General features: G+C 72.5%; 49 protein-coding genes and 16 pseudogenes (1 of these 65 running past the window's edge). 18 read left to right on the forward strand and 47 right to left on the reverse strand.

Annotated elements, in window-relative coordinates:
• Both BJF83_RS02605 and BJF83_RS26490 read right to left on the reverse strand, forming a co-directional pair.
• Positions 1-381, reverse strand: a 381-nt coding sequence (locus BJF83_RS02605) for a trehalose-phosphatase (RefSeq protein ID WP_316042178.1), incomplete at its 3' end; no start/stop codon positions are given.
• Positions 382-615: 234 nt separating this feature from the next.
• Positions 616-1,245 (reverse strand): hypothetical protein, encoded by a 630-nt coding sequence (locus BJF83_RS26490; protein ID WP_143831766.1) that lies wholly within the window; start codon positions 1,243-1,245, stop codon positions 616-618.
• Between the two features lie 628 nt (positions 1,246-1,873).
• Between BJF83_RS26490 and BJF83_RS02615 the strand changes: the two genes are divergently transcribed.
• On the forward strand, positions 1,874-2,248 hold the full coding sequence (locus BJF83_RS02615; protein ID WP_075925039.1) for an RNA polymerase-binding protein RbpA: 375 nt from the start codon (positions 1,874-1,876) through the stop codon (positions 2,246-2,248).
• 100 nt (positions 2,249-2,348) lie between these two features.
• Here BJF83_RS02615 and BJF83_RS02620 read toward each other — a convergent pair whose 3' ends face one another.
• From BJF83_RS02620 to BJF83_RS02630, 3 genes and pseudogenes are all read right to left on the reverse strand, one after another.
• On the reverse strand, positions 2,349-3,158 hold the full coding sequence (locus BJF83_RS02620) for an HAD-IIA family hydrolase (RefSeq protein ID WP_075925040.1): 810 nt from the start codon (positions 3,156-3,158) through the stop codon (positions 2,349-2,351).
• A gap of 79 nt (positions 3,159-3,237) precedes the next feature.
• The gene (locus BJF83_RS02625) at positions 3,238-3,990 is read right to left on the reverse strand and encodes an SCO1664 family protein (RefSeq protein ID WP_075925104.1); all 753 of its coding nucleotides are present in this window, start codon (positions 3,988-3,990) and stop codon (positions 3,238-3,240) included.
• 61 nt (positions 3,991-4,051) lie between these two features.
• A pseudogene (locus BJF83_RS02630) lies at positions 4,052-4,635 on the reverse strand (DUF3090 domain-containing protein).
• Positions 4,636-4,768: 133 nt separating this feature from the next.
• Here BJF83_RS02630 and BJF83_RS02635 point away from each other — a divergent pair.
• On the forward strand, positions 4,769-4,990 hold the full coding sequence (locus tag BJF83_RS02635) for a hypothetical protein (protein ID WP_075925041.1): 222 nt from the start codon (positions 4,769-4,771) through the stop codon (positions 4,988-4,990).
• 16 nt (positions 4,991-5,006) lie between these two features.
• Here BJF83_RS02635 and BJF83_RS02640 read toward each other — a convergent pair whose 3' ends face one another.
• A complete protein-coding gene (locus BJF83_RS02640) occupies positions 5,007-5,768 on the reverse strand; it encodes an MSMEG_4193 family putative phosphomutase (RefSeq protein WP_075925042.1) in 762 nt (253 codons plus the stop codon).
• Positions 5,769-5,988: 220 nt separating this feature from the next.
• Between BJF83_RS02640 and BJF83_RS02645 the strand changes: the two are divergent.
• A pseudogene (locus BJF83_RS02645) lies at positions 5,989-6,941 on the forward strand (aldo/keto reductase).
• Between the two features lie 100 nt (positions 6,942-7,041).
• A pseudogene (locus BJF83_RS02650) lies at positions 7,042-8,777 on the forward strand (helix-hairpin-helix domain-containing protein).
• A gap of 6 nt (positions 8,778-8,783) precedes the next feature.
• Here the strand turns inward: BJF83_RS02650 and BJF83_RS02655 are convergent.
• The 3 genes from BJF83_RS02655 to BJF83_RS02660 all read right to left on the reverse strand — a co-directional run bounded on the left by BJF83_RS02655 (position 8,784) and on the right by BJF83_RS02660 (position 10,109).
• Entirely contained in the window at positions 8,784-9,188 is a 405-nt protein-coding gene (locus BJF83_RS02655; RefSeq protein ID WP_158070325.1) for a Uma2 family endonuclease, read from the reverse strand.
• The gene (locus BJF83_RS27310; protein ID WP_158070326.1) at positions 9,169-9,372 is read right to left on the reverse strand and encodes a hypothetical protein; all 204 of its coding nucleotides are present in this window, start codon (positions 9,370-9,372) and stop codon (positions 9,169-9,171) included. The genes BJF83_RS02655 and BJF83_RS27310 overlap by 20 nt, the downstream gene beginning before the upstream one ends.
• 110 nt (positions 9,373-9,482) lie before the next feature.
• Positions 9,483-10,109: a TetR/AcrR family transcriptional regulator gene (locus BJF83_RS02660; RefSeq protein ID WP_075925044.1), complete on the reverse strand. Its 627-nt coding sequence runs from the start codon at positions 10,107-10,109 to the stop codon at positions 9,483-9,485.
• Positions 10,110-10,172: 63 nt separating this feature from the next.
• Between BJF83_RS02660 and BJF83_RS28295 the strand changes: the two genes are divergently transcribed.
• On the forward strand, positions 10,173-10,829 hold the full coding sequence (locus BJF83_RS28295; protein ID WP_262391255.1) for a serine hydrolase: 657 nt from the start codon (positions 10,173-10,175) through the stop codon (positions 10,827-10,829).
• A gap of 26 nt (positions 10,830-10,855) precedes the next feature.
• Positions 10,856-11,578, forward strand: coding sequence for a beta-lactamase family protein (locus BJF83_RS28300; RefSeq protein ID WP_262391256.1), 723 nt, complete (start codon positions 10,856-10,858; stop codon positions 11,576-11,578).
• 13 nt (positions 11,579-11,591) lie between these two features.
• Here BJF83_RS28300 and BJF83_RS02670 read toward each other — a convergent pair whose 3' ends face one another.
• The 6 genes and pseudogenes from BJF83_RS02670 to BJF83_RS02695 all read right to left on the reverse strand — a co-directional run bounded on the left by BJF83_RS02670 (position 11,592) and on the right by BJF83_RS02695 (position 16,177).
• Entirely contained in the window at positions 11,592-12,353 is a 762-nt protein-coding gene (locus tag BJF83_RS02670) for an SDR family NAD(P)-dependent oxidoreductase (RefSeq protein ID WP_075925045.1), read from the reverse strand.
• Positions 12,354-12,546: 193 nt separating this feature from the next.
• The gene (gene fabI, locus BJF83_RS02675; RefSeq protein WP_075925046.1) at positions 12,547-13,311 is read right to left on the reverse strand and encodes an enoyl-ACP reductase FabI; all 765 of its coding nucleotides are present in this window, start codon (positions 13,309-13,311) and stop codon (positions 12,547-12,549) included.
• A 97-nt stretch (positions 13,312-13,408) separates the two neighbouring features.
• Positions 13,409-14,113 (reverse strand): beta-ketoacyl-ACP reductase, encoded by a 705-nt coding sequence (locus tag BJF83_RS02680; protein WP_075925047.1) that lies wholly within the window; start codon positions 14,111-14,113, stop codon positions 13,409-13,411.
• 156 nt (positions 14,114-14,269) lie between these two features.
• Positions 14,270-14,928, reverse strand: a pseudogene (locus tag BJF83_RS02685) (response regulator).
• Positions 14,925-15,164: a hypothetical protein gene (locus BJF83_RS30245; RefSeq protein ID WP_075925048.1), complete on the reverse strand. Its 240-nt coding sequence runs from the start codon at positions 15,162-15,164 to the stop codon at positions 14,925-14,927. Before BJF83_RS30245 ends, BJF83_RS02685 begins: the two are co-directional and overlap by 4 nt.
• Positions 15,161-16,177, reverse strand: a complete 1,017-nt coding sequence (locus BJF83_RS02695) for a histidine kinase (protein ID WP_316042179.1) — start codon at positions 16,175-16,177, stop codon at positions 15,161-15,163. Before BJF83_RS02695 ends, BJF83_RS30245 begins: the two co-directional genes overlap by 4 nt.
• Before the next feature lie 355 nt (positions 16,178-16,532).
• On the opposite strand from BJF83_RS02695, the gene BJF83_RS02700 reads away from it, so the two are divergent.
• From BJF83_RS02700 to BJF83_RS02710, 3 genes are all read left to right on the forward strand, one after another.
• Entirely contained in the window at positions 16,533-17,297 is a 765-nt protein-coding gene (locus BJF83_RS02700) for an ABC transporter ATP-binding protein (protein WP_075925050.1), read from the forward strand.
• 4 nt (positions 17,298-17,301) lie between these two features.
• Positions 17,302-19,938, forward strand: a complete 2,637-nt coding sequence (locus tag BJF83_RS02705; RefSeq protein WP_075925051.1) for an ABC transporter permease — start codon at positions 17,302-17,304, stop codon at positions 19,936-19,938.
• Positions 19,939-20,131: 193 nt separating this feature from the next.
• Complete coding sequence (locus tag BJF83_RS02710; RefSeq protein ID WP_083678392.1) at positions 20,132-21,631, forward strand: DHA2 family efflux MFS transporter permease subunit; 1,500 nt, start codon at positions 20,132-20,134, stop codon at positions 21,629-21,631.
• A 66-nt stretch (positions 21,632-21,697) separates the two neighbouring features.
• Here the strand turns inward: BJF83_RS02710 and BJF83_RS02715 are convergent, their stop codons facing one another.
• The 4 genes and pseudogenes from BJF83_RS02715 to BJF83_RS28305 all read right to left on the reverse strand — a co-directional run bounded on the left by BJF83_RS02715 (position 21,698) and on the right by BJF83_RS28305 (position 24,028).
• Entirely contained in the window at positions 21,698-21,994 is a 297-nt protein-coding gene (locus tag BJF83_RS02715) for a hypothetical protein (RefSeq protein WP_075925053.1), read from the reverse strand.
• Between the two features lie 77 nt (positions 21,995-22,071).
• On the reverse strand, positions 22,072-22,890 hold the full coding sequence (locus BJF83_RS02720; RefSeq protein WP_075925105.1) for a polyprenol monophosphomannose synthase: 819 nt from the start codon (positions 22,888-22,890) through the stop codon (positions 22,072-22,074).
• A gap of 146 nt (positions 22,891-23,036) precedes the next feature.
• A pseudogene (locus tag BJF83_RS02725) lies at positions 23,037-23,842 on the reverse strand (DeoR/GlpR family DNA-binding transcription regulator).
• Between the two features lie 51 nt (positions 23,843-23,893).
• Positions 23,894-24,028 (reverse strand): hypothetical protein, encoded by a 135-nt coding sequence (locus tag BJF83_RS28305; protein ID WP_262391257.1) that lies wholly within the window; start codon positions 24,026-24,028, stop codon positions 23,894-23,896.
• 179 nt (positions 24,029-24,207) lie between these two features.
• Here BJF83_RS28305 and BJF83_RS02730 point away from each other — a divergent pair.
• Positions 24,208-24,983: pseudogene (locus BJF83_RS02730) on the forward strand (4'-phosphopantetheinyl transferase family protein).
• Between the two features lie 7 nt (positions 24,984-24,990).
• Here the strand turns inward: BJF83_RS02730 and BJF83_RS02735 are convergent.
• A pseudogene (locus BJF83_RS02735) lies at positions 24,991-26,143 on the reverse strand (acyl-CoA dehydrogenase family protein).
• 217 nt (positions 26,144-26,360) lie between these two features.
• Between BJF83_RS02735 and BJF83_RS02740 the strand changes: the two are divergent.
• Positions 26,361-27,245, forward strand: a pseudogene (locus BJF83_RS02740) (LysR family transcriptional regulator); the annotation flags it as partial.
• A 51-nt stretch (positions 27,246-27,296) separates the two neighbouring features.
• Here BJF83_RS02740 and BJF83_RS27770 read toward each other — a convergent pair.
• The 5 genes from BJF83_RS27770 to BJF83_RS28310 all read right to left on the reverse strand — a co-directional run bounded on the left by BJF83_RS27770 (position 27,297) and on the right by BJF83_RS28310 (position 30,530).
• Positions 27,297-27,734, reverse strand: coding sequence for a hypothetical protein (locus BJF83_RS27770; RefSeq protein WP_187347074.1), 438 nt, complete (start codon positions 27,732-27,734; stop codon positions 27,297-27,299).
• A complete protein-coding gene (locus tag BJF83_RS02745) occupies positions 27,731-28,312 on the reverse strand; it encodes a hypothetical protein (protein WP_075925054.1) in 582 nt (193 codons plus the stop codon). The genes BJF83_RS27770 and BJF83_RS02745 overlap by 4 nt, the downstream gene beginning before the upstream one ends.
• Positions 28,309-28,944, reverse strand: coding sequence for an enediyne biosynthesis protein UnbU (locus BJF83_RS02750; RefSeq protein ID WP_187347070.1), 636 nt, complete (start codon positions 28,942-28,944; stop codon positions 28,309-28,311). Before BJF83_RS02750 ends, BJF83_RS02745 begins: the two co-directional genes overlap by 4 nt.
• A complete protein-coding gene (locus tag BJF83_RS27775; RefSeq protein ID WP_187347071.1) occupies positions 28,881-29,183 on the reverse strand; it encodes a hypothetical protein in 303 nt (100 codons plus the stop codon). The genes BJF83_RS02750 and BJF83_RS27775 overlap by 64 nt, the downstream gene beginning before the upstream one ends.
• Before the next feature lie 129 nt (positions 29,184-29,312).
• Positions 29,313-30,530: an ASPIC/UnbV domain-containing protein gene (locus BJF83_RS28310; RefSeq protein ID WP_262391258.1), complete on the reverse strand. Its 1,218-nt coding sequence runs from the start codon at positions 30,528-30,530 to the stop codon at positions 29,313-29,315.
• 1,057 nt (positions 30,531-31,587) lie between these two features.
• Here BJF83_RS28310 and BJF83_RS02760 point away from each other — a divergent pair.
• The 3 genes and pseudogenes from BJF83_RS02760 (at position 31,588) to rfbA (ending at position 34,549) form a co-directional block, all read left to right on the forward strand.
• Positions 31,588-32,811, forward strand: a complete 1,224-nt coding sequence (locus BJF83_RS02760; protein ID WP_075925055.1) for a cytochrome P450 — start codon at positions 31,588-31,590, stop codon at positions 32,809-32,811.
• A 258-nt stretch (positions 32,812-33,069) separates the two neighbouring features.
• Positions 33,070-33,489: pseudogene (locus BJF83_RS30795) on the forward strand (class I SAM-dependent methyltransferase); the annotation flags it as partial.
• A gap of 142 nt (positions 33,490-33,631) precedes the next feature.
• Positions 33,632-34,549, forward strand: a complete 918-nt coding sequence (gene rfbA, locus BJF83_RS02770; protein WP_075925056.1) for a glucose-1-phosphate thymidylyltransferase RfbA — start codon at positions 33,632-33,634, stop codon at positions 34,547-34,549.
• Here rfbA and BJF83_RS02775 read toward each other — a convergent pair.
• The 7 genes and pseudogenes from BJF83_RS02775 to BJF83_RS02800 all read right to left on the reverse strand — a co-directional run bounded on the left by BJF83_RS02775 (position 34,476) and on the right by BJF83_RS02800 (position 40,937).
• Positions 34,476-35,366 carry a class I SAM-dependent methyltransferase gene (locus BJF83_RS02775; protein WP_075925057.1) on the reverse strand — a complete coding sequence of 297 codons (891 nt, stop codon included), beginning with the start codon at positions 35,364-35,366 and terminating at the stop codon, positions 34,476-34,478. The two genes, rfbA and BJF83_RS02775, sit on opposite strands and share 74 nt — an antisense overlap.
• A gap of 3 nt (positions 35,367-35,369) precedes the next feature.
• A pseudogene (rfbB, locus tag BJF83_RS30800) lies at positions 35,370-36,355 on the reverse strand (dTDP-glucose 4,6-dehydratase).
• Positions 36,352-37,517 (reverse strand): annotated as a pseudogene (locus BJF83_RS30805) (trans-sulfuration enzyme family protein). The pseudogenes rfbB and BJF83_RS30805 overlap by 4 nt, the downstream one beginning before the upstream one ends.
• A 1-nt stretch (position 37,518) precedes the next feature.
• Positions 37,519-38,795 (reverse strand): annotated as a pseudogene (locus tag BJF83_RS02790) (aminotransferase class V-fold PLP-dependent enzyme).
• A 215-nt stretch (positions 38,796-39,010) separates the two neighbouring features.
• Positions 39,011-39,352 (reverse strand): SCP2 sterol-binding domain-containing protein, encoded by a 342-nt coding sequence (locus BJF83_RS28330; protein ID WP_262391260.1) that lies wholly within the window; start codon positions 39,350-39,352, stop codon positions 39,011-39,013.
• Between the two features lie 95 nt (positions 39,353-39,447).
• Positions 39,448-39,696, reverse strand: a pseudogene (locus tag BJF83_RS28335) (winged helix-turn-helix transcriptional regulator); the annotation flags it as partial.
• Positions 39,697-40,178: 482 nt separating this feature from the next.
• Positions 40,179-40,937: a hypothetical protein gene (locus BJF83_RS02800; protein ID WP_075925058.1), complete on the reverse strand. Its 759-nt coding sequence runs from the start codon at positions 40,935-40,937 to the stop codon at positions 40,179-40,181.
• A gap of 87 nt (positions 40,938-41,024) precedes the next feature.
• Between BJF83_RS02800 and add the strand changes: the two genes are divergently transcribed.
• Positions 41,025-42,149, forward strand: coding sequence for an adenosine deaminase (add, locus tag BJF83_RS02805; RefSeq protein ID WP_075925059.1), 1,125 nt, complete (start codon positions 41,025-41,027; stop codon positions 42,147-42,149).
• On the opposite strand, the gene BJF83_RS02810 is transcribed toward add, so the two are convergent.
• From BJF83_RS02810 to BJF83_RS30260, 7 genes are all read right to left on the reverse strand, one after another.
• Entirely contained in the window at positions 42,067-42,333 is a 267-nt protein-coding gene (locus tag BJF83_RS02810; protein ID WP_075925060.1) for a MoaD/ThiS family protein, read from the reverse strand. The genes add and BJF83_RS02810 overlap by 83 nt on opposite strands.
• Entirely contained in the window at positions 42,333-43,217 is an 885-nt protein-coding gene (locus BJF83_RS02815; protein WP_075925061.1) for an SUMF1/EgtB/PvdO family nonheme iron enzyme, read from the reverse strand. Before BJF83_RS02815 ends, BJF83_RS02810 begins: the two co-directional genes overlap by 1 nt.
• 101 nt (positions 43,218-43,318) lie before the next feature.
• On the reverse strand, positions 43,319-43,915 hold the full coding sequence (locus BJF83_RS02820) for an SRPBCC family protein (protein WP_075925062.1): 597 nt from the start codon (positions 43,913-43,915) through the stop codon (positions 43,319-43,321).
• Positions 43,916-44,065: 150 nt separating this feature from the next.
• The gene (locus BJF83_RS02825; RefSeq protein ID WP_075925063.1) at positions 44,066-44,800 is read right to left on the reverse strand and encodes a trans-aconitate 2-methyltransferase; all 735 of its coding nucleotides are present in this window, start codon (positions 44,798-44,800) and stop codon (positions 44,066-44,068) included.
• 112 nt (positions 44,801-44,912) lie between these two features.
• The gene (locus BJF83_RS02830) at positions 44,913-45,755 is read right to left on the reverse strand and encodes an ABC transporter permease (RefSeq protein ID WP_075925064.1); all 843 of its coding nucleotides are present in this window, start codon (positions 45,753-45,755) and stop codon (positions 44,913-44,915) included.
• Positions 45,752-46,498: an ATP-binding cassette domain-containing protein gene (locus BJF83_RS02835; protein ID WP_316042182.1), complete on the reverse strand. Its 747-nt coding sequence runs from the start codon at positions 46,496-46,498 to the stop codon at positions 45,752-45,754. Before BJF83_RS02835 ends, BJF83_RS02830 begins: the two co-directional genes overlap by 4 nt.
• A complete protein-coding gene (locus BJF83_RS30260; protein ID WP_316042183.1) occupies positions 46,495-46,743 on the reverse strand; it encodes an ATP-binding cassette domain-containing protein in 249 nt (82 codons plus the stop codon). Before BJF83_RS30260 ends, BJF83_RS02835 begins: the two co-directional genes overlap by 4 nt.
• Before the next feature lie 290 nt (positions 46,744-47,033).
• On the opposite strand from BJF83_RS30260, the gene BJF83_RS02840 reads away from it, so the two are divergent.
• Positions 47,034-48,278: a macrolide family glycosyltransferase gene (locus tag BJF83_RS02840; RefSeq protein ID WP_075925065.1), complete on the forward strand. Its 1,245-nt coding sequence runs from the start codon at positions 47,034-47,036 to the stop codon at positions 48,276-48,278.
• A gap of 31 nt (positions 48,279-48,309) precedes the next feature.
• On the forward strand, positions 48,310-48,717 hold the full coding sequence (locus BJF83_RS02845; RefSeq protein WP_075925066.1) for a helix-turn-helix transcriptional regulator: 408 nt from the start codon (positions 48,310-48,312) through the stop codon (positions 48,715-48,717).
• 8 nt (positions 48,718-48,725) lie between these two features.
• On the opposite strand, the pseudogene BJF83_RS02850 reads toward BJF83_RS02845, so the two are convergent.
• Positions 48,726-49,476: pseudogene (locus BJF83_RS02850) on the reverse strand (DUF899 family protein).
• 93 nt (positions 49,477-49,569) lie between these two features.
• Here BJF83_RS02850 and BJF83_RS02855 point away from each other — a divergent pair.
• Complete coding sequence (locus BJF83_RS02855; protein ID WP_075925067.1) at positions 49,570-50,499, forward strand: homocysteine S-methyltransferase family protein; 930 nt, start codon at positions 49,570-49,572, stop codon at positions 50,497-50,499.
• 57 nt (positions 50,500-50,556) lie between these two features.
• Here the strand turns inward: BJF83_RS02855 and BJF83_RS28340 are convergent, their stop codons facing one another.
• The 7 genes and pseudogenes from BJF83_RS28340 to BJF83_RS02880 form a co-directional block, all read right to left on the reverse strand.
• A complete protein-coding gene (locus tag BJF83_RS28340) occupies positions 50,557-50,895 on the reverse strand; it encodes a hypothetical protein (protein WP_262391261.1) in 339 nt (112 codons plus the stop codon).
• Positions 50,892-51,353, reverse strand: coding sequence for an AarF/UbiB family protein (locus tag BJF83_RS28345; protein WP_316042184.1), 462 nt, complete (start codon positions 51,351-51,353; stop codon positions 50,892-50,894). Before BJF83_RS28345 ends, BJF83_RS28340 begins: the two co-directional genes overlap by 4 nt.
• A 77-nt stretch (positions 51,354-51,430) precedes the next feature.
• Positions 51,431-51,829, reverse strand: a pseudogene (locus tag BJF83_RS30810) (AarF/UbiB family protein); the annotation flags it as partial.
• 11 nt (positions 51,830-51,840) lie between these two features.
• Positions 51,841-52,500: a hypothetical protein gene (locus BJF83_RS02865; RefSeq protein WP_075925068.1), complete on the reverse strand. Its 660-nt coding sequence runs from the start codon at positions 52,498-52,500 to the stop codon at positions 51,841-51,843.
• Entirely contained in the window at positions 52,497-53,390 is an 894-nt protein-coding gene (locus BJF83_RS02870; RefSeq protein WP_075925069.1) for a 50S ribosomal protein L11 methyltransferase, read from the reverse strand. The genes BJF83_RS02865 and BJF83_RS02870 overlap by 4 nt, the downstream gene beginning before the upstream one ends.
• 67 nt (positions 53,391-53,457) lie before the next feature.
• Positions 53,458-54,698: pseudogene (locus tag BJF83_RS30815) on the reverse strand (DUF6004 family protein).
• 197 nt (positions 54,699-54,895) lie between these two features.
• On the reverse strand, positions 54,896-55,499 hold the end of the coding sequence (locus BJF83_RS02880) for an ATP-grasp domain-containing protein (RefSeq protein ID WP_075925070.1). Its footprint extends 665 nt past the window's final position; the window shows 604 of its 1,269 coding nt (coding positions 666-1,269); the start codon falls outside the window, past its right edge — the gene reads right to left on this strand; the stop codon is at positions 54,896-54,898.

Raw genomic sequence — 55,499 nt, forward strand, 5'->3', positions numbered from 1 at the left:
GGCGGGTTGTCGGAGGTGTGGGTGCGAGGACTCGTGCAGGGGTGTCGGTTCGGCGCCGTGGGCGCCGATGAGGTGGATCTCGGCGGGTAGGCGGGACAGGGTGGCCAGGGTGGTCAGGGGGCGGGAGGACAGGACGGCGCAGGTCGTGTCGGGTAGGTCGGCCAGCTCGCGTAGGGCGCGTAGGGCGGTGGGGTCGGGGCGGGCGGTGGGGGTGTGGGTGGGGGTCAGAGCGCCGTCGTAGTCGCAGGTGATGAGGAGGCGGGGGGTGCGGGCCAGAGCGCTGACCCGCCGCCGCACATCCACGGGCGGCCCCGGTGTGCCCTCGTCCGTCCGCCAGGGGCGCGCTCTCGCGTTCGCCCGCGACGCCTCTGCTCGCTGCACGGCACTCACCTGCGTCACCTCCGTCGATCCTGATCGCACGCGGGGGCGCACGGCCCCGGCCCCGTGGAACCGGCCACGGCTGTGACCAGTGATGACGAAGGTAAAGCAGGGAGAAAGTCTGACACATCTGACTTCATCGGACCTTAGGCGTCGGATAAGGAACTCTTAGGGTTCACGGCTGCGGGGACGCCGGGCTCGTGCCGTGTGATCAGTCGACGGGGAGCGCGAGCTTGATCAGGGCCGAGCACTCCTCCAGGCATCCGCCGAGGAGGACGGTGCCGCCCGGGTGGGAGTCGGGGAAGTACAGCGCGGCGCCGGTGGAGCCCCCGGCGTCGAGCTGGCTCCGACCGGCGGCCCGGTCCGCTCGCCGGTACTCGCCGTCGGATGTCCGGTACACGGCTCCCGGGAGGCCGATGTCGGCGCCGCCGGCGGTGGCGATGTCCAGCGTGACGACCAGGACGGTCTGGCCGACCGGGCGATAGCGCTCACGACGGTGGCCTCGACCCCGCCGCTCCCGACACGGGCCCCTCCGCCCTCGACCAGGGCTCCGGAGGGATCAACGCCGTCGACGCGGAACCGGGCGACGCGTCCGTCGTCGTAGGCGAAGTCGGTGAGCTCGACGCAGCGGCGGTCGGCCTCCCGGCCCCCGCCCCAGTAGCCCTCCTGGAAGACGTCACGGCACACCCGGTGCCCTGAGTCGGTTCGGTCGACCTCGGGGTCGGACAACCCGCGGCCCTCGTCGGCCCAGGCACGCGCGACGGCCGTGTGGTGCAGCAGGTAGGTGTGCGCCGGGGAGTCCTGCGCCGCCTCCCCAAGTCCCTCCCGCATCCGGTCGGGGTCGGAGGAGGAGGCGAGTGCGGCCACGTAGCGTCGGAGGCACGCGGGTGCCGGTCCTCGGATCCGGCCGCCGGAGCCGGGCCGGGCGACGTTCCCGCACCCCGCTCGCGAGCCTTCGCCCCGGGAGAGGGATCCGGGGCGGGGCCGGGTTCGGCCACGGGTTCCCGTACACGGTACGACGCGGGCGCGCGGCTGGAGTCGGGGGTGGCCGTGGCCGGCGGAGCGCCCCGCGGGCCGACGTCGGGGGCCCCGTCCCGCAGGGGGAAGGGCCCGCAGCCGGTCACCGCGAGCAGGGCCGCGACGGCGAGCAGTCGGATCGGGGCCATGGCACGTCCTCCATGAGGCGCACGGAGTGAACTGAGAAGAGTGTTGTCTCATGTCGGATCTGATTCATTCCGCTGTGCGCCGACTTGGAAACCCGCCGCGCACCCCACCGGCCGGAGCGCCGGTGACGGCTGGGAAGGACCTCGGGTCCCGGACCGGCCGGCGCGTCCCCCGACCCCCGGCGCTGCCGGCAGACGGGGCGCACCCCGGCGCGCCGACGGCGGGGACCCGGCATCCCGGGTGGTTCGACCTCAGGTCAGTGGGGAATCTTGACGTGGACCGACGCGTTACATCCCGCGAGACCGCACGAGCGCCTGGAGGCACCCACACGATGGCCGAGCGAGCACTTCGCGGCACCCGGCTCGGGGCGACGAGCTACGAGAACGACCGCAACACCGACCTGGCTCCCCGGCAGGAGGTCACCTACGACTGCACCCGGGGCCACCGCTTCTCGGTCACCTTCGCGACGGAGGCCGAGATCCCCGCCGAATGGGAGTGTCGCTTCTGCGGCGACCGCGCTCTGCGGCGGGACGGGACCGGCGAGGAGCCCAAGAACGCCAAGCCGGTTCGGACCCACTGGGACATGCTGCTGGAGCGCCGGAGCATGGAGGACCTGGAGGAGGTCCTGGCCGAGCGCCTCGCCCTGCTGCGCGCACGCCGCCGCGAGGAGGCGGCGAAGGTCGAGGAACTCGCCAGGCAGCGCTAGCCCGAGCGACGGCGACCCGGCACGGGCGGTGGACACGCGTCCGCCGCCCGTTCGTCGTGGCCCGGATTCGGACGGGCCCGGTCCGCCCACCGGCCGCGGGTCAGTCCTTGCGATCGAACGGATCACGGGTGGTGCCCACGAGCTCCTTGACCGACTCGATCACACGGGTGGGCCGGTAGGGGAACTGGTCGGCGGTTTCGCGGCCGGAGATGCCCGACAGGACCAGGACGGTCTGCAGGCCCGCCTCCAGACCGCTGAGGACGTCGGTGTCCATGCGGTCCCCGACCATCAGAGTGTTCTCCGAGTGCGCGCCGATCCGCCGCAGCGCCGAACGCATCATCAGCGGGTTGGGCTTGCCCACGAAGTACGGGCGGCGACCGGTGGCCTTCTCGATGAGCGCCGCGACCGCGCCCGTCGCGGGCAACGGACCCTCGGCGCTGGGGCCGGTCTCGTCCGGGTTGGTGGCGATGAACCGCGCCCCGGCCCGCACCAGACGGATGGCGCGGGTGATCGCCTCGAAGCTGTAGGTGCGGGTCTCGCCGAGCACCACGTAGTCCGGGTCGTTCTCGGTCATCACGTACCCGACGTTGTGCAGCGCCGTGGTCAGTCCGGACTCGCCGACGACGTAGGCCGACCCGTTGGGCCGCTGCGTCTGGAGGAACTGGGCCGTGGCCAGCGCTGAGGTCCAGATGGACTCCTCCGGGATGTCCAGCCCGGTGTTGAGCAAACGAGCACGCAGGTCGCGGGGGGTGAAGATGGAGTTGTTGGTCAGCACCATGAACGGGATCCCGTTCTCCCGCAGCTCGGCGATCAACGCGTCGGCGCCGGGGACGAGGTGCTGCTCGCGGACGAGCACGCCGTCCATGTCGAAGAGGTAGTTCCACTCGTTTTCGTTGCTCACGGGCCCCATTGTGCCGCCTGCGCCCCAAGGGGCGCCATTGCTACCCCCCGGTAGGGGACAGGGTTCACACCCGCGTGCGGCTGCCGGTTCACACCGGCGGCCAGGGCACCGACGGCCAGTCGGGCGCCGGGTAGGGGTGGATCCGGTGGTGGATGAGCAGGTCGACGCGTCCGCCGAGGGCGTACACCTCCGGACCGCTCAGGTGACGGCCGAGCACGTCGGACAGCGCGCTGCCGGGATCCTTGAGCATGTCGCGGACCGACTCCAGGGCGGCCAACGCGTCCTCGGTGAGCGGTTCGCCCCGCCACTGCCACAGCACCGTGCGCAGTTTGTAGTCCTCGGCGAAGGAGACGCCGTGGTCGCAGCCGTACAGGTGGCCGCCGGCGGTGGGCAGCAGGTGGCCGATCTTGCGGTCGGAGTTGTTGATGACCGCGTCGAAGACCGCCATGCGGCGCAGATCGGCGTTGTCGGTCTGGTGGGAGAGCGCGACCAGGTCCACGGTCGTGTCGCCGTGCACCCACAACTGCACCATGCCCTCGCCGAAAGGGCCGTCCCGGTGCACGGTGGGTGGGACGATCCCCCAGCCCAGGGCCTCGGAGACGGAGAAGGCCGACACCTCGCGGCCCGCGAGCGTACCGTCGGGGAAGTCCCACAGGGGCCGCTCCCCCGCCACGGGCTTGTAGACGCAGGCGGCCGAGCGGGGCGCGTCGGAGACGGTGCAGTACAGGGTGGCGTTGGAGGCCGAGGTCAGGCGGCCCTCGACGGTGATCCGGCCCGTGCGGAGCAGGTCGAGCCCCGTGGTGGCGTCGAGGCCGTCGAAGGCGTCGGTGGTGTCGTTCATCCGGTCCCCCGCGGCGTGCGCGCGCCGGGACCGCCGGGTGCGGTCGTCATCGCCACCGGTGTCACACGAGACGGTCCGGCCGGTACCCGTTCTGCCGGGCACAGATGTGACCGCTGGGGTCCAGAGGACGGCCGCACAGCGGGCAGTCGGGGCGCCGGCGGCCACGACCTTCATGGCGCGTCCGGCGAACGCGCGGGCCTCGCCGGGGGTCAGGTAGACGCGCAGGACGTCGCGGTGCGCGGGAGCCTCCTCGGCGAAGACCTCCAACTCCTCCTCCTCGTCGTCCTCGACCAGGTCCTCGCCGGCGGACTCGTCGATCTCCTGGGCCTCGATGATGACGCGGGCGGCCTCGGCGTCCCAGGCCAGGGCGAGCGTGCCCACCCGGAAGTCCTGCTCGATCGGCTGTTGGAGGGGGCCGTCGTCCTCGGGCGGAGCGGTGTCGCCCGGGGGTGTTCCGAACCGGCGGTGCACCTCTTCCAGCAGCTCCTCGATTCGGGTCGCCAACGCCTCGACCTGGGCCTTCTCCAGGACGACGCTGGTGATCCGCCCCTCCCCCACGGCCTGGAGGAAGAAGGTGCGGTCTCCCGGCTGGCCGACCGTTCCGGCGACGAACCGCTCCGGCGGATTGAACTGAAAGACGGGCATGCCATGAACCTTAAGGGATGGAGGGCGCGTGTGGCCCCATCGTCCCCGCGCTTGACATCAAGTCAACTTGACGTAGTTCGCTCTCTCTCGGAGTGCACCGGCTCCGCCCCCGGCGACGACATCGGGAGACACCATGAGCACCACGCGCCACTTTGAGATCCACGCCCTCGTCCAGAGTTTCGAGGACGCATTCAGCGCGCACGACCCGGCCGCACTGGCAGAGCACTTCGCCGTCGACTCGTTGTGGACCAACGCGCTCGGCAGGCAGGTGCGCGGCAGCGCCGTGTACGTCTTCGCCCGCGGCGACGAGGGGTGGCGGATCGTCGTGGGCCAGAACACGGTCACGGCGGCATGAGCGGCCGCCGCTCCCGTCAGGCGGTGTCGGAGCCGTCCGGCCCTCCGGCGCCGCCGCCGACCGCCGCGTCGCCGCGCGCCTCGGCCCGGGTGGGCATGCAGCCCGCCAATCCCTCCCCCGTGTCGTTCAGCGTGTTGAGGAAGGGACGCGTGCGGGTGTAGGTGATGGAAGTGATCGAACAGGGGTCGACACGCAGGCGCTGGAAGAGGTCCAGGTGCAGGCCGAGGGCGTCGGCGACGATCGCCTTGATGATGTCGCCGTGACTGCACACGACGTAGACCGGCGGTCCCTGTTCGCCCTCGGCCGGGGTCCTCGACGCACGGCCGTTCCAGTCGCGGACCGCCTCGACCGCGCGTGCCGACGCCGCGGCCAGGGCCTCCCCGCCGGGGAAGCGCGCGGCGCTGGGGTGGTCCTGGACCACCCGCCACAGGGGTTCGGCGGTGAGCTCCCCCAGCCCCCGCCCGGTCCAGGTCCCGTAGTCGCACTCGATCAGGCGCTCGTCGGGCGTGACCGCGACACCGAGGTGTTCGCCGACCGTCTCCGCCGTCTCCCGGCACCGTTCGAGCGGACTGGACACCAGCGCGGCGGGGCGTAGCTCCGCGAGCCGTCGCGCCAGGCGGGCGGCCTGCGCGCGACCGGCGCCGTTGAGGTGGACGCCCTCGGCGCGCCCCGCCAGGCGGGGGCCGGTGGCGTCGGTCATGCCGTGGCGGACGAGGAGGAGGGTGACCGCCTCGGCCGCGGGGGGACGGGCGTCCTGGTCTGCTTCGGGTGTCGCCATGGCCCCACCCTAGACGCATCGCGGTGGGGGTTCGCGGGCGGGACGGGACCCCGCCCGCGCACCGCGGTGGGTTGCCGACCAGGCAGAACCCGGACGGTGGCGCCCACGTGTGCGGGAGACCCCGCCGTCCTTCGCGCCCACGACCGGCGGGCGGGCCGGGGCCGCCGCGTGGTCCGCGCGCCCCGGCCCCTGGTCAGACGGACACGGTACTCTCCGCCGCATGGAACAGCGACAGGTGGGCAGATCAGGACTGTGGGTGTCACGCACCGGCCTGGGCACGATGACCTGGGGTAAGGACACCTCCGAGGAGGAGGCCGGGCAGCTGCTCACCGCGTTCGTCGACGCGGGCGGCACACTCGTGGACACCGCCGACATCTACACGGGCGGGCAGAGTGAACGCGTCCTGGGCCGGTTGCTGAACGCCGCGGTGCGCCGTGAGGACGTCGTGGTCGCCACCAAGACGGGGCACACGCCCGAGGGGTACCGCCCGGTGGACGGTTCCAGACGGCACCTGCTCGCCTCACTGGACGCGTCGTTGCGGCGGCTGCGAACCGAGTACGTCGACCTGTGGCAGCTGCACGTCTTCGACCCGGCCACCCCGCCGGAGGAGTCCCTGGCGGCGATGGAGACCGCGGTCGCGGCGGGCAAGGCGAGGTACGCGGGCACGGGGAACCTGGAGGCGTGGCAGTTCGCCACCCTGGCGACGTGGCAGCGGGCCCAGCCAGGACGCGTGCCGTTGGTGAGCGCGGGAGCGGAGTACTCCCTGCTCAACCGGGACGCCGACCGGGCGCTGCGCCCGGCGGCGGCCGCCGCCGACGCCACCTGATCGCGTGGTCGCCCCTGGGCCGCGGGGTGCTCAGCGCCAAGTACCGCAACGGGGTCCCGCCGGACTCGCGGGCGGCGTTCCCGCACATGGCGCCCTACGTCGAGCCCTACCTGGACGAGCACAGCCGCCGCGTGGTCGAGTCGGTGTGCACGGCCGCTGAGGGCCTGGGCGTGCCGCCGCTGGCGGTCGCGCTGAGCTGGGCGCGCGACCAGGAGGGGGTGGCCTCGGCGGTGGTCGGCCCGCGCACGCTCCCCCAGCTGGAGGGGATCTTGCGGGTGGAGGCGGTGGAACTGCCGCCGGAGATCCGGGACGCCCTGGACGACGCCACCTCCGGGCGCGGACGCTGACTGCGGGCGTCGCTCGGCGCTGAACCCGGAGCGGACGGTCACCGTGAGTCGGTAGGCTCCCAGGGTCCTGCCAACCGTGTGACGAGGGGAACCATCCGAGGTGTCCGAGGCTGTGGAACAGGTCAGTGCCGTCCTCGACCGGTTGGGTGCGCCGCGCGCCCTGGCGCCGCGCCTGGCCGCGGAGTTGGGCCCGGAGGCCGCCGCCGAACTGGAGGCCAACCCGTGGCTGCTGCTGCGGCTGCCGGCGGTGACCGTCGAACAGGCCGACTACTGCGCGCGTCAGTGCCTGGGGGAGCAGGCCCGGCCGGACGACCCTCGGCGGTTGGGCGCGTTGACCGCCCATGTGCTGCGCCAGTCGGCCCGGCGCGGGCACACGGCGGTCGAGGAGCGGCGGCTGGCGGCGATCGTCGGCGGGCTGGGGGTGGCCGACCCCGCGGCGGCTCTGGACGCGGCCGTGGCAGACGGTTCCACGGTGGTCTTCGAGAGCACCGACGACACCGACGACGACTTCGACTTCGCCGAGGGCGGGGTCCCCGACCTCCCGGACGCCGAGCGGTTCCACGCCCTGCCCGACATCGGCCGCGCCGAACAGCGCCTGGGCGAACAGCTGGCGCGGTTGATCGGAGGCAACGAACCGATCATGGACGCGCTGACCGCCGCCGAGACCGTGGACGCGGCGGTCGAGCGGCACGAGTTCACGTTGTCGGAGCGCACGCGCGAGGCGCTGGTGACCGTGGCGCTGCGTCCGGTCACGGTGCTGCGGCACGGTCCCGCGGACGCCGCGGAGGCGGCCCGCGCCTTGGTGTGCCTGCACGCGATCGCCGCCGACAGCCAGGTGGGCGTGGCCGTGGCCGCGCCGACCGCGCGGGCTGCGGCCGAGGTGAACCGGGAACTGGGCCGTTGGTGGGGCGAGGGCGAACCCGGGTTCCGCGCGGTGTCCCTGCCCGAACTGCTGGGGCGGGCGCGCTGGAGGTCGGCTTGGTGGTGCTGTGCGAGGCGATGTCGGTGGGCGTGGCGCGGGCGGCCGAGCTGGTCTCCTCGTGTTCGGACGGCGCCCACCTGGTGCTGCTCGCCGACCCGAACCAGGCGCCGTCCGCGACCCCGGGCCGGGTGGTGGTGGACGTGGCGGCCTCCCGCACCGCGCACGTGGCCGAGGTCGCCGACCCGGGCGATCCCGGGCCCATCGCCGAGCTGGCCCAGGCGGTGGCCGACGGGAGCCTGCCTGAGGTGGCGGCGCCGGAGCGGGAGGTGGTCCGGGTGCCCGCCGCGTCGGCGCAGGAGGCCGCGCACCGCGTGGTGCAGCTGCTCACGGACTCGATCCCGCGCGCGCTGGGCATCGCGCCCGATGACGTGCAGGTCGTGGCGGCGCGGGAGGACGGACCGGCGGGCGCGGGCGCGCTCAACGCCGCGTGCAAGGAGAGGTTGAACCCGGGACCGGGCGCGCACGGGGGCTTGGACGTGGGTGACCGCGTGCTGCTGGTCGCCGGGGGTCCCGGGTACGGACCGGGCGAGACGGGTTACCTGCGCGAGGTGGGCGAGGCCGCGGTGGTGGAGCTGGCCGACGGGCGGCGGGTGTCGGTGGCGGACTCGTCGGCGCTGCGGCCGGGCTGGGCGGTGACGGTCGCCGCGGCGCACGGGAGCCGGTGGCCCGCCGTGGTGTCGGTGTTCCCGCCGGAGGTGGCGGTGTCGCGCCCGCTGGTGTACACGGCGCTGACCCGGGCGGTGCGGCACGTGTCACTGGTGGACGCCACCGGCGGCGCTTTGGAGACGGACGTGCGGGAGAACGCCGGCGCGGAGCGGACGACGCGGCTGGTGCGGGTCCTGCGGGAGGCGTGACGGGGGTCAGCCGCCGTAGCGGGGGAAGACGGACGTGTCGATCCGGACGTCCTTGAGCGGTTCGGGCAGGACCACGTCGGTGCCGAATCCGGCGTCGTGCCTGGCCTGGTACTCACCGCCCTTCGGGTCCCAGTACAGGCGGGTGGTCGCGTTTCTCGGGTCGATGATCAGGTAGAGGGGGATCCGCCACCGCGCGTACAGGGACGGCTTGACCTTCGTGTCGTTGGCGGCGTTGCCCGGGGAGACCACCTCCACCACGCAGTCGACGTCGTCGGGGCTGACCAGCCAGCCGTCGTCGTCCATAAGGACATCGGGGAGGACCATCAGGTCGGGAATGGCGTAGTCCTCGCCGTCGGGAGCCTCGACGGAGCACACCTGCGCCGTCGAACGATCATGAGGCAGCTGCTCCACCAGTTGAACTGGTGAGCCGACTGAGCGCACCCGCGTGCTTCTTCGACGCTGTGGGTGACATCACGATGGCCCCTTCAAGGACCTCCACTTTGAATCCCGGAGGGACGTCGAGGTGGTCGGCCAGATCACGCAGACTGATCGGGGCCGGACGCGCGGCGGAGGACTTTTCCAGAACGGCGGTCATGGGCTCCCCTTCCTTTCGCTTCGCCATCGTAAAGACCTCCGGGGACGTGTGTACGGGTCTTCCCTCATCCTGTGCCCGAGTGAGAAGCCAAAGCAAGGACCGCGGGGCAGTCAGCCCTCGTACTGGCGACAGCGGCCGGTGAACACGGTGCCGAGTTCCGCGCGCAGGGCCGCGCGGGCGTGGTCGGCGACGCCCGGTGCGCCCCGGTAGACGCGGGTGGCCAGGCCCTCGGCCACCGAGGCGATGCGCGTGGCTGCGGTGTCGGCGTCCACGTCCGGTCCGACCTCGCCGCACTCGGCGCCGTTGCGCACCGCGCGGGCGATCTCCGCGTGCGTGGCCTCGGCGGTGCGCGCGTCCACCTCGGCGAGGGCGGGGCTGTCCAGTGCCCGCCCGGCGAAGGCACGCACGACGCGGAACTCGGCGCGGCGGGGTTCGTCGAGCGGCAGGTGTTCGGCGAGGGCGTCCAGCAGGACGTCCGCGATGGTCCGCCGGTGGGTGGCCCCCTCGCGCACGACCCCGGCGACGCGCTCGGCGACCTCCGTGCTGACCTCCTGGAAGGCGTGCAGCAGCATGTCGTCCTTGGCGCGGAAGTAGTGCTGGACGAGCCCGACCGACATTCCGGCGCGCGCGGCCGTGCGGGACACGGTGACGGTGTCCAGGCCGGTCTCGGCGATCATCTCGCGCACGGCCCGGCTGATCTGTGCACGCCTGAGGGCGTGGTCCGCTGTTCTTGGCACGACATAACCGTATCAGTGTATGGTAATAATCGTATGTCCGTATGGTTATCTGAGGGAGCCCCCGTGTACCGACGTGCCGCGGCCGCGTGCCTCGCCCTGGCCCTGCTGTCCCCGACCCCGCCTCCCGCGTCCGCCGCGGCCCAGGACATGGACTCCTACGTCCGTGCACGCATGGCGGCGACCGACACCCCCGGCCTCGCCTACGCGGTGGTCGGACCCGAGGGGGTCGAGCACCAGGGCGTGTTCGGGGTGGACGGGCACGGCGAGCCCGTCACCGAGGAGACCCCGTTTCTGTGGGGGTCGGTGGCCAAGCCGGTCACCGCGACGGCGGCACTGGTCCTGGCGGAGGAGGGGCGGCTCGACCTGGACGCGCCGGTCGAGGAGTACCTGCCCGAGTTCGCCGCCTTCGGCGCCGAGCCGACCGTGCGCGACCTGCTGACGCACAGCTCGGGGATCACCGAGGCGAACACGGTCGCGACGTTCGACGTGTACGAGGCGGGGTCGGCGGAGTTCGCGCCACGCGTGGGGAGGATCGCCGCCTCCGAGGTGGGCGATCCCGGAACGCACGCGTACAGCAGCGCGAACTACCTGCTCCTCGGCGCGGTCGTCGAACGCGTGACCGGCGAGGACTTCGGCGACTACCTGCGGGAGGCGGTGCTGGACCCGGTGGGCATGGACACCGCGTTCACCGGCGCGAGGAGGCCGCGGCGGCGGGGCTGACCCCGGGGTACCGCTCACCGTGGGGCGTGCGCCTGGCCGACGCGGACGGCGTGGACGACGCCGGGGTGTCCTACGGCTACCTGGGCGGCGATGTCGGGGCGCTGACCGCGTTCGCCCGGACGCAGTTGTCGGACGAGCCGGGGGTGCTCGACGCGGAAGCGCTGGCGGAGGCGCGCACGGGGATCGTCCCCGTGCCCGGCTCGGAGCAGCAGTACGGGCTGGGGTGGCGCGACACCCGGCTGTCGGAGCTGGACGAGCCGATCGTCTTCCACGGCGGCGCGACACCGGGCCACGCGGCGATGGTGGTGCTCCTGCCCGAGCGCGACCGCGCGGTGGTCCTCCTCCAGAACACCTATGATCTGCTGCGCGACGATCAGATCCAGGCGGTGGCCTTCGGTCTGGCCCACCTGGTGGCGGGCGGCGACCGGCCGCGGGGCCCCGGGCCGAGCGTGGCCGACCTGGCGGTGGTGTGGGGTTCCACGGCGTTCGCGCTGGTCATGGTCGTCGGCGTGGTGCTGGCCGGGCTCGCGGTGCGAGCGCGCCGCGGCGGAGTCGCGGCGACCGTGGTCTGGGGCGCGGCCGGGGCGGCGGCGGTCGCCGCCGCAGTGTGGCTGCTCGTCGGGCTCGGGCCGCGCTCCGCCCTGCTGTGGCTGCCCGACGCCGCGGTCGCGGTGCTGGTCGCGGGGGTGTGCGGCGCGCTGGTCCTCGTCCTGCGGGTGTCGGCCGCCGTCCGGGGACGCGCCGACTGACGGACGCGTCCGGTCAGGCCCGGTCGAGGAACCCGCCGTCCACCACCAGGTTGTTGCCGGTGATGTAGCCGGCGGCGGGGCTGGCCAGGTAGACGGCGGCGCGGGCCACCTCCTGCGGACGGCCCAGACGGCCGTAGGGGATGCGGCCGCGGATGGTCGCGTAGAACTCGGGATCGTTCTCCCGGCGCCGGTCCCAGCCTCCGCCGGGGAACTCGGTCGGGCCGGGCGAGACGGTGTTGACGCGGATCCCCTCGGGCGCCCACGACCGGGCCAGCGAGGCCGCGTGGTGGTTGAGCGCGGCCTTGAGGGCCCCGTAGGCGGCGGGCCCGGCCGGACGGGTGGTGTGCAGGGCGGAGGTGGTGGAGATGAGGACCACCGAACCTCCGCGCTCGGAGGCCGCCAGGTGCGGGTGGACGCGTTCGGCCATGCGAACGAACGGCAGAACGTCGGCGACGAAATTGCGCTCCCACTGATCGGGGGTGCGGCTGCTGCCCGCGGAGACGTTGGAGACCAGCACGTCGATCCCGCCCAGGATCTCGGCGGCGTCGTCGACGAAGGAGTCCAGCGCGGACTCGTCGGCGACGTCCAGGGCACGGGCGAACACGGTCGCACCGGTCAGGCGCAGCTCCTCGGCCGCCTCCTCCAGCGGCTCGGGGTTGCGCGCGCAGATCGCGAGGTCGGCGCCCTCGTCGGCGAAGACGTCCGCGATGGCGCGGCCGATCCCCCGACTGGCCCCCGTGATGACGACTCGCGCGCCCGTCAGGTGCAGATCCATCGGTTCTCCGTACATTGGTGAGTGGCCCGCGCCGCCCGCGTCCCCTGCTCCGGGCGCAGATTACACGGGTTCGGATCCGCTCGCGCGCAGGCCCCGGACGGCGGCGACGCGCCCGGACGCCGAGGCCGGCAGGCACCAGGGGCGTGCGCCCCGCCCGTGGCGGGCCGGGACGCACGCCCGGGTCGTGCGGGGATCAGGCGCCGGTCGAGTGGAAGCCGCCGTCCACGTGCACGATCTCACCGGTGGTCGCCGGGAACCAGTCGGACAGCAGCGCCACGACGGCCTTGGCCGCGGGCTCAGGGTTCGTGACGTCCCACCCCAGCGGCGCGCGCTCGGGCCAGTGTTTGGCCAACTCGGCGAAGCCCGGGATGCTGCGCGCGGCCATCGTGCTGAGCGGGCCGGCCGAGACCAGGTTGACGCGGATGTCCTGGTCGCCGACGTAACGGGCCAGGTAGCGCGCGGTGGAGGTCAGCGCGGACTTGGCCACGCCCATCCAGTCGTAGATGGGGTAGGAGACGCTGTTGTCGAAGTCCAGCGCCACGACCGAGCCGCCGTTCTCCATCAGCGGCATGAGTGACGTGGTCAGCGCCTTCAACGAGAAGGTGGAGGTGTGCATGGCGGTGGCCACGTCCGACCACTGGGTGTTGAGGAAGTTGCCGCCCAGCGCGTCCTGCGGGGTGAAGCCGATCGAGTGCACGACGCCGTCGATGCCGTCGACGTGCTCGCCCACGCGGGCGGCCAGGGAGCCGAGCTGCTCGTCGTCGGTGACATCCAGCTCCAGGACCGGCGGGGTCTCGGGCAGCCGCTTGGCGACGCGCTCCACGAGGCTCATCCGGCCGTATCCGGTGAGCACGACGGTCGCGCCCTGCTCCTGGGCGAGGCGGGCGACGTGGAAGGCGATGGAGGAGTCGGTGAGCACCCCGGTGACGAGGATGCGCTTACCTTCGAGAAGTCCCATGGGTTTCCTGATTCTGCTCTGGCCGGCGGGGGTGGTCCGGTGGCTGGTGCGGGTGGAGGGGCTGGCGGCTCTGGGGCGTGTGCCGCGGGCATGCTTCCTAGTGACCCATCCCCATGCCGCCGTCCACGGGGATGACGGCGCCGGTGATGTAGCCGGCCCCGGGGCCGGCGAGGAAGCCGACGGTCTTGGCGATGTCCTCGGTGCCGCCGATCCGTCCGAGCGGGATGTTCTTCCTGATCTCGGCCTGGCGGTCCTCGCTGAGCCGCGTGGTCATGTCGGTCTCGATGAATCCGGGGGCCACGACGTTGACCGTGATGTTGCGGGAACCGAGCTCGCGGGCGAGCGAGCGGCCGAAGCCGACCAGTCCGGCCTTGGAGGCCGCGTAGTTGACCTGTCCGCCGGAGCCGAGCATGCCCACCACGGACGAGATGAGGATGATGCGCCCGCCGCGCTTGCGCATCATGCCGCGCACGGCGCGCTTGGCGACGCGGAACGCCCCGGTGAGGTTGGTGTCCAGGACGGAGGAGAAGTCGTCCTCGCTCATCAGGGCGAGGAGCTGGTCCTTGGTGATCCCGGCGTTGGCGACGAGTACCTCGACGGGGCCCTGCGCCTCCTCGACCTCCTTGAACGCCGCGTCGACCTGCGCGGAGTCGGTGATGTCGCAGCGCACCCCGAGCAGGCCCTCCGGCGGCTCTCCCGAGCGGAAGGTCACGGCGACGCGGTCGCCTCCGGCGGCGAGCTCTCGGGCGATGGCCAGGCCGATTCCGCGGTTGCCGCCGGTGACCAGAACCGATCGCGACATAGGGGCACCTCTTCTCCTGCGGCTGGTGTCAGCAGCCACGACGTGGATCTTCCGGGGGTGGGATCGCCTTGCAGGGTACCGAGCTACCCGTCGGTAGCGGCAACCGAGGTGGACGAACTTCGGTCCGGGAGGAGCGCTCGCCCGCCGTCGCGGGACTCAGGCCCACCCCGCGTCGTGGGCGAGGATGGCGGCCTGCACGCGGTTGGACAACCCCACCTTGGCCAGGATCCGGCTGACGTGCGCCTTGACCGTCGCCTCACGCATCCCCAGCGCACGCCCGGCCTCGGCGTTGGACATGCCCTTGGCCACGGCGACCAGCACCGCGCGTTCGCGCTCGCTCAGCTCCGACAGCCGCCGCTCGGCCTCGGCGCGCCCCGCGGCGGACCCGGCGGGCTCGGGGACGGCGAAGCGGGCGAGCATGCGCTTGGTCACGCTCGGCGCGAGCATGGCGTTGCCTCGTGCACCGTGCGCACGGCGGCGATGAGGTCGCGCGGAGGGGTGTCCTTGAGCAGGAACCCGACGGCGCCCGCCCGCAGCGCCCGGTGCACGTACTCGTCCAGGTCGAACGTGGTCAGCAGGACCACGCGCGGCGCGTCCGGCAGCTCGGTCAGGCGCGCGGCCGCGGCGAGTCCGTCGGCGTGCGGCATGCGGATGTCCAACAGGACCACGTCGGGCGACAGCTCCCGGGCGAGCCGGACGGCCTCCTCCCCGTCCCCGCCCTCCCCGACCACCTCGATGTCGGGCGCCGCCTCCAGGATCATCCGCAACCCGGACCGGACCAGGTTCTCGTCGTCGACGAGGACGGTGCGGATCACCGTAGGTCACTCTCCTTCGCCTCGTGTCCCCCGTGCACGGGAAGGACGACGCTCAGCCGCCAACCCCCGTCGAACCGGGGGCCCGCCGTGAGCGACCCGCCCGCCAGGACGACGCGCTCCCGGATCCCCGCAAGACCGTACCCGCTGCGCGGCGGGGGCGGCGCGGCGGTGGTGGCGGGCCCGTTGGCGACCTCCACCTCCAGGGCGGCGTCCCTCCTGCGCAGCTCCAGGGTCACGCGGGCGCGCGCGCGTGCTTGGCGGCGTTCGTCAGCCCCTCCTGGACCACTCGGTAGGCCGTGCGCTGCACCGTCGGGGGAAGTTCCCCGAGCGGCGCCGGATCTACGCGGTCCACGGCCATTCCCGCCTCACGCCACTCCCCCAGCAGCCGGTCGAGATCGGACAGCTCGGGCTGCGGCGCGGTGGGCGCGGCGGCGCCGGACTCCTCGCGCAGCACCCCGAGGATGCTCCGCAGTTCGGCGAGGGCCGCGCGACCGGTGGTGCGGATGAGCCCGGCCGCCTCGACCGTGCGCGGGTCCTCGGCGGAGACCTCCAGGCCACCCGCGTGCAACACCATGAGGCTCACGCGGTGCGCGACGACGTCGTGCATCTCCCGAGCGATCCGGGTGCGTTCGGCGGTGATGGCGTGTTCGGCCATGAGGTGCTTCTCGCGTTCGAGCCGCTCGGCGCGTTCCCGGAGGCGGCCGATGAGCTGCCGCCGCGTGCCGACCCACAGGCCGAAGGTGGTCGGGGCGACGAGGAAGAACCCCGCGCTGAAGACGTAGGAGCGCGGACCCACGCCGAATCCGACGTACATGGCGAGCGCCGTGAGGGCGAACCATCCGGAGAGCAGTCTGCGGTCGTCGAAGTGCACCGCGTAGGAGTAGAGGGCGAAGGCGGCCGGGAGCACGTTGCCGAAGAGCAGGAGGAGCACGAGCGCCAGGGCCAGCAACAGGTGCGGGCGGGACCTGCGGAACAGGACGGCCAGGGACACGAACGCCGCCGGGAACACGCACAGCAGCAGAACGCCCACGACCCCGGACAGCGGACTGGGCGTGCCCCGCAGGAACACGTCGACGGGCTCCCGCAGCAGTCCCACCTCGGGGGAGATCTGGGCGACCGCCACGAGCGGGAACGACCCGACCGCGTAGAACCAGTCGGCGAAGCGCATGCGGTGCCTGCGCCACCACCGCTCGCCACGCCGCCACAGTCCGGCCAGACCACCCGGTACCCTCGTGCTCCACTCCCCCATGCGCCGGATTCTATGGTCGGCGCCGTCCCGCCCCGCGGTGCGGCGACGGTGGGCCGCCCGAGGGCCGAAGGTCGGGGTCTGGCGCGTTCTTCCCGGTCACGACCTTCTCCGCGGCCAGACCCCGCACGCCGTCCCCGAACCGACCCCGACGAAAGTCGGTGACGACCCCCGACCTTGGAGACGTGCCCGCCCGTCCGACCCATCCCTTTGGCCGGGGTGCGATTCGGCCCGTGGGGGGAGGAGTCGGGCACCTCAGGGGACCTAGCGTGGGAACCGTGCCGGGCCCGACCGCGGAGGACGACCCCCGAACCGCCCGGCGCTTCGTGTCCACCCGTCACCACTGGAGTTGTCTGCCGTGACCGCGTCCTCAGTCCAGCCCGTTCCCTCGGCCACCGCCCCGCCGGTGGTGGTCGCCCGGGGGCTCACCAAGACCTACGACACCGGAGGCAGCCAGGTCCACGCCCTCGCCGGGGTGGACGTGGACTTCCACCGGGGCGCGTTCACCGCGATCATGGGCCCCTCCGGCTCCGGCAAGTCGACCCTGATGCACTGCCTGGCGGGCCTGGACGTGCCCACGTCCGGCACCGTGCACCTGGGCCGCACCCAGATCACCGGCCTGCGCGACGGCGAACTGACCTTGCTGCGCCGCGACCGCATCGGGTTCATCTTCCAGTCGTTCAACCTGCTGCCGATGCTGACCGCCGAGCAGAACATCCTGCTGCCGTCGCAGATCGCCAGGCGCAAGGTCGACCGGCAGCGCTTCGACCACATCATCGACGTGGTGGGGCTGCGCGACCGCCTCGGCCACCTGCCCGCCAAGCTCTCCGGCGGCCAGCAGCAGCGCGTGGCCGTGGCGCGCGCCCTGCTCAACGCGCCCGAGGTGGTCTACGCCGACGAGCCCACCGGCAACCTGGACTCGCGTTCGGGCGCGGAGATCCTGTCGTTCCTGCGCGACTCGGCCGAGGACCTGGACCAGACCATCGTCATGGTCACCCACGACCCGGTGGCCGCCTCCTACGCCGACCGCGTCGTGTTCCTGCGCGACGGCCGACTGGTCGACGAGGTCACCGACCCCGACCCCGAGCTGGTCTCGGCCCGACTGCTGAAGCTGGAGGCCTGACCGCATGCTGCGCACGACACTCGCGGGCCTGCGGCTGCACACCTCCCGCTACGTGACGACGGTCCTGGCGATCCTGCTCGGCGTCATGTTCGTCTCCGGGACCATGGTGTTCGCCGACACGCTGAACGCCAACTACGAGGAGTCCGTGATGGGCTCCGCCGGTTCCGTCGACGCCATCGCCACACCCGCCGAGGCGGAGACGGGCGAGGACGGCGCGCACGCCGGGCCCGAGCCGCTGACCGCTGACGACCTGGCGGGGATCCGTGCCCTGCCCGAGGTCGCCGAAGCCGACGGCCTGGTCCGTGGACAGGCCGTCCTGCTGGACGCGGACGGCCGTGCGCTCGGATTCACGCCGCCCGCCGCGGTCTCCATCGAGGGCGCCAGCCGGTTCGACGCCGGGCGGGGCGAACTCCCCTCGACCGGTGACGAGATCGCCCTGGCCACCTCCACGGCCGAGCAGTCCGGGTTCGGCGTCGGGGACACCGTGACCGTGCTCGGCCCCGACCGGGAGGAGCACGAGTTCGAGGTCACCGGCCTGGTGAACTTCGGAGTCGACCCCAGCTTCGGCATCAGCGGCGCCGTGGTCTTCGCTCCCGACACCGTCGAGGAGATGACCGGGGCGACGGGCTACTCCGAGATCGACGCGATCGCCGCCGAGGGCTATACCGACGAGCAGGTCGCCGACGCGGTCTCCGGTGTGCTGGGCTCCTCCGCCGACGTCTCGACCGGCGAGGAGTACGGCCTGGAGATGGCCGAGGGCGTCGGCGCCCAGACCGAGATCTTCCGCGTCGCGCTGCTGCTGTTCGCGTTCATCGCGATGTTCGTCGCGGGGATCGTCATCTACAACACCTTCGCCATCCTCATCGCCCAACGCCAGCGCGAACTGGCGCTGCTGCGGTGCGTGGGCGCCAAGCGCTCGCAGGTCTTCCGCTCGGTGCTGCTGGAGTCCGCGGTCGTGGGCCTGGTCGCCTCGGCCCTGGGCGTCCTGGCGGGCGTGGGCATCGGTGTCGCCGGAGCGGCCCTCGCGGCGCCGGCGATGGGCGCCGACGGCGGGGTCCCCGTGGTCGTCACCCAGGCCGCGGTGCTGACCGGACTGGGCGTGGGCACGGTCGTCACGGTGCTCTCCGCGATGGTCCCCGCCCTGCGCGCCACCCGTGTGGCCCCGCTGGCGGCACTGCGCACCAGTACCACCGCCTCCGGGATCGAGAAGGGCACCGGCTGGTTCCGCGTCGTGTTCGGTCTGGTGACCTTCGCCGTCGCCGGCGGGCTCGTCGCCCTGACCCAGATCTCCGGTCCGACCCAGATGGGCCTGGTCGTCGTGACGGCCGCCGCCCTGGTCTCGTTCACGGGCGTCGTGGTGCTGGGGCCGCTGCTCGTGCGCTGGATCGTGCGCCTGGTCGGCCTGCCCCTGCGTCGGGTCGGCGTGGCGAGCATGCTCGCCGTGGACAACTCCGTCCGCAGCCCGCGCCGCGCCGCCACCGCGATGATCGCCCTGACGGTGGGCGCCACGCTCATCACCGGCTACTCCGTCGTCAGCGCCTCGACAGAGTCGACCCTGAACCGGATGCTGGAGGAGCAGTTCCCGGTCGACTACCAGATCACCCCGCAGTTCTCCATGGAGGAGCCGACCGGCGCCCAGGACGCCTCGACCGCCGAGGGCGGGGACGACGCCGCGTCCGCCCCCGGGGAGGGTGCGGACGCGGTCGCCGACACCGGCACACCCGAGTTCGGCTTCGTTCCCGAACAGGTCCGCCGCGACCTGGAGGACGAGCCGAGTGTCGGAGCGGTGTTCGGGCAGCGCGGCGGCTACGTGGAGGACGAGGAACACGGGCTCATCAGCCTGGTGGCCTTCACCGGCGCGCGGATGGGCGTCGACCTGGCCATGGGCACCGTCGAGGGCGACCTGTCCGACGCGGGGCCAGGCCGGATCGCGCTCGTGGAGGGCCACGCGGACGGCGTGCGCGTGGGTGACACCTACACCCTGGCCAACGGGGACGCCGTGGTCGACCTGGAGGTGGCGGCGATCGTCGAGCCCGGGGCGCAGGTCTTCCACGGCTACCTCCACGAGGACGACCTCGCCGCCCTGTTTCCCGACGTGACCCGGGACGAGGCCGTGCTGGTCCGCGGGGCCCAGGACGCCGACCCGGCCGAGCTGCGGGAGGCGGTCTACGGCGCGGTCGAGGACGACCCCACGCTCCAGGTCATGTCCGTGGCCGAGATCAAGGAGCAGTTCTCGGACATCATGGACATCGCCTTCTACACCATCACGGCGATGCTGGGTCTGGCGATCGTCATCGCGGTGTTCGGCATCTCCAACACGATGGCGCTGTCGGTGCTGGAGCGCACCCGTGAGTCCGCGCTGCTGCGGGCGCTGGGTCTGGCCCGGGGCCAGCTGCGCCGGATGCTCAGCGTGGAGGCCGTGCTGCTGTGCCTGATCGGCGCGGGGATCGGCATCGTCCTGGGCGTGGTGTTCGGCTGGGCCGCCGCCGCCTCGGTGCTGCCGGGCCTGGTGTTCAGCCTCCCGGCCGGTCAGATCGCCGTGTTCATCGCGGTCGCCGTCCTGGCCGGACTGCTCGCCTCGATCCTCCCGGGTCGGCGGGCGGCGGGCACCTCGATCACCGGAGCGCTGGCCAGCGAGTGACGCCCCCGGCGCCGCGGCCCTGACGGGCACGTGACACGCGGCGCGGTCGCCCGCTCCGGTGGGGGGCCGCGCCGCGTATGTTGTGGATCGGAGGTGCGTGGTGCGAGCTTCGATCCCGGTCGCGGCGGGCGCGGTGGCGTGGGGAACCCCCACGGCCCGCTGGACGCTGGCGGCCACGGTCCTCGGTTCGGGGATGGCGTTCCTGGACTCCACCGTGGTGACGGTGGCCCTGCCCGCCATGGAGGACGAACTGGACACCGGGCTGTCCGGCCTTCAGTGGATCGTCAACGGGTACCTGGTCACGCTGTCGGCGCTCATCCTGCTCAGCGGCTCCCTGGCCGACCGGTTCGGCCGGGTGCGGCTGTTCATGGTCGGCGTGGCGGTGTTCGCGGCGGCCTCGGCGCTGTGCGTGTTCGCGCCGACACTGGAGTGGCTGGTCGCGGGGCGGGTCCTGCAGGGGGTCGGCGGGGCGCTGCTGACCCCGGGGAGCCTGGCGATCCTCCAGGCGGGCTTTCGCGAGGAGGACCGGGCACGCGCGATCGGCGCGTGGTCGGGGCTGACGGGCGTGGCGGCGGCGGTGGGACCGTTCGTGGGCGGCTGGTTGGTGCAGGTCGGCGACTGGCGGCTGATCTTCCTCATCAACCTGCCACTGGCCGTGGCCGTCCTGGTGATCACCTGGTGGCGGGTGCCGGAGTCGCGGGACGAGTCGGCCGCGCGCCGCATGGACTACCCGGGCGCGCTGCTGGGCGTGGTGGCCCTGGGCGGGATCACCTACGCCCTGATCCAGTGGGGCGCGGTGGGCGGCACGCCGGCCGTCTGGACCGGTGCGGTTGTCGGGGTGCTGGCGCTGGCCGCGTTCGTGCTCGTGGAACGGGCGAGCGCCGCGCCGATGCTCCCGCCGGGGATCTTCGCCTCCCCCGCCTTCACGGTGACCAACGTCGCCACCGTCCTCGTCTACGGGTCGCTCGGCCCGCTCTTCTTCCTCCTGGTGATCTACCTGCAGGAGGTGGGCGGCTACACGCCGGTCGCGGCGGGCGCGGCCTCCCTGCCGATCACCGCGCTCATGCTGGCGCTGTCCGCGCGCTCGGGGAGGTTGGCCGCGCGGATCGGACCACGTCCGCAGTTGGTCGTCGGTCCGCTGCTGCTGGCGGGCGGGTTCCTGCTGCTGTCCCGGCTGGATCCCGGGGACTCCTACGTCGGCGGGGTCCTGCCGGGGGTGCTGCTGGTCGCGTTGGGCCTGTCCGCGGCCGTGGCGCCGCTGACCGCGACCGTGCTGGCGTCGGCCCCGCAACGGCAGGCGGGTCTGGCCTCGGGCGTGAACAACACCTTCGCCCGGGGCGCACAGCTGATCGGGGTGGCGGGGGTCCCGGTCGTGGTGGGGATCGGCGGCACGGGCGGTGGAGCCGGGGGCTTGGAGGCGGGGGCGGAGACCGTCGCCAGGGGGTTCGGGCCGGCGATGCTGCTGCTGGCGGGAGCGTGCGCCCTGGCCGCGCTGTGCGCCGCCGCGCTGCCGCGCGGGAGGATGCCGGGCCCCGCGGAGGCGCCCGTCGAGGAGGAGGTCGCCGAAGCGCCGCGCCCCGTCGGGAAGGGGCGCGCGACGCGGTTCTGCGGGGTGTCGGGGCCGCCGATGCGCGCGTGTCCGGGCTCCAGCGCCGGTGGAGCGCGCCAGACGGGACGGGAGGGCTCGGTCTGACCCGACGGGGGTCCTCGCCCTCCTGCTCGTCCGCGTACCCGGTGGACGCCGCTGACGGACGTGGGGTCACACGTCGGAATCGGGCGCGGCGTCGGGTTCGGCCGCGATGTCGGACTCCGGGACCACGCTCACCGCGTCCTCCTCCGCGCTGCGCTGGGTGCCCCACCGCTGGTGCGGGACGACCGGCCGCCGTTCGGCGCGCACCTCCTGGGTGATCCCCCACTCACCACGGCTGTCGTCGTCCACGAAATCGTAGCCGAGGATGTTGAAGTCGGGGTCGATCGTACGCTCGCACTCGGCGATCTCGGTCTCCTGCGGGTCGTCCCCCAGGTCCGCGTCGACGTCATAGGGTAGTTCGCTCACTGCGGCCCCCTCCTTCCCCGTTGCCCCCGATGATCGCAGGTCCGGGCGGACAAGGGAAGAACCGGCTCCGACCGGGGTCAGCCGCGCGGGCGTTCGGCCCGGCGCAGGCGCAGCGGGCGCAGGGCCGCCTCCAGGGCGACCGCCCCGTCCAGTTTGCTCTCCCCCACGACGCGGTCCTCGAAGTGGATGGGGATCTCCATCATCTTCTGGCCGCGCCGGAAGGCCCGGTAGTGCATCTCGATCTGGAACGCGTAGCCGGTGCTCTGGATACTGGGCAGGTCGAGCACGCGCAGGGTCGAGGCCCGCCAGATCTTGAAGCCCGCGGTGATGTCGCGGATCGGCATGGACAGCACGGTCTTGACGTAGGCGTTGGCCCACCCGCTCAGCAGGCGGCGTCCGGTCCCCCAGTTCTCGGAGAGGCTTCCCCCCGGGACGTAGCGGCTGCCGATGACCACGTCGGAGTTGGTGGACAGCAGGGCGCCGAGCAACTGGGGCACGTAGCCCGCGGGGTGGCTGAGGTCGGCGTCCATCTGGACCACGAGGTCCGCGCCGTCGTCGAGGGCGCGGACCATGCCCGCGACGTAGGCGCGGCCGAGCCCGTCCTTGCGGGTGCGGTGCACGACGGCGAGCCGCCCGGGGTGCTCGACGGCGAGTTTGTCGGCGACCTCGCCGGTGCCGTCCGGCGAGTTGTCGTCCACGACCACGATCCCGAGGTTCGGCAGTCCGAGCGCCATCAGCCGGCCGACCAGGACCGGGAGGTTGGCCGCCTCGTTGTAGGTGGGCACCACCACGGTCAGGCGCGACTGCGACCAGGGTTCGGGCAGGGCGACGGGCGTGGGGACGACACGCGCCGGGACGGACCCGGCCTGCTCGGGCTGTGTCGGCTTGGAGGGCATGTGCGGCGGCTCCTGCGTGTGGACGGCGATGCGGGGGGCGGTGGTCGAGCGGGATGCGCCCAGGATCACGCATAGGGCGCCAACGGCACAAGCGTGCGTGAACGGAAGGGTACGCGTTCTTTCGGCTCTCCGACGGCAGCGCCCGGTCAGTCCCCCCTCTCCCCCGCGACCACGGCGACGTGGACGAGGGCCCCGACCTCCTCCAGGGTCATGAGCACCTCCGGGTCGCGCCGGCGTCGGTGACCAGGTGGGCGATCTCCTCGGGGCCGACCGTGGGCACCATGGTGTCGGTGCCGATCTTGGTGTGGTCGGCCAGTACCACCGTCTCCTCCGCGCACGCCGCCAGGGCCCGGTCCACGCTGGCCACGGCCGGGTTGGGGGTGCTCAGCCCGCGGTCCGCGCTGACCCCGTTGCCCGTCAGGAACGCCCGGGTGACGCGCAGTCCGGAGAGTGTCTGCTCGGCCGCGGCGCCGACCAGGGCGCGGATGGGGCCGTGCAGGGTTCCGCCCGTCATCACGACCTCGACCCCGGCGGCCCCGGCCAGGGCCTCGGCCACACGCAGGGAGTTGGTGACGACGGTCAGTTCGGTCCGGGTGAGCAGTTCTCGGGCCAGGGCCTCGGTGGTGGTGCCGGGGCCGACGGCGATCGCCTCGCCGGGCCGCACGAGCCGGGCGGCGGAGGCGGCGATGGCCGCCTTCTCCGCGGCGCACTGTCCGCTGCGACCCGAGTAGCTCTGTTCGTGACCGATGCGCCCCGGGAGCGCGGCGCCGCCGCGCCGCCGGTCGACCAGTCCCTCGGCCTCCAGCGCGCGCACGTCGCGGCGGACGGTGACCTCGGAGGCGCCCACCCGGGCGGCCAGGTCACGCAGGGACAGGGTGCCGTGGGCGCGGACGAGTTCGAGGATGCGGTCCCTGCGTTCGGCGGCGAACGCCGGCCGGCTCTCCTCGGCCATGGACGTGACCCCTCCCCGTACCGGTGACAGCACGGGCGGTCCCGCGCGTCCCTAGAGTACGGACCTGTCCTGGGAGGGGGGAACGTCCGCGTCGGCCCCGTCCAGGAGGAGGGTCACGACGAGGACCGCGGACAGGGCCACCAGGCCGATGACCGCTCCCGCTCCGAACATCACCACGACGGACATACGGGCCTCCCAGGGGGACGGGCTGACCTGCCATCTACCGGATTCCCGTTTTCGGTCGCGCTCACACCCTCCGTCCGCCGCAACTCGGGGGTCGCCCGTCCCCCGCGTTTCCCACGGCGGGAGGGAACTCGTTCCGGGAGCGCCCTTCCTTCGGGGAGAGGAGCAGTCAAAATGGGCGTATGACCCTCGGTTCCACCCTCACGCCCCTGACGTCCACGGTGTGGTGGGCGCACACCTCCGACGCGTCCGACCGGCTCCTGCGCCTGTTGGACGGGACGGAGCGCGCCCGCAACGACCGGCTCCGGCACCAGGCCGACCGCGACCGCCACCTGCTCGGCAGGGCAATGGCCCGACTGGCCCTGGCCCAGCTGGCGCAGTGCCCGCCCGAGGAGGTGACCTTCGACCTGGTCTGCCGTTCGTGCGAGGAGAAGTCGCGCACGGGCGCGGACCCGGGTGAGCGCGGACCGCACGGCAAGCCCGTGCCGTCCGGTCCGGCGCACGGCTGGGAGGTGTCGGTCAGCCACTCGGGTGAGTGGGTGGTGCTGGCGGTCGCCGAGGGGACGCCGGTCGGGGTGGACGTCGAACAGGTGTCGGCGGCGCGCGACCTGGACGGGCTGGTCGGCTACACGTTGGCGGACACGGAGCGCTCGGTGTGGGACGCGCTGCCGCCGTTGGAGCGGATCGGCGCGTTCTTCGGTTATTGGGCACGTAAGGAGGCCCTGCTCAAGGCGACCGGGCTGGGGTTGTCGGGCGGCTGCGGCGGGTGGCGGTCAGCCCGCCGCACGCCGAGGCCCGGTTGGAGTCCTGGTCAGGTGGCGGCGCCCCGGAGGCGGCCTGGCTGACCGACCTGGACCGGGACTCCGACTACCGCGCCGCGTTGGCTGTGCTCACCGACCGGCCCGTGCGGACGGTGGTCCGCCCGCACGGGGACACGGTGGCGCTCCTGCGGTCCTGACCGACGGTCACACGCCGCGGGCGAGATCGCGGCTGATCACCAGGCGCTGGATCTGGTTGGTGCCCTCGACGATCTGGAGGACCTTGGCCTCGCGCATGTAGCGCTCGACGGGGAAGTCGCGGGTGTAGCCGTAGCCGCCGAGGATCTGGACGCGTCGGTGGTGACCCGCATGGCGGTGTCGGTGGCCATGAGCTTGGCCATCGCCGCCCGGGTGGCGAAGGGGCGGCCGGCGTCGCGGAGCCGGGCCGCGGCCAGGTAGAGCTCGCGGGAGGCGGCGATCTGGGTGGCCATGTCGGCGAGCATGAAGCCCACGCCCTGGAAGTCGCCGATGGCCTGACCGAACTGGCGGCGTTCGCGGGAGTAGGCGAGCGCCGTGTCCAGGGCGGCCTGGGCGAGGCCGACGGCGCACGCCGCGATGCCGAGGCGCCCGGAGTCCAGGGCCGCCAGGGCGATGCCGAAGCCGCGGTCGCGTTCGCCGACCAGGGCGTCGGGGCCGAGTTCGACGTCGTCGAACAGGACCCCGGCCGTGGGCGAGGAGGACATGCCCATCTTGTGCTCGGGGGCGGCCGCGCCGACCCCCGGGGTCGCGGCGGGGACGTGGAAGCAGCTGATGCCGCCCGTGCCGGACTCGGGGGAGCCGGTGCGGGCGAAGACGGCGTAGTAGTCGGCCAGACCGCCGTGGGTGATCCACGCCTTGGCGCCGTTGACGCGGAAGCCGTCCTCGACGGGTTCGGCGCGGGTGGTGAGGGCGGCCGCGTCGGAGCCGGAGCCGGACTCGGACAGGCAGTAGGCGCCGAGCAGGTCGCCGCCGACCATGCCGGGCAGGTGGGCGGCCTTCTGGTCGTCGGTGCCGAAGGCGGCCACGGGGTAGCAGGAGAGCGTGTGGACGCTCACGCCGAGCCCGACGCGAGCCAGCCGCGGGCGAGCTCCTCGACGACCTGGAGGTAGACCTCGTAGGGCTGGTCGCCGCCGCCGTACTCGCCGGGGTAGGGCAGGCCCAGCAGCCCGGCGGCGCCGAGCGTGCGAAAGACGTCCCGTGGGAAGGCGGCGTTCTCCTCGTCCTGGGCGGCACGGGAGACCAGCTCCTTGTCCGCGATCTCCCGCGTCAGCTCCAGGAGCTGCTCGGCCTCCGGTGTGTGCAGTGTGCGTTCGACCGCCATGAACCTCTCCCAGGGTTGCGGCGACCCACGAGAAATTTAATAGGTCGTCCAACTATATGGTGACGAACGGCACCCTATCCCACAAGGACCGCGCGAAGAACGTTCGGGACTGGACGGGCGCGACGGGGCGAGGAGATCGGCTTGACGCGGGGATGGTTCCACACACCCGCGGACGCACGTCTGTACACGAACCCTCCACTCGTCCTACATTCCACGCATGGACCTCGAACTCCGCCACCTGCGTACCCTCTGTCTCCTGGCCGACACCGGCAGCGTGACCAAGGCCGCCGCGGCCCTGTCGACGTCGCAGCCCGCGCTGACCACGCAGCTCCAGCGGATCGAGCGCGAGGTCGGCGGCCCCCTGTTCCACCGGGGGCGTTCGGGGGTGCGCCCCACCGAACTGGGCGAGTTCGTCCTGGTTCGAGCACGGTCGGTCCTGTTGTCCATGGACGACCTGATGCACGACATCACGGCGCGGCGCGCCTCCCCCACCACGATCAGGATCGGCGGCGTGGGGCCGTTGACGTTGGAGTTGTCGGCGCGGTTGCCCGAGGTCTTCCCCGACGCTCCCGTCCACGTGCGCACCGAGTACTCCCCCAAACTGGTGACCGACCTGGTCCGGGCCGGTCACCTGGACATGGGCACCACCGTCGACTACGTGGACCGCGACCTGCCCACAGACGGGCCGCTCGCGTGGGCGATGCTCGCCGTCGAGCCGCTCCACGTGGCGCTGTGGGAGGGCCACCCCGCGACCGACCAGCCGACGGTGCGCCTGGCCGACCTCGCCGACAGCCCGTGGGCGCTCACGCCTCCGGACGGGAGCGGCTGGCCGGAGTGTTTCTACCTGGCCTGCCAGCGGTCCGGGTTCACCCCGGACGTGCCCTTCCGCCTCTACGACCGCTCGGAGATCCACGACCTCATCGTCGAGCGCCGCGCGGTGGCCCCGTGCCAGTCCGACTTCGACTCCTCCGACGGTGTCGTCATCCGGCCCCTGGCCGGGGCCCCGGTCCAGCTGCGCCACCTCCTGGTCTGGCGGCGCGACAGCCCGGTGCACCAGGCCTCGGACCGCATCGCCCGGGCCGCGCGCGAACTGCTGGACCGCTCCCCGAAGTCGGTGGCGGCCGCACTGGCGGGCGCGACCGGAAGTAGGCCCTCAGCCGCGGGCCCGGGCGCGCAGCAAACCGCGCGCCCACGGCGCCACCGACCACGCGGCCATGCCCAGCCCCGCCAGGATCAGCGCGGCGGTCGCGATCCACTCGTGCGAGCCGTCGGGGTGGTACACGCGCGTGCGCGCACCGATGTCCACGGCGGCCGACACACTCCCCTCCTCGCAGGCGAAGTCGCCGCCGGAGAGGTAGACCCACTCGCGCTCCACCGACCCGTCGTCGGCCCTGTAGTCCCCGTAGCACGTGCAGGACACGTGCCCCAGGTGGTTCACGCAGTCCTGTGCGGCCGCCGTGAACCGGCCGGGGTCCCCGTCGGCGCGCAGCGCGCGGACACTGCGGTCCACGCTGCCCGCGCCCAGGTAGGCGAGGAACAGTCCGAGCACGAGGACCACCACCGGGAAGGCGCCCATCCTGCGGCGGGTCACGCGGCGACCCCGGACGGTTCCTCCTCGTCGGCGCAGTCGCACACCATCGCGTCCCGCTCGGCGGGCCCGGGCCGCGCGTGCAGGTACAGGGCGACCACCATCGGCGCGAAGACCAGGGTGTTGTACAGCAGGTGCAGCTCCACGCGCGGGATGAGCAGCTGGACGAGGCTGGTCGGATCCTCCCGGCCCGCCAGGTTGGCCCCGACCAGGGCCTGCACCAGCAACAGCAGGTGTTCGAGGTGGTGCCAGAGCTGGATGCCGAGCGAGATCCACCACCAGGTGCGCGAGCGCCCGGTGAAGCCGGGCAGCAGCAGGAACAGCCCCACGAGCATCACAAGGGCGTACCCGTAGTGCATCCACTCGGAGGTCACCAGCCAGGGGAAGGGGATGCCGAGCACGCCCCGGGCCTCGGCCACCGGCCAGTCCAGCGCGTAGATCTGCGCCGCCTGCGCCAGGTGCTCGGCCCAGTGCGCGAGGACGATCACCATGAAGACGCGCAGCCCGGTCCGGTGGCGGCGGGTGTTGAGCGCGTCGATTCCGCCGTGGCAGGCGCGGCGGGCGTTCTGTACCAGGGTCATCGGACACTCCCGGCGTCGGTGGTCGGACGTTGGCGCCATCGGGCGACCAGTGGCGCGGCCAGGACCACGACCGCGCGCAGTGCGCATCCGATGACCAGTGCGAAGAACAGGCCGAAGACGACGTGCCAGGTCACCAGCAGGCCGTAGACCGCCGCGACGGTCACCCCGAAGACCACCTGGTTGCGCCGTTTGTGGGGCGTGGTCCCGGGGTCGGTGATCATGTAGTTGGTGAACAGGATGAAGGCCAGTCCGGTCATCGGCAGCAGGGCCGCGACCAGCGCGTGGTCCAGCACCAGCCAGCGCACCACCGCCTGGCCGACGAACCCGCCGATCCAGCCGAGGATAAGCGGCCAGCGCCCGCTGAGCCGCACGTTGAGCATCGTCCCGGCCATGAGCACGCCCAGGGGCAGGAGCCAGTCCAGCGCTCCGGACGTGTTGTTGGTGAAGTGGTAGGGCGGAGCGATGCCCACCCACGGGAAGAGCACGAGGGTCACCGTGATACCGAAGTTGGAGGGGTTGAGGATGTGGCGTCTGCGGCCGTTGACGGGGATCCGTACCAGGTGTTTGCTCACCACCGCCACGGTGACCGCGAACAGGTAGGGCCACAGCGAGGCGTTGCCCCACAGCAGCATGGCGCACGCCAGCCCGGCGATGTGCGTGGGCAGCAGGTAGGTGACCAGCGCGCCCGGGCCGCCCGCGTAACCCGGGGCGCGTCCCTCGCGCGCGCGCCGAGGGACTCCAGGGCGAGGTCGACCGCGTACGCCACCAGCACGACGGCGATCGGTGTCAGGGGCGACTGCTCGAAGCCCAGGAGGAGGTGGCCCAGGACCGTGAAGACGGTGATGCTCGTGGCGAACATCCGCAGCGCCATCACCCGGGTGTCGACGGCGGGCCGCGTGGCCGCGTCGGACGGCGCGGGTGGTCGCGGGCCAGCGGCGGCGGGGCTGGGGCGGGGCCGGGGCCGGTGCTCCCGGGGCGGAGCCGCCGGGACGTGTGGTCGTCATCGAACTTCGGCTCCTCCGTCGTCCAGGTGGATGGTGTGGGTCCCGGGCTCCAGGTCCAGGTCGGCGGCGTGGGTTTGGCCGGAGGGGTCCCGCCAGCTCACGGTGACGGGCAGCGCGCCGCCGTCCGGGGCGGCCAGGTGCAGCGTGTCGGCGGAGACTCCGACGTGGCCGTTGGCGGGGAACAACTGCCGTGTCTGGTGGGGCTGACCGCCCTCGCGGACGGTGACCTCGGCGCCGACGGCCGGGCGCCACTCCCCCTCGGCCGCGGACGCCGGGACGAGCAGGCGCAGGACGATGCCGGGCGGGGCTTCGGAAGCGTCGTTGATCAGGACCTGGGAGTTCTCCCACTGGTTGGCGACCACCGCGTCCAGGAGACCGTCGCCGTTGACGTCGCCCATCGCGTACGCGCGGGAGACCGCGGGGGCGTCCAGGCCGAGCGACGGCGCCAGGTCGACGAACCGGCCTTCCTCGTCACGCGCCCAGAACGGGTTGTGCTCGTGGCCGGACAGGTCGTCCCCGGCCTGGAAGTTGGGCCACGCCCACGGATACCGCAGGAGCTGGTCGTTGCCCATGGCCAGTTCCTGGAGTTCGGCCCAGCGGTCGGTGTCGCCCTTGAGGAACCCGGTGGCCTGGACGAGTTCCTCGGTCCCGTCGTTGTCGAAGTCGCCCGCCTTGACGTCCCACGCCCAACCGCTGCGGGACATGGCGAGCTCCTCACTGCGCTGTTCGTAGGGGACATCACCGTCGAGGAGGTCCCCGCCGTCGCCGGTGGGCACGAACGCGAAGTTGCTCTCGTGGAGGGCGAAGGGGCTGGTGATGTTGCTCACCACCATGGTCGGCAGGTCGGCCCCGGCGTCGTAGGTGAAGGCGATCCCCATGCCCTTGTAGGAGCCGTTGCCGAGGACGCTCGACTTGGGCGTGGACATGTCGCGGTCGCCGCGCACGGCCTCCAGCGACACCTCGCCGGGCGTGGAGCGGTTGACCAGGAGGTGGTCGTTGCCGAAGTCGTTGGCCAGGTAGATGTCGGGCACGCCGTTGCCGGTGAGGTCCTGGAACCCGACGGCCAGGGTCCATGCGGTGCTCGCCCGCTCGGGCAGGGCGGTGCTGGCGTCGGCGATGTCGGGCGGGGTGTCGGGCTCGCCGGTCGGCGTGGTGAGCAGGAGGTGGTTGCGCCCGGCGTTGGCGGCCAGGCCCATGCCGTCCTGCATCTGCATCCGGGTCTCGTCGTGGGCGTCGGGGTCCAGGACGCGCGCGCGTCGGGGAAGTAGTTGCCGACCAGCACGTCCAGACCTCCGGAGCCGTCCACGTCGGCGACGTTGAGCGCGGTGGTGTTCCACACCTGCATGGGCTCGACGAGCTCGTGCGCGGTGAAGTCGGCTGCGCTCGGCGCTCCCCCGTCCGCGCCGGAGTTGAGGAACAGCACCGGGGAGCGGCCCCAGTAGTAGACGATGAGGTCGGTGTCGCCGTCCTCGTCGAGGTCGGCGGGCACGCACCCCATGGGCGCCATCGTGTGGTCGTAGGGGAGCCGTCGGGGAGCAGCTCGGCTGCGGGGTAGGCGTCGGCGCCGCTGCCCGGAACCGCGCGCAGGGTCACGCTGTCGTCCCGGGGGTCGACGAGGCAGGCGTCCGCCGGGCGGCCGGCGCCGCTCAGGTCGGTGAGGGCCACCCCGGCGCCGACCGCGGAGATCCAGGAGCGGAAGTGCTCCAGGTCCGGGGCGACGACGCGCTCGGTCCGGGCGTCGTCGGGGGCGGAGTTCAGGTCCAGGACGGCGAAGGAGAAGGGGTCGGCCAGCTCGGCGGCCTCCGCCCCGGTCGCGGACGGTCGAACGGTCATGGCCGCCAGGGCGCCCACGAGCACGGCGGCGATGGCGATTCTGGCCAGGCGGAACAACAACCGCATCAGCGTTCCTCGAAGGTGGGGGAGGTCGCGAGCGACCCGGGGCACAACGCCCATCGTGTGCGGGCGCCGAACCCCGTTCATCTTCAGGATTGCTCTGCGCCCCGAGGCACGCACGAAGCGCAAGGGAAGAGAAGCGGGCCCGCTCCGCCTCGCGATCCCATCTCGCCCACTATACTTTATTTAAAGATAGTAGAAGAAGCACATGCGGGTCCGCCCTGACGCGTGCGAACCCGCCATGAATCCATTGAGTGTGGCCTTTACATGGAAGTACTCGCATTCGGAAGTCAACTCGACGTCAGCGATCGCTCGTCCTCAGCTATATTAAATACTAGTATCGTGTGCTGTTAGTCGAACAACGACCGGGAGGCTTGGATGACCGCACCGCGCTTCGGCCCAGAGCCCGCCGAGGACATCCCCGCGTTCCCCCTGGCACGGAACTGCCCGTTCGCGCCTCCCGAGCCCTACGAACGGCGACGCGCCCGGACCCCCGTCTCCCGCGTCCGGATGCTCGGCGGCAACGACGCCTGGTTGGTCACCCGGCACGAGGACGTACGGCGCGTCCTGTCCGATCCGCGGACCAGCGCCGACCGGCGCGCACCCGGCTTTCCACGCTTCGCTCCCGCGACCGAGGCCCAACGCCGCGCGTCGTTCTTCCGACCTCCGCTGAACTGGCAGGACCCTCCCGAGCACACACGGACCCGGCCCTGGCTCATGCGGGACTTCACCGCCCGCCGAGCGGAGCTGATGCGCCCCCGGATCGCGGAGGTCGTCGACGCGTGCCTGGAGGACATGCTGAGCACGGGGCCTCCCCTGGACCTGGTCCGCCACCTGGCCGATCCCGTGCCCTCGCGGGTGATCTGCGGGATCCTCGGAGTCCCCTACGACGGCCACGAGCGGTTCGAGTCCGCGATCGCCGTGATGATGGACCGGACGGCCTCCGCCCCCCGGCGGGGCGGCGCGGCACGCGACGTCCGCTCACTCCTGGAGGCGGTCGTGGCCGACGCGGCGCGCGGCCGGGGCACGGGCCTCGTCGCCCGGCTCGTCGACGAGCAGGGCGCCGATGACCTGGACTCCGTGACCAGCTCCGCGTTCGTCCTCCTCGTCGCGGGACAGGTGACCACCTCCAACATGATCTCGCTCGGAACCCTGGCACTGCTGGAGCACCCCGACCAGCTCGCGCGGATGACGTCCGACCCCGAACGCGTGCCCGCCGCCGTGGAGGAGCTGCTGCGCTACTGCTCGATCGTGGAGGCCGCGACCGCGCGCACGGCGACCGCCGACACCGTGGTGGGCGGCGTGACGGTCAGGGCCGGCGAGGGGATCGTGCCGGTGGTGCAGACCGCCAACCGCGACCCCGACGTCTTCGAGCGCCCCCACGAGCTGGACATCGCCCGGCCCCCGCGAGCGCACCTGGCCTTCGGCCACGGACGCCACCGCTGCCTGGGCAGCGCACTGGCGCGCGTCGAGCTCCAGTGCGTGTTCGAGGCGCTCTTCCGGCGCATCCCGTCCCTGCGGGCGGCGGTCCCGCTGGACCGCGTGGCCTTCCGACGGGAGTCGAACATCTACGGCGTCCGGGAACTGCCCGTGACGTGGTGAACCGGCTCGCGAGAGCACCGTACGGACGAAAGGATGTCCATGAAGCGCAACGGTGGCACCGACCCCCGGGTCTTCCCGCACGACTCCGACCACGAACTGGAGATGCGCCGTCGACTGGCCAAACTCCTGGCCGACACGCCGATCCCCGAGGAGGAGCTGGTCGACGCCCTCCCGCTGTACATGCGCAGGCAGCAGGTGGCCGACCTGCTGTCCATGGACGCCCTGTACCGCATGGTGCTCGACGTTCCGGGCGTCATCATGGAGTTCGGGGTGCGCCACGGGCGGCACGTCGGCGCGTTCACCGCCCTGCGGGGGGTGTACGAGCCCCACAATCCGTTCAGGAGAGTGGTCGGGTTCGACACGTTCACCGGCTTTCCCGACGTCAGCGACGTGGACCGGGTGAGCCCGAGCGCCGTGGTGGGACGCTTCGCCCTGCCCGACGGCTACCCGGACCACCTGCGGGAGGTGATCGCCGCGCACGAGGAGGGCGACCACCTGCGGCACGTCAGCCGCAGGACGATCCTCGTGGAGGGGGACGTGCGGGAGACCCTGCCCCGCTACCTCGCCGACAATCCGCACACCGTCATCGCGCTGGCCTACTTCGACCTGGACGTGTACGAGCCCACCCGCGCCGCCCTGGAGCTGGTCCAGCCCTACCTGACCCGGGGCAGCGTGCTGGCGTTCGACGAGCTCGACCACCCCAAGTGGCCGGGCGAGAACCTGGCGATGCGCGAGACGCTCGGACTGGACGCGGCCGAGATCCGGCTCCTGCCCGGGCGTCAGCGCCCGCCTACCTCCGCTGGCCGGGGCGGCGGGACTCATGAGGGGCATCGTCCTCGCCGGAGGGCACGGCACCCGCCTGGCGCCGAGTACCCAGGCGACCTCCAAGCACCTGTTCCCGGTCTACGACAAACCCCTGGTCTACTATCCGATCGCCACGCTGATGCTCACCGGGATCCGGGAGATCCTCGTCATCGCCACCCCTCGGGACCTGCCCAGGTACCGGTCCGCCCTCGGGGACGGCACGCGACTGGGCATCGCCCTCTCCTATGCCGCCCAGGAACGGCCCAACGGCCTGGCCGAGGCGCTGACCATCGGCGCCGGGTTCGTCGGCGACGACGACGTCGCGCTGATCCTGGGCGACAACGTCTTCCACGGCCCCGAACTCGCGGACCTGCTCCGCGCCCAGGCCGGGCACCTCGACGGGTGCGTCCTGTTCGGCAGCCCGGTGGCCGACCCCCGCCGGTACGGAGTCGCCGAGGTGGACGCGTCGGGCCGCCTGGTGTCCATCGAGGAGAAGCCGGAACGTCCGCGCTCACGCACGGCCGTCACCGGCCTGTACCTGTACGACAACGACGTCCTGGACATCGCCGCGCGCGTGCGCCCCTCCGACCGGGGGGAACTGGAGATCACCGACGTCAACCGCGCCTACGTCGCACGGGGACGCGCGCGGCTGGTGGACCTCGGCTCCGACGTCGCCTGGTTGGACGCCGGAACCGAGGACTCGCTGTTGGAGGCCGCGACGCTGGTGCGGGACGTCCACCGCCGCGAGGGCGTACGCGTCGCCTGCCTGGAGGAGACGGCGCTGCGCATGGGCTTCATCGACGCCGAGGCCTGCCTGGACCTGGGCGCCGGGCTGGGCGCCTGCCCCTACGGGGAGTACGTCAGGCGGGTCGGCCTGCGTGCCCTGTCGCAGCGGAGACGGCCCGCAGGCACCACGTGGTCGAGGGCAGGATGACACTCGAACCGTCGCCGTGGGCTTCGCGCACCGCGTCGGAGACGGCCCGCCACACGCGCGGGTCGTCCTCCCCGCCGCAGCGGTCGCGCACGGCACGCAGCAGGACGGGCGGGGCCACGTCCCGGCTGAACCGGGCGTAGTCCTCGGGGGTCGCCCACTCGAAGGGGACGACGGTCTCGGTCACCGACACCTGTGCGAATCCGGCCGCCTCCAGCTCCCGCGCCGCCTGGCCGGGGTCCGACATCGCGAAGGGGCCCGGGGCGTCCGGCGGCGGAGGCGGGAGCTCCAACACCTCACTGACCACGGAGAAGCCCAACGACATCACCGGCGCCACGGACGGCGGGCCCCACACGGCGGCGGCCAGGGTACCGCCCGGGACGAGCAGGTCCGCGAGGGACCTGAGCATGGCCCCCCGGTCGACCGCGAACACCAGCCCCCAGCGGCTGAGGACGACGTCGAAGGAGCCGGGCGGACGGTCGATCGCCTCCAGGTCCGCGACGGCGAACTCGACGTTCTCCCGTCCCCGGGCACGCCGCCGCGCCACGTCCAGCATCCCTGGTGAGATGTCGACGCCCAGGACGCTTCCCCGCGCGCCGACGGCCTCGGCCGCGGTCAGGGCGGGTTCGCCCACGCCGGTCGCCACGTCCAGGACCCGCTGTCCGGGACCGACGTCGCCCAAGTCCAGGAGTCGGCGGGTCACCTCCGCCGCGCCCCGCTCGAAGTCGTCGGACCACGCGTCCCACCCCGCGCTGATCGCGTCCCACGTGGCACGCTGGCCCTGCTTGACGGAGTCCGGATCGAGTCGTTGCGTCGTCACGGGCTACCTCCCGGTTGTCTGGACGGACGTGAGCGGTCGCCACCACGCCGGGTTGTCGCGGTACCAGTCGACCGTCGCGGCGATCCCGTCGCCGACCTCGACGGAAGGCGCGAACCCGAGCTCGGCGCGGATCCTGCGCCAGTCGACGGAGTAGCGCCGGTCGTGCCCGCTGCGGTCGCCGACGTGGTCGACCTGGTCGCGGCCCCGGCCGCACGCGGCGAGCAGGAGGTCGACCATCTCCCCGTTGGTCATCGCCGTGCCGCCGACGTTGTAGACGCGCCCGGCGCGGCCGGCCACGAGCACCCGGTGCACGGCGTCGCACAGATCGTCCACGTGCACCCACTCCCGCACATGCCGGCCGTCCCCGTACAGCGGCACCCGGCCCCCGTCGAGCAGCCGGGTGATCGCCAGGGAGACCAGTTTCTCCGGGTACTGGTAGGCCCGTACCCATTGCAGCTGCGCAGGATCCGCACGTCCATCCCGTGTGTGCGGTGGTAGGAGAGAGCGAGCAGGTCCGCGGCGGCCTTGGAGGCCGAGTACGGGGAACTGGGCCGCAGTGCGGCGTCCTCCGCGCACGCCCCGGAGCGCACCGATCCGTAGACCTCGTCCGTGGACACGTGGACAAAGGGGCGGGCGCCGCGGTGGAGCGCGGCGTCCAACAGCGTCTGGGTGCCCAGCACGTTGGAGACGACGAACTCCTGCGAGGCCTGGATGGAGCGGTCCACGTGCGACTCGGCGGCGAAGTGGACGACGGCGTCGTGCGCCGCGACCAGGTCGTGGACCAGGGCGGCGTCGGTGACGTCCCCGCGGACGAAGGAGAAGGCCGGATCGTCCTGGACCGGCGCCAGGTTGGCCCGGTTCCCCGCGTAGGTGAGCTTGTCGAGCACGGTCACCCGCCGCGGCCGTGCGGCCCCGGGGACCGGGCCGAGCAGGCGGCGCACGTAGTTCGAGCCGATGAATCCGGCCGCACCGGTGACGAGGATCCTCATGTCGTGGCCCGCCCCCGCCTCCGCGGCGCGAGCCCCGCCGGTCGCCCCGTGCCGTCGAGCGCCGTGTGGAGGTCCTCGACGAGGTCCGTCGGGTCCTCGATCCCGACCGACATCCGCACGAGCCGGTCGGTGATGCCCAGTTCGGCGCGGACCTTCGGGGCCAGTCCCGCGTGCGTCGACCGGGCCGGGCACGTGACGAGCGACTGGACGCCGCCGAGGCTGACCGCGCTGGAGAAGAGCCGCAGCCGCGAGAACAGCTCCGCGGGGTCGCCCGGGCACTCGAAGATCAGGACCGACCCGGGGCCGCTCATCTGCCGCCGCGCCACGTCGTGCTGGGGGTGGTCGGCCAGTCCCGGGTAGCGGACGGGCAGTCCGGCGCCGACCAACGCGTCCGCGAGCACCCGGGCGTTGTCGACCTGCCGGGCCACGCGCAACGACAGCGTCTTGAGTCCGCGGTGCACGAGGTAGCAGTCGAAGCGCCCGGGACCGCGCCGACCGCGGTGCGGTGGGCCAGGAACCTGTCGTGCAGGTCCGCACGACGGCAGACCAGCGCTCCGCCGAGCACGTCGGAGTGCCCGGCGATCGACTTGGTCGTGCTGTACAGGCACACGTCCGCCCCCAGGTCCAGCGGCCGTTGCAGGACGGGGCTGGCCAGGGTGTTGTCGACCACGACGACCGCCCCCGACCGCCTGGCCAGCGGACCGAGCCGCGCCAGGTCGGCGATCTTGAGGAGGGGGTTGGTCGGCGCCTCGATCCAGACCATGTCGGCGCCGTCGGACAGCGCCGTGCGCACGGCCGCCGGGTCGGTCAGGTCGACGTGGTCCACGGTGACCCCGCGCCCCGCGAGCAGGCCGAAGAGCGCTCGGGTGCCACCGTAGACGTCGTCGGAGGCCACGAGCCGACCGCCCGGCGGGACGAGCGACAGGACGGTCTCGCCCGCGGCCTGGCCGGAGGAGTGGACGGTGGCGAAGGGCGCGTCCTCCAGGAAGGCCAGGGTGCGCTCCAGCGCCTCCCGGGTCGGGTTCTCGCTCCGGGTGTAGAAGTAGCGGGGCTGTTCCTGCCACCGGGTGTCGTAGGTCGCGGCCAGGTGGAGCGGCGGAACCGTCGCGCCGGTGGCGTCGGGATCGCTGCCGGACTGGAGGAGCCGGGTGTCGAAGCGCATGTCAGACGAACCGCGTGTTCGGTCGCTCGGCCGTCCACTCCCCCGGCCGAACCGTGCGCAACGCCGCGACCAGGCGGTCGACCTCGTCCAGGGTGTTGTAGACGCCGAAGGAGACCCGGACGGTGCCGACCAGTCCGAGGTCGTCCAGGAAGGTGCTCGCACAGTGCACGCCGCTGCGCACGGCCACTCCGTGCCGGTCGAGGTGTCCGCCCACGTCGTAGGGGTGGACGCCGTCGACGACGAGCGAGACGATACCGCTGGGGTCGGCCGCGGGGTCGCCCACGACGCGGACGCCGGCGAGACCGTCGAGCGCGCGGACCGTGTGGCGCACGAGCTCCGCGTCGTGCTCGCGTACGGCGTCCCAGCCCAGATCCCGCACGTAGCGCAGCGCGGCGGCGAGGCCGACCGCGGATGCCACGTCCGGGGTGCCCGCCTCCAGCCGGGCGGGAACGGGGACGTAGGAGACCGGCCGGTCGGGACTGACCCCCTTCACCGTCCCTCCCCCGACCTGGTAGGGGGGCAGCTCGCTGAGCAGCTCGCGTCGGCCGTACAGCACGCCCACGCCCATCGGTCCGTAGACCTTGTGGCCGGAGAAGCAGTAGAAGTCGGCGCCCAGCTCCTGGACGTCCACCGGCCGGTGCGGAACGGCCTGGGCGCGTCGACCACGACGGGGACGCCGTGGCGGTGCGCGTCGGCGATCATCGCGCGCACCGGGTTGACGGTCCCGAGCACGTTCGAGACGTGGGCGACGGCGGCGAGGCGCACCCGCGGACCGAGTGCCGCGTTGAAGTCCGCCGCCTCGACGCGCCCGCGCGCGTTGACCGGGACCGTCACGAGTTCGGCGCCGACGCGCTCGCAGAGTCGGCGCCAGGGAAGCAGGTTGGAGTTGTGCTCCATGCCGGTGACGACCACCTGGTCGCCCGCTCCGACGACACGGGCGCCGAAGACCTCGGCCAGCAGGTTGGTCGCGGCGGTCGTGCCCTGGGTGAACACGATCTCGTCGGGGTGCCGGGCGCCGAGGACCTCGCGCACGTACCCGCGCGCCTGCTCGTAGCGTTCGGTCGCGGTCATGCTCAACCCGTAGTGGCCGCGCCCGATGTTGCTGTTGGCCGTGGAGTAGTGCCCGACGATCGCGTCCAGGACTGCGCGGGGCTTGTGGGTGGTGGCGGCGTTGTCGAGGTAGGTGAGGGGCGGACCGTCGTGGCGGGTCGCGAGGATCGGGAAGTCGTCGCGCACGCCGAGGCGCGGACGTCCCTGCGTGGGAGTGACGCGGTTCACGCGGGCACCGCCTCTCCGGGCAGGCCACGACGGGGCGACGAGAGCTTGAAATCAATGTAGCGATGTGGGCGAACGATTGGGCGAGACATGCCTCAGCCACCATCTTCCATACAGATGATCACAGGGACCGCTGCCTACACCCTGGCACATTACCACTTAATTTTAAAGCGCCTGGAGTCGACCGATGGCGCGCCGCCCTCGTCGCCGGGACCCCGTCACACGGCCCCGGCGACCCGTTCGCGCACGCCCGTCGAAGCGCCGGTGAGCCCCAGGAGGGCGATGGCCCGCTGGACCGCCTGCTCGTCGCCCTCAAGCGAGAGTTGGCCGCTCACCACCGCCATGAGGGGGTTGAGGTTGCCCGAGCCGATCTCCACGAACGTCCGCGCGTCGGTGACCGCGACCATCGCCGGCGCCTCGCACCGCCCCTCGTGCGCGGTGGCGCGCCCGTCCTCGACCCGGATGTGGAAGTCCGAACCGTCGACGCGGAACTCGTAGCACTCGTCGACGCGCCCACCCGCGATGCGTCGATCATGGACTGGACCGCCAGGAACCCCCAACCCGGGCGGACCTCCTCGTCCCCGGTGGGCGCCCCGAGGTGTTCCAGGCCCCAGTGCGCGATCTGGAGAACCGGGGCCCGCAGACTCTCCCCGTGCTCGGTGAGCTCGTACCCGCGCTCGTTGCCCCCCGACACCTTGCGAAGCACCCCGTGCTCGGTCAGGAACTTCAGACGCTCGGCCAGGAGATTGGTGCCGATCCCCGGAAGCGCTTCGAGCAGGTCGCGGTAGCGTGCCGGGCCGATGAGCAGTTCCCGCACGATCAGGAGCGTCCAACGCTCCCCGATGATGTCCAACGCCGAGGCCAGACCGCAGTACTGGTTGTACCTTCGCCGAGATCGACTCACCGGAACCCACCCTCACGGTACTCTAGATCTACTTTCTAATCACATACTACTTCATCCTTGCGCTTTCCGTTGGCCCGATCACCCTCTCCGATCTGTGCCGGACCACAGCGCGAAGCGCGTCCCGGCGCAACCTGCTCATCGCCCCCGCGGTCGGCATCCGCTATCTTTTTCTTGTGTAACAGGCGGACCGGGAATCCTCCGGCCCGACCCAGCGGCCCCACGATGCGCCGGAGGCGCACGTGCCCGACGACGTCGACCCCGACTTCCGCGCCCTGCCCCTGCGCGCCTGCGCCGACGCGGCCCTGTGGCGCTGTGCCGTACGGCGCGGGGGACGAAAGCGGGGGTGGTCCCGCACAGGCGCCCGGGGGCCGACGTGCGGCGGTTGGCGCAGGAGGCCACGCGTTCGGCGGGGGCGTCCGCCACCGTGGCCGGCGCGACCGGACCGGCCTGAGCGCGCGGGCCGGTCGTCGGCGCCCGCCCGCTCAGGGCGGGGAGAAGAGCGCCAGAAACGCCTCCACGAGGCGGTCCGGCGGCTCCAGGAGCTTCTGTTCGGGATAGGGGCGCTGCGCGGGCGGGACGTAGCCCGGTTCGCCCCGCGAGGGAACGCGGCCGTTCGGGTCGGCCAGGTGGGGGCCGAAGTAGAACCAGGAGATCTGCGCGACCTGCTCGGCGAAGAGCACGGGGCGCGCCTCGTCCGGGTACATGTGCATGTGGCAGTGGGCGGCCCGGAACTCCCCGCGCGGGCCGAAGCCGTTGCCGTGCATCACGTGTCCGAAGACGTCGTGCACGGCGCGAAAGACGTCGTTGTGGCTGAAGCGCACGCCGCCGAGGACGACCGGTGACGGCTCCCGCATGGGATGGGCGCCGGCGCCCCCGCCAGGGCCGTGCCCCGCGCTGGTGAGGTAGACGTACAAAACCCCGCTGGAGTCCACGCCGCGGCGGAGCCGCGCGGAGTCCCGGTAGGGCTGGCCGTCGCCGAGCCAGGGCTCCACCCGCAGCCCCGCGTCCAGGAGGGCACGCAACTGGCGGAGGTTCTCACGGTGCAGGACCCGGTAGGCGCGCTCCAGCGCGGGGGTGGCCGCGCGGTTGTCGGCCCGGTCGAAGTGCCTGGCCACCGAGCGGCAGTACGCCTCGTCCCAGTCGAGCCGGGCGCGGGCGAGCCCGGCGACGGACCGGTGCCCGCCGGGGAACCGCCGTGCCAGGTAGTCCTCGGCGATCTCCTCGAAGTCGAACCCTGCCACGGCACCCCCGCCCGGTCGAGCCCTCCCATGGACACAGGCACTATAAGATATAGCGAGCCTGTCGACGCATACCCCCGGGAGCCCTGCTTGCCTCCAACAGAGACGGGAGAAGCGGCTTCCCCGCCGCTCGACCCGTTCATCGCGGCGCTACCCAGAGTCGAACTCCATCTGCACCTTCTGGGTGCGGCGTCCCCCGACGCGGTGGCCTCCCTGGCTCGGCGTCGGCCCGAACACGGGGTGCCGACCGAGCCGGACGGGGTGCGGCGCTACTTCCGCTTCACCGGTTTCGCGCACTTCGTCGAGGTGTACACGGCCGTCAACGCCCTGGTGACCAGCGGCGCCGACGTCTTCGACCTGGTCGTCGCACTCGCCGCGGACCTGGCCGCGCGGGCGGTGGGCTACGCCGAGGTCACCGTCACGCCGTTGTCGCACCTGCGCGCGGGAGTCGCCCCCGACGCCCTCTCCGAGGCGCTGGCCGCGGGCCGGGCCGCGGCCGGGGAGCGGCATGGTGTGACGCTCAACTGGATCTTCGACGCCTCGGGCGACGACGGACCCGAGGGCGCGTCCGCCACCCTGGACTGGGTCCTGCGGCAGCGGCCCGAGGGAGCGGTGGGCTTCGGTTTGGGCGGGCCGGAGGACGTCGCGCCGCGCGCGCCGTTCCGCGAGGTCTTCGCGCGGGCCCGGGCCCACGGGCTGCACAGCGTCCCGCACGCCGGGGAGACCACGTCGGCCGCGCAGGTCTGGTCGGCCGTGCGCGACCTGGGGGCCGAGAGGATCGGTCACGGAGTCCGTGCCGTCGACGACCCGGCCCTGCTGGCGTTCCTCGCCGACCGGGGGATCACCCTGGAGGTGTGCCCCACCTCGAACCTGCGCACCGGCGCCGTGTCCGACCTGGACGCGCACCCGCTGCCCGCGCTGCTGGCCGCCGGAGTTCCCGTCGCCCTGGGCAGCGACGACCCGGCGATGTTCGACACCGACCTGGACGCGGAGTACCGCCAGTGCCACGACCGCTGGGGCATGCCGCCCGCACGTCTGCTGGACCTGGCCGAGAACGCCGTACGGGCCGCCTACTGCGGTGAGAGCCTGCGCACGGCCCTGCTGGACCGCGTCGGGCGGCTCCGCGCGTGGCTCACCCTCCGGCCAGCGGGGGAACGATCGTCACGGTCGTCCCCGGGCGTACGCGCGCCCGGGAGCGGTCACGCCGGGGAATGAACTCGTCGTCCACGTAGACGTTGAAGTACTCCAGTGGTTCGCCGGAACCGTCGAGCAGCCGGTGGCGGTAGTCGGGCTGGTTCTCGGCCAGGGCGCGCAGGACCTCCCGCAGGGACCCCTCCGCCACCTCGAACTCACTCCGCCGACCCTGCGTCCACGCCGACGACAACACCACCGTGACCATCACGGTCCTCCTTCCTCAGCGTCCCTGGCACACCGGAAGCCCGTGGCGAAGTTGGACCAACCGCCCGGGTCTCCGTACATCCGCTCGCTACACCGAACCTGGTAGCGGAAGTTCATCCACGAACCTCCGCGGATCACGCGGTAGCGGCCCATCACCGTGCGCAGCGTCGCGTCGCACTCGGCGGACTCGTCGTACAGTCCGGCGAGGGTCGCGTTCCACTCGTAGACGTTGCCCGCCATGTCGGAGCACCCGTGGACGCTGTCGCCGTCGGGACCGAAGTCCCCCACCCCGGAGGTCTGCGGCATCGGTCCGGTCCTGGAATGGACCGTGTCCCACCAGCGGCGCCACTGGTCGGGCGAGCGCAGCGCGCCGGCGTGGTACTCGGCGGTGTTGGCGAGGTCGGGCTTCCAGTCGTCGCCCCAGGGCCACAGGCGAAACCCCGTCCCCCGAGCCGCCAGCTCCCACTCGGCCTCCGTGGGCAGGCGCTTGCCCGCCCACCCGGCGTAGGCGACCGCGTCCCCGAAGGAGATGTGCACGACGGGGTGCCGGTGGTAGTCCTCGACGCCGACCACGGGTTCGCCGGAGGGCGTTCGCCACGTGGCTCCGGGGCGCTCCTCCCAGTAGCGGGAGCCGTACACCATGCCGTGGCCGAGCCGTTCGGCGTCGGTCCGGTATCCGGTGGCGTCGACGAACTCCGCGTACTCGCCGACCGTGACCGGGTACCGATCCATCCAGAACGGGGCCACGGTCTCGGTCCGTTGGGGGGCCTCGTCGCCGAACCACTTCCCGGGAAAGGCCTGGTCCTCCCCCTCCAGCCAGTCGAGGACCCACGGGGGCGACCCCTGCCGGAAGGTTCCGCCCGGGATCCGCACCATCTCGCCCATCTGACCGATCCCTCCGCTGGAGCGATCACTAATACTATATGAAATAGTAGCAACTGGCGAGGCGTCGCGACACCCGGGCAGGGTGCCGCGACGCCTCCGGGTCAGGCGGTCCCGAGCGAGCGCGCGAAGGCGACCTCGACCGCCCTCGCCCAAAGCGCTCCCCGCTCCGCGGCACGCTTCTCCAATTCCGGAGTGAACTCGAACCACTCGGAGGTCGGCTGGTCCGGGGTCTGCCCCTTGAGGTAGCTCTCCAGGAAGTCCAGTGGCATCTCCCAGCCGACGCCCACCCCCCAGTCGCCCGTCTCCGGGTCGTTGACCAGGAAGGACTCCTTTACCGAGGCGTGTTCGAGTTCGAGGACGGTCCCCCCGCCCTCGGCCTCCGACAGCCTCAGCTCCACGTAGGCCGCGGGATCGTCTCCGTACTCCCAGGTCAGGGCGAGAAGGTGCGGCGCCTCGCACCTGAGGATCCGCCCACTGGCGTTGCCCTCCAGGGCGAAGTTCCCGCCGAGTCGAAGGTCGCCCTCGGGTTCCATGAACCAGCGGTTGATCCGCTTGGGTTCGGTGCAGGCGCTCCAAACCTCCTCGACGGGCGCGTCGTAGGTGCGTCGGATCAGCGCGGTGTGGGCCTCGCCCGCGTCGATGGTGCGCCGCCCCACCTCCCGGTGGGTCACGGCGAGCGAACCGGCGACGTCGGTCATGATCTCCCTCTCCTCTTCTCCTGCGGTCGGCGGCGGCCGCGGCACGCGACCGTCCTCGACGAGACGCCGACCATTATCCAGTGGCCACTTATATAAGTCAATCTCGATATAACAATCCGCTACGGGACGGCGCCGAAGGACGGTCCGCCCTCACCTGCGGACGCCGACGAACAACCCCCGCCCCGTGAGCCAACCCGGGTGGTACTCGACGTCGCACCCGGCCGCGTCGAAGGCCGCGCGGTACTCCGCCTCGTCGAAGAGCATGAGGAACTCGACCTCGGTGAAGCGCCTGATCCCCGAGGCGTCGGCGACCACCCAGTGGGCCTCCAGCCTGGTGGCCCGCCCCGCGAGGGTCGAGTGCGACACCCGGGCGATGGTCAGACCGCCCTCGGTCACGACGTCGCCGCCGACGTGGCCGTCGATGAACCGCTCCGGGAACCACCACGGTTCGAGGACGAGGACGCCTCCGGGCTCCAGGTGGTCCGCCATGCTCCGCACCGCGGCGTCCAGTCCGGCGACGCCGTCCACGTAGTTGACCGCCGTGAACAGACACGTGACGGCGTCGAAGGCACGGCCGAGGCGGAAGCCGCGCATGTCGCCGTCGTGCACCGGCACCGACGGCAGCCGACGGCGGGCGCGCTCACGCATCGCCGCGGAGAACTCCAGCCCCTCGGCTCGCTCGACGTCCTCGGCGAAGACCGCCAGGTGCGCCCCGGTGCCGCAGCCCACGTCGAGCAGGGAGGAGGCGCCGGGGGACAGTTCGCGGATCCGCCGCACCACGTCCGCGGCCTCCGCCTCCCAGCTCTTGCCCCTGGCCCGGTACATGGTCTCGTAGACGTCGGCGTGCTCGGGTCCGAAGGTCTCGACGGTCGGAGGGAGGGTCATTGAGACTCCTTCGGCCGCGGTCCCGGCCGCGCGGGTCGGTGGACCGGGGCCGTGCCGTGGCCGGTGATCCGGCACACTACACGGTGTGTCCGGTGCGCACCACCGGTGTTCCTCACCGTTGCTTGCGGTTGTAGAAGAACATCGTGGGCGGGGCGAACAGCAGGATCAGCGCCGCGCACGCCACCAGCCCGCCGACCAGCTCTCCCGTGGTCAGTGCGCCGTGGACCAGCCCCCGGACCACGGTGGCGGCGTGGCTGACGGGGTTGGCCGAGACCACGGCCTCCAACCACCGCGGCATCGTGCTCGGGTCCACCAGGATGCTGCTGCCGAACACCAGGAGGAACTGCAGCGGGAAGGTCGCTCCCTGCACCGCGGTCGGCGTGCGCATGAGCACCCCGAACAGGGTCCACACCCAGGCCAGGCTGAAGGTGAACACCTGGAGGAACACCAGTGCCAGGAGGACCCCCAGGATCCCGCCCTCGGGACGGAAGCCGAGCACCAGCCCCAGCAGCACGGGAACGACGGAGGCGACGGTGTAGCGCACGACGTCGCCGAGCATCGATCCGACCAGGACCGAGGGCCGCCACACCGGCAGGGAGCGGAATCGGTCGAACGTTCCCCTGGCCATGTCCTGGTTCAGCGAGATCCCGGTGTACATGCTGGTCAACGCCACGGCGAGCACCATGACACCCGGTAGGAAGTACTGGAGGTAGTCGGTGGGCGAACCGGACATCGCCCCGCCGAAGAGGTACGTGAAGACCAGCGTGAACATGATCGGGAAGATGAGCGCGTCCCCGAGCTGGTCGGGCACGTGCTTGATCTTGAGCAGGGCACGCCAGGCGAAGGCCAGCGACGCCGCCACGCGTCCCGCCGGGGGCGGGGCCTGCTCTCCGACCAGCAGCTCCTGGAGGAAGGGTCGGTCGGTCGCGTCCGCGGATGGGGCCGGCGCGGTCATCGGGCCGCCTCCTGCTTCGTCTCGTCGGTGTCCTGGGCCGCGGCCGGCCGGTGGCCGGTCAGCGCCAGGAACGCCTCGTCCAGGGTCGGTTGCTCGGCGGCGAACTCGGCGACCTCCACTCCCGCCTCGTCCAGCTCGGCCACGGCCCGGGCGGCGCGCCCGGGCACGTCGATCCGGACCGAGAGCCGCCCTGACTCCTGGTCCCACTGCACGGGGGCGCCCAGGTGGCGCGTCAATCTCTCCGCGGCCTCGTCGCGCTTCGCCGCATCCCGCACGCGCAGGCGCAGCGTGGCGGCCCCCGCCGCCTTCCTGAGGTCGGCCGGGGTTCCGTTGGCCACGACCTTCCCACCGTCGATGAGCGCCACCAGGTGCGCCAGCCGGTCGGCCTCCTCCAGGTACTGGGTGGTGAGCAGGACGGTCGTGCCCACGTCGACCATCGCGCGGACGATGTCCCAGACCTGGTTGCGGCTGCGCGGGTCCAGGCCGGTGGTGGGCTCGTCGAGGAAGAGCAGCTCCGGCGTCACCACGATGCTGGCGGCGATGTCGATGCGCCTCCGCTCGCCGCCGGAGTAGGTCTTCAGCAGCCGGTCGGCCGCGTCCCCGAGGTCGAAGGCCGTGAGCAGCCGATCCGCGCGCTCGCGCGCCGCCGCCCGCCGGTACCCGCGCAGCAGCGCGGACAGGATGAGGTTCTCCCTCCCGGTCAGCTCCTCGTCCACCGAGGTCGACTGTCCGGTCAGGCTCACCCTGGCACGCACGCGTCCGCGTCCGCGACCACGTCCTTGCCCAGGACCCGGGCGAGACCCGAGTCAGGGCGGATCAGCGTGCTGAGCACGCGGATGGTGGTCGTCTTGCCCGCGCCGTTGGGCCCGAGCACGCCGAAGACGGTGCCGCGCGGAACCCACAGGTCCAACCCGTCGACGGCGCGCGTGGAGCCGAAGCTGCGCACCAGGCCGGCGGTCTCGACGGCGGGTTCCGAGTTCGAGGTCATGCGCGTCCTCCTCTCGCCGTGCGGAGCCGCTCGCGTCTCCGCTGGAACCCGCGCGCACGCGTCAGGGTGGCGCGCGGGGAGGGCGGTGCGCTGCACGGGAGTGGCTCCCGCTCCGTCACCCACCGGCCCTCGGTGGCAACAATAGAAGGAGATGCTTATATAAGTCAAGACGCAACTAGTTGACGGCCAGCGACTTCCGTCAACCCGCCACACTCTATGCACTATAGGTATTTATAGCTATTTTGGAAGTGTGCTCCATCGGGGGGCACGGGAACGCACCGAGGGGGAACATGAGACCGCGTCACGTCCTGTGCGTCAGCGTGCAGGGTCACGGCCACGTCCACCCGACACTCGACCTGGTCGGAGAGCTCGTCGGGCGCGGGCACCGGGTCAGCTACCTCACCGGCCGGATGTTCGCCGAGGACGTCGAGTCCGCGGGAGCACGACTGGTCCCCTACACGTCCGTCTTCGACGAGGTCCACGTTCCCGACGTCGTGGACCAGGACGAGGCCGAGACGCGGATGCACCTCCTCCACCTCCGCGAGAACCTCGCGATCCTGCGCGCCGCCCAGGCGGCGTTCGACGGCGCCCCGCCGGACGCGCTGCTCTACGACGTCTTCCCCTTCATCGCGGGGCGGCTGCTCGCCGACTCGTGGCGGCGCCCCGCCGTGCGGCTCTCACCGATCTTCGCCTCCAACGAGCACTACTCCACCTACGAGTCCCTCTGGCGCGCCAACGGCTTCCGCCACGCGGCCGACGTGGAGGGGTTCCGCCCCGCGATGCGCGAGGTCCTGGCCGAGTTCGGCCACGGGTCCGTGTCCATCAGGGAGTTCTGGAACCGCATCGAGGACCTGAACATCGTGTTCATCCCCCGGTCCTTCCAGATCGCCGCACCGACCTTCGACGACCGGTTCGCCTTCGTCGGCCCCGCGAACCCTCCCCGCGCATCCGGCACCGGGTGGAACCCTCCGGACGACAAGCGGCCCGTGCTCCTGGTCTCACTGGGGAACATGTACAACGAGCACCCCGACTTCTTCCGCCGGTGCGCGTGGTCCCTGGCGGACACGGAGTGGCGCGTGGTGCTGGTGATCGGACAGTTCCTGGACCCGGCGACACTCGGACCGCTCCCGCCCAACGTCGAGGCGCACCCCTGGCTCCCCTTCGCGGACGTGCTGCCGCACACGAGCGTGTTCGTCACCCAGGGCACGACGGGGGCGATCATGGAGTCCCTTCGGCACGGGTGCCCCCTGCTCGTGGCGCCCCACTTCGCCCCCGAGGCCCGCCCCACGGCCGACCGCGCGGTGGAGCTCGGTCTGGGCCACCGCCTGCCCGAGGACGCCAGCGCTCCCGCCGTCGCCGACGCGGTGCGCCGCCTCGCCGGGGACGACGGCGTGCGCCGGCGCGTGGCGGCCATGCGCAGGGACATCGACGAGTCCGGGGGCGCGCGGCGGGCCGCGGACGCGGTGGAGGCGTACCTGGCGCGGGAGCGGAGCGGTGTGCGGTCACCCGAACCCGCGCGTAAATATCATCTTTGACTTATATAAGCGAGCGGCCTAGACTTGACGCGTGCATGCTCTGGACATTCTCGGCGACCCGGTCCGCCGCCGCATCCTGGAACTGCTGGCCGACGGCGAGCGGGCCGCGGGACGGATCGGCGCGGTCGTCCAGGAGGAGTTCGGGATATCCCAGCCCGCGGTGTCGCAGCACCTGCGCGTGCTGCGGGAGAACGGTTTCGCGACCGTGCGCGCCGTGGGAACCCAGCGCCTGTACTCGGTCGACCCCACGCCCCTCAAGGACGTCGACATGTGGCTGGACCACTACCGGAAGTTCTGGAACCAACGACTGGACGCCCTGGACACCGAACTGGCCCGAGGAGCCCGTGAACGGCGTGGCGAGCGGGCCGACGGGGACGGCGCGGACGACACACCGGAGGGGGGCGCCGAGAGGGACGCCCCGCGGGACGACCGCGCGTGACGGCCCCGTCAGCCCCCGGGCACGTAGTCGTTCTCCGCGTACCAGTCCCCCCGCCCCCCGGGCAGGAGGTCGAGCACGTGCCAGACCGGTGAGAGAAAGTCGATGCCCCGCTCGGTCCGGTCGTGCGAGACCTCCGGCCGCGCGCTGTACAGGTGCCGCACCCCCGCCTCCTCCCTGGCGAACACGGACACCCCGGGCGCTGATCGCCGTCGCCGTCTCAGCGCCGAACTTCCGGTTGAAGTCTCCGTCGTGACTGGACAGCAGGCGCAGGCGCGTCCATCCGCGCCGCGCGCCCCAGGCGCTCAGCTCGTCGATCGGCGCCTTGGCCACCACGGCGAACGCCGTGTGCCGGTCCAGGTGCGCCGCCACCCCCTGGAAACCGTCCACCCACATGGAGCACATCGGGCAGGCCTCGCCCTGGCCGGGCTCGAACATGAGGTGGTAGACGACGAGCGTACGATGGCGGCCGAACAGGCCGCTCAGCGGCGTGGACCGCACCCCTCGCCGCGCCCGGCGGTCCGCCTCGGCGAACACGTGGTCGGCCACGAGCGGCCCCGGCGGCAGGGCCCGCCGCGCCTCGGCCACCCGCTCCACCTGGTCCAGGAGTCGCCGCTCCGCCCTCAGCAGGTCACGCCGCGCCGCGACGTACTCCGGGTCGGCGGAGGGCGGCCACACCACGATGTCCTCGTCGCTCACGGATCCTCCAGGAACTCGTCTGACGGCTGTCCGGCTCGGAGGGCCCATGCTAGCATGATGCATTATATATAATTAAAGTGACTTGGTCTGGTTCATGCTCTCCTGAACGCCCCCGGGGCGTCGGGGGGCGCCTTCCGACGAAGCCCAGGAGGGGACGTGTCCAGTTCTCGCACCACGTCGCGGCCGCGCATTCTCGACGGCGGCCTGGCCACCGAACTCGAACGGATCGGCGAACCCGTGGACGCGCCGTGGTGGACCAACAAGCCCCTCCTGGTCGGCGCCAGGCGTGAACGGCTGCGCGCCCTGCACGAGGAATTCGTCGACGCGGGAGCCGAGGTGCTCACCGCCAACACCTTCCGGTGCAACCGGCGGACGTTGCGGGGGCTGGGCTTCGACCCCAGCTCCGGGATGGCCTGGATGGTCCACGCCGCGGTGGGCACGGCCCAGGCGGCGGCGCGGCGCTCGCCGTCCGTCCGGACCGCCGCCTCGGTGGGCCCGGTGGCGGACTGCTACCGGCCGGAGGCGGTCCCCTCCGACGAGGAGCTGCGGGCCGAGCACCGATGGCTCGCCACCGAGCTCGCGCGCTGCGGGATCGAACTGTTCCTCGTCGAGACGATGAACACCGTGCGCGAGGCCCGCATCGCGGTGGAGGAGGCCGTCGCCGTGGGCGGCGTCCCCTGGGTCGGATTCGTCTGCGGGGACGGGGGGCGACTGCTGTCCGGAGAGCCCGTCGCGGAGGCCGCGGGCGCGGTCCGCGAGGCGGGCGCCCGGTTGGTGGCGGTCAACTGCACCGACCTCGTCCGGACGGAGACCGCCCTGGCCGCCCTGCGCGCGGACGACGGCGGGGCGATCGGGGCCTACCCGAACCTGGAGGACCGTCGCGCTCCGCGTACCGCGGGCGGGCGCGGCCCCCATCCGTCCGCGCTGGGCCCCGAGGACTTCGCCGAGGTCGTGGCGGGCTGGGACGCCGAGTTCGGACTCGACCTGGTGGGCGGCTGCTGCGGGACCACGCCCGACCACGTCGCCGCGTTGCGGCGTGCGGTGCGCGAGGCCGCCGGGACGGCCGCCCGGGACGCACGGCCCTGACCTCTCCGGGGGCGGGGAGCCGGTGTCCGGACCCCGCCCCCGGAGACGGCGCGCGGGTCAGGCGGAGAACAACCCCTTGTTCAGCATCGGCTTGGCCGTCTCCTGGAAGTCGATCCCGGGGTGGAGCTCGCGGATGGTGCCCTCGATCACCAGGAGCGACAGGAGCGGGAAGACCAGTTCCGGGGCGGCGTGGACCCCGTGGCGGCGCTGGAGGTCGAACATCTCGGTGGCGAAGGCGATCAGGCTGAACTCACGGGCCGGGAGCCCGTGGCTCCGGTGGACGAGGGCGGCCATCCGCTCGACGAACCCCTCCAGGTCGGCGTCCGGCCGCAGACCCGCCGAGCTCTCCACGACGATCTCCGCGCAGCGCACGCCCCGCCCGACGGCCATGTTCATGAAGAACTCGGCGAACAGCGACGCAGGCGGTCGGACAGCTGCACGCTGAACCCGGCGTCGAGCACGACGACCTCGCCCGACCCGGTGAAGTACAGGTTGCCCCGGTGCAGGTCGCAGTGGACGAAGCCGTCGACGAAGAGCATCCGGTAGACCGCGGTCAGACCGGACTCGGCGAACCTGCGCCGCAGCGCGGGCGAACAGGACCGCGCGGTCCCGGTGTCCAGGTCGGGAACGAAGTCCATGGCGATGCACCGCGGTCGGCACAGGCGCGCGTGCGGCCGCGGGGCCTGGACCCGCCGTACCGCCGACAGGTTGTCGCGCAACCGTTCGAGGGCCCTCGCCTCGCGTCCGAAGTCCAGTTGTCCCGACACGGCGTCGGCGACCTGACCGACCACGTCGACGACCGGGGTCCCCGACAGGACGGACCACCGGGCGGCCAGCCCGGCACCCCTGCGCATGAGCCGCAGGTCGCGCCCATCAGCCGCTCGACCCCCGGCCGAAGCACCTTGAGCGCGACCTGCGCCCCGTCCGCGGTGACCGCGCGGTAGACGCACGCGATGCTTCCGCCCGCGACCGGTCGGAAGTCGACCTCGCGGAAGAGTCCCGCCAGGTCGGGCCCGTAGATCTCCCGCAGGAGCCGCTCGCTGCGCGCCGCGTCCAGCGGGGCGACGTCGTCCTGCAATCGGGCCAGTTCGTCGCAGAGTTCGGGCGGCAGGACGTCGCGCCGGGTGCCCAGGACCTGTCCCACCTTGACGAAGGCGGGCCCCAGCCGCATGACCAGACCCGTCATCCTGCGGTAGAAGCGGCGCCGTCCGCGGGCGCGGCCGCCCGTCGCGGCGACCACGGTCGCCTCGGCGGCGGCAGCGGGCACCGCGACGGCGACGGTGCCCGCGACCCGTACCGCACGGCGCAGGTCCTCGAACGCCTCACCCATGGCGGGCCTCCTCACGTCTGGGCGCCGTGCGCCGCCGCCCGCCGGAAGCCCGGCAGTTCCACCGCACGGAGCTGGAGTGTGTCGTGATCGCAGTACCAGTGCAGCCGCCCGTCCCACGTCAGCGCGCTCGGGCGCCCCCAGACCGAGACCACCAGCCGCTCCCGGTGTCCCGAGGCGTCCAACAGGGTGATCCGTGAGCGGTGGTGGTCGGCGTAGGCGACATAGCCGTCGGAGACGGTCACACCTGAGGCGTGCGTGCCCACGGGGACGCTGGCCACCAGGGACAAATCGTCCAGTGACCGGAAGTCGAGCACGCCGAGCCGTCCGTAGCTCATCCAGATTCCGTCGCGCCCGGCCTCGATGCCGGACAGGGCGTGCCCGGGCCTGGGGTTGGGCGCCTCGTCCAGTGTGGCCCCGGTGCCGGGGTCCAGGAGGCGGAGGCGGTCCTCCTCCCCGACGACCTGGAGGAGCGCTCCACGCACGGTGGTCAGGTCGGTGCTGATGTCGTCGCAGGTGATCTGGTGGACGACCTGCCCGGTGTGCGGGTCGACCGCGCTGATCCTGCGGGTGAAGCCCTCCGAGAACCAGAGGAACTGGCCGAACCAGGTCAGTCCGCAGGGGACCAGGGCGTTCACGGGCAGGTCGCGCACGATCCCGGCCAGGATGGTCATCGTCGCTCCCCTCGGCGGCGCATGCCGCAGTCGAGTGTCCAGTCGGTGACCTCCCGCACCGAGTCCGGGCGGTTGAGCCGCACGCCGAGGACGTCGCCCTCCGCCACGGCCGTGTGGCGCAGCGGCCAGATCCACACGCCCCAGTTGCAGCCCGGATAGGAGGGGAAGTTGGACAGGGTCACCTCCGGGGTGAGCCTGGCGGTGAAGGACCCCATCACGGCGTGCAGTCGGCCCGGGCGGGTGATCGGCAGTTCGAGCACCCTGTCGGCGCCGTCCCCCGGCGTGGCGCCGAGTTCGACCGCGGCGACGGCCAGGTGCTCGCTGAGCAGGATCGGGTCGCGCTGGAAGAAGTGCAGTTGCGCCCCCGGGAGCACGTGGTCCTGGACCGCGGCCAGGCTGTGCCCGAGGAAGTCGTCGGACCACACGCCCCAGCCCTCGGCGTCGAACTGGATCGCCGTGAGCCGGGTGGTCAGCTCACGGGGGACGACGCGCCCGCCCTCGGCCAGGTTGTGCCCGACGAAGTCCGCGAAGATCTCGGGCATCTCCTCCTCCGGCCCGAGGTTGCCCATGAGCTCGCCCACCACGACGTCGGCCCGAGAGGGCAGGCGGACGCGCCGGGCGTCCCCCTGGACGATGGTGAGCCGGTCCTTGAGGTCGTTGTCCTGCGCGACGCGCGCCGCCAGGGCCGCGGTCGACGGGTCCCCCTCCACGGCGTACACGTGCCCGGCCCCGTGGCGCAGCGCGAGCAGGCTCAGCGCGAGCGTGCCCGCCCCGAGGTCGGCGACCACGTCGCCCGGTCCGACGACCTGTTCCAGCGCGCGGTCGTAGGCTCTCAGGCGCGGGCCGTCCGAGAGCATCACCTGGTGCATCAGCAGGGTTCGGCTGTCCACCGCACCTCCTGTCGACGAGCCCCTCCGGGGCGGCGGAGCGCTCCGGAGGGGCGACGGTCACCGCTGGTCAGACGTTGACGGCTGCGTGCTCGCCGACGATCGCCTCCCGCATGACGAGCCGCAGGCCGCTCAAGCGCGCCTTCGCCTCGTCATCGGTGGTCAGCAGGGCCGTGTCGGAGCCGACCATGGTCAGCTCGGTGCCCGCCGGGTCCAGGTCGGACAGCCGACCGGACATGTGCACCGGGCTCGCGGCGTAGAGCACGCCGTGCGGCGTGACGACCTCGAACTCGGCGTCGAGGTGCAGGTCGCCCGGGTAGCGGACGCTGCTCAGGCTGTCCTCGCCGCCCTCTCCGAGGGTGCCGGAGGAGGGCTTGGGCCAGCTGGCGCGGAGCATGACGCGCCCGCCGAGCTCCTCGCAGTGGCCGACCAGGGCGGTCCTGGCCAGCTGGGCCAGGACGCCGCCGCCCTCGTCGTGCTTCTCCGGGCCGAACAGGAGGATCTCGGCGCCGGCGGCCAGCTTGTGGTCACCGGTCACGTCGACGCGCACGGTCCTGCCGCCGACCTCCAGCTCGATCTGGCCCTCCATCGAGACCTGCATGATCATCGACGGGTCCACCAGCATCGACATGCAGGCGGCCGGGCTGTCGGCGAAGAACACCGTGGGCGTGGTGCCGATGGGCTGGTTGTCGTCGGTGGACGGGTACCAGGCCTCGGGCAGCGTGGTGCCGCGCACGACGCCGGGCGACTGGACGAGCTCCATGGCGTGGTCGCCGCGCGGGGTCCCCAGGTAGGGGCGGCCCAGGGCTTCTGGAAGGGGGGCACGTCGTCGACGACACCGTAGATGTCGATGACGTTGCGGTGCACCAGCCGCATCGTGCTGGTCTCCAGGATGCCGAACCGGCGGATGTGGAACTCGGCCGGGAAGTTGGTCCCCGGCGCGATCTGGCGGACGTGGCCCGTGTTGGGCAGCAGGGGGTTCGACAGGATCTGGATCCGGTCGTTCAACTCGTAGCTGAAGCCCTTGATGCCCACCTCGGGGGCGCTGATCAGCTCGGTGTCGAACTCGGCGTGGCCCTTCTCGTCCACGCGGTGCTCGAAGCCGGGCATCGGCCACTTGTTCATCTGGACGAAGCCGGAGAGGTTGATGGTCTCCCGCTTGCCGTTGTAGTAGTCGTCGCCGTAGACGATGGTCGCCGCGGCGAGGATGTGGGGGCGGATCGGCTTCGGCGCCAGGTTCAACGACTCGTAGTTCTCCATGGCCATAAGGACCTCCTCCTTGATGCGTCGCCCTTCGGCGACTGAGTGCATCCAACCCAGAAGCTATACTTTTTTCAAGTGCTGATCAACGAGACTCCGGCCGTCGAAGGAAGGTCTCACCGGACGGTAAGGATCGCCGCGCCCGGCGGACGGGGGCGGCGGAGCCGGGAGCGCCTTCCTCCGCGGCACGGAAGGGGGTGGGGCCCGGGCCCCACCCCCTTCCGTGCCGCGCTCCTGGACCGGCTCCCTCAGCCGGCTCCCTCGGCCGCCTCGACCCGGCTGTGCAGCACGACGGCGCCCACGGCGGTCTCCAGCGCCTCCTGGCAGCGCCGCGGGGTCGGAGCCGCCGCGGCGACCAGTCCGTAGCGCCCCCACACGTGTCCCTCGGGAGGGGGCGCCACGCGCTCCCCGGGTTCGACGGTGGCCGTCGCCAGCACCACCGACGGCGGCAACAGGGAACGGTGGACCACGACCTTGTCGACCGTCAGCGGCCGGTCGGGGTAGAGGAAGCGCACCCCGGCGGTGTGCCTGCGGACCGGCCGGGGGTCGGGCGCGCGTCCCAAGGCGATCGCCGCGGCCACCGCGGCGGCGTCGATCCCGGTCGCGGCGCGCCCCAGGAACGGGATGAGGTCGCCGCCGAGTCGGCAGTTCACCTCGATCACCCGCCAACCGTCGGACGCCAGCCGCAGTTCGGTGTGGGTCATTCCCGTGGTGAAGCCCAGGGCGCGGTGGGTGCTGCGCAGCACCTCGCGCAGTCCGCGGTCGGCGAGCAGCGGATCGGCGCCGTCCACCACGTGCCCCGTCTCCTCGAAGTAGGGGGCGAATCCGCTGCTTTTGCGGGCGACGAACAGG

Origin of the sequence: Nocardiopsis sp. CNR-923 (assembly GCF_001942255.1) — a bacterium.
GTDB lineage: Bacteria > Actinomycetota > Actinomycetes > Streptosporangiales > Streptosporangiaceae > Nocardiopsis.

Excerpts from the sequence above, each read along its gene's own strand:
- BJF83_RS02615 (WP_075925039.1), top strand. The coding sequence starts at position 1,874 with ATGGCCGAGCGAGCACTTCGCGGCACCCGGCTCGGGGCGACGAGCTAC.
- BJF83_RS02620 (WP_075925040.1), bottom strand. The coding sequence starts at position 3,158 with ATGGGGCCCGTGAGCAACGAAAACGAGTGGAACTACCTCTTCGACATG.
- BJF83_RS02625 (WP_075925104.1), bottom strand. The coding sequence starts at position 3,990 with ATGAACGACACCACCGACGCCTTCGACGGCCTCGACGCCACCACGGGG.
- BJF83_RS02635 (WP_075925041.1), top strand. The coding sequence starts at position 4,769 with ATGAGCACCACGCGCCACTTTGAGATCCACGCCCTCGTCCAGAGTTTC.
- BJF83_RS02640 (WP_075925042.1), bottom strand. The coding sequence starts at position 5,768 with ATGGCGACACCCGAAGCAGACCAGGACGCCCGTCCCCCCGCGGCCGAG.
- BJF83_RS27310 (WP_158070326.1), bottom strand. The coding sequence starts at position 9,372 with ATGACCGCCGTTCTGGAAAAGTCCTCCGCCGCGCGTCCGGCCCCGATC.
- BJF83_RS02670 (WP_075925045.1), bottom strand. The coding sequence starts at position 12,353 with ATGGATCTGCACCTGACGGGCGCGCGAGTCGTCATCACGGGGGCCAGT.
- fabI (WP_075925046.1), bottom strand. The coding sequence starts at position 13,311 with ATGGGACTTCTCGAAGGTAAGCGCATCCTCGTCACCGGGGTGCTCACC.
- BJF83_RS02680 (WP_075925047.1), bottom strand. The coding sequence starts at position 14,113 with ATGTCGCGATCGGTTCTGGTCACCGGCGGCAACCGCGGAATCGGCCTG.
- BJF83_RS02695 (WP_316042179.1), bottom strand. The coding sequence starts at position 16,177 with ATGGGGGAGTGGAGCACGAGGGTACCGGGTGGTCTGGCCGGACTGTGG.
- BJF83_RS02705 (WP_075925051.1), top strand. The coding sequence starts at position 17,302 with ATGCTGCGCACGACACTCGCGGGCCTGCGGCTGCACACCTCCCGCTAC.
- BJF83_RS02710 (WP_083678392.1), top strand. The coding sequence starts at position 20,132 with ATGGCGTTCCTGGACTCCACCGTGGTGACGGTGGCCCTGCCCGCCATG.
- BJF83_RS02720 (WP_075925105.1), bottom strand. The coding sequence starts at position 22,890 with ATGCCCTCCAAGCCGACACAGCCCGAGCAGGCCGGGTCCGTCCCGGCG.
- BJF83_RS28305 (WP_262391257.1), bottom strand. The coding sequence starts at position 24,028 with ATGTCCGTCGTGGTGATGTTCGGAGCGGGAGCGGTCATCGGCCTGGTG.
- BJF83_RS02745 (WP_075925054.1), bottom strand. The coding sequence starts at position 28,312 with ATGACCCTGGTACAGAACGCCCGCCGCGCCTGCCACGGCGGAATCGAC.
- BJF83_RS02750 (WP_187347070.1), bottom strand. The coding sequence starts at position 28,944 with ATGCTGCTGTGGGGCAACGCCTCGCTGTGGCCCTACCTGTTCGCGGTC.
- BJF83_RS27775 (WP_187347071.1), bottom strand. The coding sequence starts at position 29,183 with ATGGCGCTGCGGATGTTCGCCACGAGCATCACCGTCTTCACGGTCCTG.
- BJF83_RS28310 (WP_262391258.1), bottom strand. The coding sequence starts at position 30,530 with ATGCAGATGCAGGACGGCATGGGCCTGGCCGCCAACGCCGGGCGCAAC.
- BJF83_RS02760 (WP_075925055.1), top strand. The coding sequence starts at position 31,588 with ATGACCGCACCGCGCTTCGGCCCAGAGCCCGCCGAGGACATCCCCGCG.
- rfbA (WP_075925056.1), top strand. The coding sequence starts at position 33,632 with ATGAGGGGCATCGTCCTCGCCGGAGGGCACGGCACCCGCCTGGCGCCG.
- BJF83_RS02810 (WP_075925060.1), bottom strand. The coding sequence starts at position 42,333 with ATGGTCACGGTGGTGTTGTCGTCGGCGTGGACGCAGGGTCGGCGGAGT.
- BJF83_RS02815 (WP_075925061.1), bottom strand. The coding sequence starts at position 43,217 with ATGGGCGAGATGGTGCGGATCCCGGGCGGAACCTTCCGGCAGGGGTCG.
- BJF83_RS02820 (WP_075925062.1), bottom strand. The coding sequence starts at position 43,915 with ATGACCGACGTCGCCGGTTCGCTCGCCGTGACCCACCGGGAGGTGGGG.
- BJF83_RS02825 (WP_075925063.1), bottom strand. The coding sequence starts at position 44,800 with ATGACCCTCCCTCCGACCGTCGAGACCTTCGGACCCGAGCACGCCGAC.
- BJF83_RS02830 (WP_075925064.1), bottom strand. The coding sequence starts at position 45,755 with ATGACCGCGCCGGCCCCATCCGCGGACGCGACCGACCGACCCTTCCTC.
- BJF83_RS30260 (WP_316042183.1), bottom strand. The coding sequence starts at position 46,743 with ATGACCTCGAACTCGGAACCCGCCGTCGAGACCGCCGGCCTGGTGCGC.
- BJF83_RS02840 (WP_075925065.1), top strand. The coding sequence starts at position 47,034 with ATGAGACCGCGTCACGTCCTGTGCGTCAGCGTGCAGGGTCACGGCCAC.
- BJF83_RS28340 (WP_262391261.1), bottom strand. The coding sequence starts at position 50,895 with ATGAACATGGCCGTCGGGCGGGGCGTGCGCTGCGCGGAGATCGTCGTG.
- BJF83_RS28345 (WP_316042184.1), bottom strand. The coding sequence starts at position 51,353 with ATGCGCAGGGGTGCCGGGCTGGCCGCCCGGTGGTCCGTCCTGTCGGGG.
- BJF83_RS02865 (WP_075925068.1), bottom strand. The coding sequence starts at position 52,500 with ATGACCATCCTGGCCGGGATCGTGCGCGACCTGCCCGTGAACGCCCTG.